The sequence below is a fragment of the Pseudoalteromonas sp. APAL1 genome, from assembly GCF_021532475.1.
Taxonomy (GTDB): domain Bacteria; phylum Pseudomonadota; class Gammaproteobacteria; order Enterobacterales; family Alteromonadaceae; genus Pseudoalteromonas; species Pseudoalteromonas lipolytica_C.
This window is the reverse complement of sequence record NZ_JAKGAW010000037.1, coordinates 1-42,418: the sequence shown is the minus strand read 5'-3', so window position 1 is coordinate 42,418 and position 42,418 is coordinate 1. Positions and strand designations below refer to the sequence as shown.

40 protein-coding genes and 1 riboswitch are annotated in these 42,418 nt (G+C 40.6%); of the genes, 23 read left to right on the top strand and 17 right to left on the bottom strand.

All coding sequences use genetic code 11. The annotated features are described in order from the left end of the window. Positions 1-393 precede the first annotated feature (393 nt). The 11 genes from L1264_RS16225 (at position 394) to ung (ending at position 9,589) form a co-directional block, all read left to right on the top strand. Positions 394-822, top strand: a complete 429-nt coding sequence (locus L1264_RS16225) for an FKBP-type peptidyl-prolyl cis-trans isomerase (protein ID WP_199526189.1) — start codon at positions 394-396, stop codon at positions 820-822. 85 nt (positions 823-907) lie between these two features. Beyond that, on the top strand, positions 908-1,525 hold the full coding sequence (locus L1264_RS16220; protein WP_135923702.1) for a histidine phosphatase family protein: 618 nt from the start codon (positions 908-910) through the stop codon (positions 1,523-1,525). Between the two features lie 60 nt (positions 1,526-1,585). Beyond that, positions 1,586-1,653: riboswitch (cobalamin riboswitch) on the top strand. 103 nt (positions 1,654-1,756) lie between these two features. Continuing rightward, entirely contained in the window at positions 1,757-2,587 is an 831-nt protein-coding gene (locus L1264_RS16215) for an ABC transporter ATP-binding protein (RefSeq protein ID WP_199526188.1), read from the top strand. Then, positions 2,580-3,569 (top strand): FecCD family ABC transporter permease, encoded by a 990-nt coding sequence (locus tag L1264_RS16210; protein WP_199526187.1) that lies wholly within the window; start codon positions 2,580-2,582, stop codon positions 3,567-3,569. The genes L1264_RS16215 and L1264_RS16210 overlap by 8 nt, the downstream gene beginning before the upstream one ends. Positions 3,570-3,572: 3 nt before the next feature. Continuing rightward, positions 3,573-4,634 carry a nicotinate-nucleotide--dimethylbenzimidazole phosphoribosyltransferase gene (cobT, locus tag L1264_RS16205; RefSeq protein ID WP_199526186.1) on the top strand — a complete coding sequence of 354 codons (1,062 nt, stop codon included), beginning with the start codon at positions 3,573-3,575 and terminating at the stop codon, positions 4,632-4,634. A 1-nt stretch (position 4,635) separates the two neighbouring features. Beyond that, a complete protein-coding gene (locus L1264_RS16200) occupies positions 4,636-5,442 on the top strand; it encodes an adenosylcobinamide-GDP ribazoletransferase (RefSeq protein WP_199526185.1) in 807 nt (268 codons plus the stop codon). Continuing rightward, positions 5,439-5,966, top strand: coding sequence for a bifunctional adenosylcobinamide kinase/adenosylcobinamide-phosphate guanylyltransferase (gene cobU / locus L1264_RS16195; RefSeq protein ID WP_199526184.1), 528 nt, complete (start codon positions 5,439-5,441; stop codon positions 5,964-5,966). Before L1264_RS16200 ends, cobU begins: the two co-directional genes overlap by 4 nt. Beyond that, a complete protein-coding gene (locus L1264_RS16190; protein ID WP_199526191.1) occupies positions 5,966-7,450 on the top strand; it encodes a cobyric acid synthase in 1,485 nt (494 codons plus the stop codon). Before cobU ends, L1264_RS16190 begins: the two co-directional genes overlap by 1 nt. Before the next feature lie 9 nt (positions 7,451-7,459). After that, positions 7,460-8,059, top strand: coding sequence for a cob(I)yrinic acid a,c-diamide adenosyltransferase (gene cobO, locus L1264_RS16185; protein ID WP_135923708.1), 600 nt, complete (start codon positions 7,460-7,462; stop codon positions 8,057-8,059). A gap of 1 nt (position 8,060) precedes the next feature. Beyond that, a complete protein-coding gene (locus L1264_RS16180) occupies positions 8,061-8,918 on the top strand; it encodes a cobalamin-binding protein (RefSeq protein WP_199526183.1) in 858 nt (285 codons plus the stop codon). Beyond that, entirely contained in the window at positions 8,915-9,589 is a 675-nt protein-coding gene (ung, locus tag L1264_RS16175) for a uracil-DNA glycosylase (protein ID WP_199526182.1), read from the top strand. Before L1264_RS16180 ends, ung begins: the two co-directional genes overlap by 4 nt. Positions 9,590-9,625: 36 nt before the next feature. On the opposite strand, the gene L1264_RS16170 is transcribed toward ung, so the two are convergent. After that, positions 9,626-9,817: a DUF3545 family protein gene (locus L1264_RS16170; protein WP_135923711.1), complete on the bottom strand. Its 192-nt coding sequence runs from the start codon at positions 9,815-9,817 to the stop codon at positions 9,626-9,628. A gap of 186 nt (positions 9,818-10,003) precedes the next feature. Further along, positions 10,004-10,954: a transaldolase gene (gene tal, locus L1264_RS16165; protein ID WP_135923712.1), complete on the bottom strand. Its 951-nt coding sequence runs from the start codon at positions 10,952-10,954 to the stop codon at positions 10,004-10,006. A gap of 221 nt (positions 10,955-11,175) precedes the next feature. On the opposite strand from tal, the gene yaaA reads away from it, so the two are divergent. Further along, a complete protein-coding gene (yaaA, locus tag L1264_RS16160; protein ID WP_199526181.1) occupies positions 11,176-11,955 on the top strand; it encodes a peroxide stress protein YaaA in 780 nt (259 codons plus the stop codon). Positions 11,956-12,084: 129 nt separating this feature from the next. After that, positions 12,085-13,020 carry a mechanosensitive ion channel family protein gene (locus L1264_RS16155; RefSeq protein ID WP_199526180.1) on the top strand — a complete coding sequence of 312 codons (936 nt, stop codon included), beginning with the start codon at positions 12,085-12,087 and terminating at the stop codon, positions 13,018-13,020. A 445-nt stretch (positions 13,021-13,465) separates the two neighbouring features. Here the strand turns inward: L1264_RS16155 and serA are convergent, their stop codons facing one another. From serA to L1264_RS16130, 5 genes are all read right to left on the bottom strand, one after another. Continuing rightward, positions 13,466-14,695, bottom strand: coding sequence for a phosphoglycerate dehydrogenase (serA, locus tag L1264_RS16150; protein WP_135923716.1), 1,230 nt, complete (start codon positions 14,693-14,695; stop codon positions 13,466-13,468). A gap of 14 nt (positions 14,696-14,709) precedes the next feature. Further along, positions 14,710-15,363, bottom strand: a complete 654-nt coding sequence (rpiA, locus tag L1264_RS16145; RefSeq protein WP_135923717.1) for a ribose-5-phosphate isomerase RpiA — start codon at positions 15,361-15,363, stop codon at positions 14,710-14,712. Between the two features lie 53 nt (positions 15,364-15,416). Further along, positions 15,417-16,013 (bottom strand): 5-formyltetrahydrofolate cyclo-ligase, encoded by a 597-nt coding sequence (locus L1264_RS16140; RefSeq protein WP_199526179.1) that lies wholly within the window; start codon positions 16,011-16,013, stop codon positions 15,417-15,419. A gap of 13 nt (positions 16,014-16,026) precedes the next feature. Further along, positions 16,027-16,578, bottom strand: a complete 552-nt coding sequence (locus L1264_RS16135; RefSeq protein ID WP_135923719.1) for a hypothetical protein — start codon at positions 16,576-16,578, stop codon at positions 16,027-16,029. A gap of 118 nt (positions 16,579-16,696) precedes the next feature. Next, on the bottom strand, positions 16,697-18,214 hold the full coding sequence (locus L1264_RS16130) for a S10 family peptidase (protein ID WP_135923720.1): 1,518 nt from the start codon (positions 18,212-18,214) through the stop codon (positions 16,697-16,699). 243 nt (positions 18,215-18,457) lie between these two features. On the opposite strand from L1264_RS16130, the gene L1264_RS16125 reads away from it, so the two are divergent. The 5 genes from L1264_RS16125 (at position 18,458) to mrcB (ending at position 24,176) form a co-directional block, all read left to right on the top strand. Next, entirely contained in the window at positions 18,458-19,687 is a 1,230-nt protein-coding gene (locus tag L1264_RS16125; RefSeq protein ID WP_138557272.1) for a response regulator, read from the top strand. A gap of 181 nt (positions 19,688-19,868) precedes the next feature. Further along, a complete protein-coding gene (locus L1264_RS16120; RefSeq protein ID WP_054554260.1) occupies positions 19,869-20,207 on the top strand; it encodes a P-II family nitrogen regulator in 339 nt (112 codons plus the stop codon). Between the two features lie 9 nt (positions 20,208-20,216). Beyond that, entirely contained in the window at positions 20,217-21,446 is a 1,230-nt protein-coding gene (locus L1264_RS16115) for an ammonium transporter (RefSeq protein WP_135923722.1), read from the top strand. A gap of 160 nt (positions 21,447-21,606) precedes the next feature. Further along, entirely contained in the window at positions 21,607-21,768 is a 162-nt protein-coding gene (locus L1264_RS16110) for a YqaE/Pmp3 family membrane protein (protein WP_135923723.1), read from the top strand. A gap of 83 nt (positions 21,769-21,851) precedes the next feature. Further along, the gene (gene mrcB, locus L1264_RS16105) at positions 21,852-24,176 is read left to right on the top strand and encodes a penicillin-binding protein 1B (RefSeq protein ID WP_199526178.1); all 2,325 of its coding nucleotides are present in this window, start codon (positions 21,852-21,854) and stop codon (positions 24,174-24,176) included. A gap of 402 nt (positions 24,177-24,578) precedes the next feature. Here mrcB and L1264_RS16100 read toward each other — a convergent pair whose 3' ends face one another. From L1264_RS16100 to L1264_RS16075, 6 genes are all read right to left on the bottom strand, one after another. Continuing rightward, the gene (locus tag L1264_RS16100) at positions 24,579-27,506 is read right to left on the bottom strand and encodes a TonB-dependent receptor (protein WP_138557274.1); all 2,928 of its coding nucleotides are present in this window, start codon (positions 27,504-27,506) and stop codon (positions 24,579-24,581) included. Between the two features lie 501 nt (positions 27,507-28,007). Then, the gene (gene hemL / locus L1264_RS16095) at positions 28,008-29,288 is read right to left on the bottom strand and encodes a glutamate-1-semialdehyde 2,1-aminomutase (protein WP_138557275.1); all 1,281 of its coding nucleotides are present in this window, start codon (positions 29,286-29,288) and stop codon (positions 28,008-28,010) included. 72 nt (positions 29,289-29,360) lie between these two features. Continuing rightward, positions 29,361-30,377: an aspartate carbamoyltransferase gene (locus tag L1264_RS16090; protein ID WP_138557276.1), complete on the bottom strand. Its 1,017-nt coding sequence runs from the start codon at positions 30,375-30,377 to the stop codon at positions 29,361-29,363. 104 nt (positions 30,378-30,481) lie between these two features. Then, positions 30,482-30,916 (bottom strand): CopD family protein, encoded by a 435-nt coding sequence (locus L1264_RS16085; RefSeq protein ID WP_135923727.1) that lies wholly within the window; start codon positions 30,914-30,916, stop codon positions 30,482-30,484. Between the two features lie 20 nt (positions 30,917-30,936). Beyond that, positions 30,937-32,619 (bottom strand): chloride channel protein, encoded by a 1,683-nt coding sequence (locus L1264_RS16080; RefSeq protein ID WP_235404225.1) that lies wholly within the window; start codon positions 32,617-32,619, stop codon positions 30,937-30,939. Between the two features lie 88 nt (positions 32,620-32,707). Beyond that, a complete protein-coding gene (locus L1264_RS16075; protein WP_199526177.1) occupies positions 32,708-34,048 on the bottom strand; it encodes a hypothetical protein in 1,341 nt (446 codons plus the stop codon). Positions 34,049-34,282: 234 nt separating this feature from the next. Here L1264_RS16075 and erpA point away from each other — a divergent pair, with 234 nt between their 5' ends. Together erpA and L1264_RS16065 are read left to right on the top strand one after the other, a co-directional pair. Then, positions 34,283-34,621: an iron-sulfur cluster insertion protein ErpA gene (gene erpA, locus L1264_RS16070; protein WP_135923730.1), complete on the top strand. Its 339-nt coding sequence runs from the start codon at positions 34,283-34,285 to the stop codon at positions 34,619-34,621. 1,002 nt (positions 34,622-35,623) lie between these two features. Beyond that, positions 35,624-35,863 (top strand): helix-turn-helix domain-containing protein, encoded by a 240-nt coding sequence (locus L1264_RS16065; protein ID WP_054562310.1) that lies wholly within the window; start codon positions 35,624-35,626, stop codon positions 35,861-35,863. 117 nt (positions 35,864-35,980) lie between these two features. Here L1264_RS16065 and L1264_RS16060 read toward each other — a convergent pair whose 3' ends face one another. From L1264_RS16060 to L1264_RS16045, 4 genes are read right to left on the bottom strand one after another with little or no spacing between them, the layout of a single operon-like run. Then, the gene (locus L1264_RS16060; protein ID WP_199526176.1) at positions 35,981-37,360 is read right to left on the bottom strand and encodes an AmpG family muropeptide MFS transporter; all 1,380 of its coding nucleotides are present in this window, start codon (positions 37,358-37,360) and stop codon (positions 35,981-35,983) included. Positions 37,361-37,398: 38 nt separating this feature from the next. Further along, on the bottom strand, positions 37,399-38,016 hold the full coding sequence (locus L1264_RS16055) for a peptidylprolyl isomerase (RefSeq protein ID WP_135923732.1): 618 nt from the start codon (positions 38,014-38,016) through the stop codon (positions 37,399-37,401). A gap of 2 nt (positions 38,017-38,018) precedes the next feature. Next, positions 38,019-38,570 (bottom strand): YajG family lipoprotein, encoded by a 552-nt coding sequence (locus L1264_RS16050; protein WP_138557280.1) that lies wholly within the window; start codon positions 38,568-38,570, stop codon positions 38,019-38,021. A gap of 13 nt (positions 38,571-38,583) precedes the next feature. Next, positions 38,584-39,717 carry a methyltransferase gene (locus L1264_RS16045; protein ID WP_199526190.1) on the bottom strand — a complete coding sequence of 378 codons (1,134 nt, stop codon included), beginning with the start codon at positions 39,715-39,717 and terminating at the stop codon, positions 38,584-38,586. A gap of 42 nt (positions 39,718-39,759) precedes the next feature. Here L1264_RS16045 and L1264_RS16040 point away from each other — a divergent pair, with 42 nt between their 5' ends. From L1264_RS16040 to fabV, 3 genes are all read left to right on the top strand, one after another. After that, on the top strand, positions 39,760-40,347 hold the full coding sequence (locus L1264_RS16040; protein ID WP_135923734.1) for an alpha-ketoglutarate-dependent dioxygenase AlkB family protein: 588 nt from the start codon (positions 39,760-39,762) through the stop codon (positions 40,345-40,347). Between the two features lie 73 nt (positions 40,348-40,420). Continuing rightward, complete coding sequence (locus L1264_RS16035) at positions 40,421-40,732, top strand: BolA family protein (RefSeq protein ID WP_135923735.1); 312 nt, start codon at positions 40,421-40,423, stop codon at positions 40,730-40,732. Positions 40,733-40,953: 221 nt separating this feature from the next. After that, entirely contained in the window at positions 40,954-42,147 is a 1,194-nt protein-coding gene (fabV, locus tag L1264_RS16030; RefSeq protein WP_199526175.1) for an enoyl-ACP reductase FabV, read from the top strand. The last annotated feature ends 271 nt before the right edge of the window (positions 42,148-42,418 follow it).

Genomic DNA, 42,418 nt, shown 5'->3' with positions numbered 1-42,418 from the left:
TAAGAAGAAGAAATTTATAACATCAGTTACTGGAAAAAGCAGGAGTATTGAATTATTGATTGAAAAAGATCAGTTACCTGAATTTAAGTAGGGGCAACTGATCAAAATATATGTGAAAGAGTACTAGAGCCTAGAGCCTAGAGCCTAGAGCCTCCGGCAGAGGGAGACGCAGCACCAAACAACCCCACCGCGCGACTGATCGCTGACGGCTGAAAGCTGATAGCTCTCTGTGTTGGGTTTCGCTGCGCTCTACCCAATCTACGCCAGAGCTTTAAAACTTTCCTCTTTCTAACTTTACTCTCGCTAACTCACTACAAACCACAGTGCCCCTTGCTTCCCTTAGGTTGTTATGCGATAAAGCGTTTTATATTTATAATACAATTCGGGTTTACTGTGTCTCGTAAGAAAACAACCAAGTCAAAAGGTTCTTCAGGGTTAAATCGTAAAAATAGTGAAGCATTCATCGCTAAGTTCTCATCTCATCCTGATACGCATCTATGCGCATCGGGTTTAATGTATAAAGTGATTGATGATGTTGCAGGGGATCGCGTGACAGAGTTCGATACAGTGGTCATTAATCAACGTATTATGCTTGCTGATGGCAGTGTCATTGCCGACAGTTATAAAGCGGGTATGCCAGAGGTGTTTGCTTTATCAGAAGCTACAGAAGGGTTACGAGAAGGTTTGTTATTAATGAATATCGGCTCTCGCTATGAATTTGTGATCCCCCCAGAGCTTGCTTGGGGTAAAAAAGGTAACGGCGGAAAAATTGGTGCGAACGCAGTGCTGCATTTTGACGTTCGGTTGATGCGTTTAGCTTAATTCTCTTTTAGCATAAGTCCTTTAGCATAACTCGACAGAGTATTTGAAACGCGTTAACGTTCACTACTGGTTACTGAGGAACATTATGGACGCATTTACTTCACGAGTTTATTTTCTTCGCCATGGCGAAATTGCCACACCGGGTATTCTTTCTGGGCAAATCGATGTTGACTTATCAAAGCATGGTCTTGAACAAATGCGCCAAGCCTCAGCTGAACTGTTGAATTTAAATGCTATTTATAGCTCACCGCTAAAGCGTTGCTCAGTCTATGCTGATTTTTTAGCAAATCAACACACATTGAATGTTCAGTATTTCAATGCGCTGAAAGAGTTTAATTTTGGTGATTGGGATGGCCAAGACTATCAGCAGCTTTGGCAGCAAACCAGTAAACCTCATATCGGTGATTTTTGGCAGCATCCTTGGCAGGTAAAAGTACCCAATGGTGAATCAATGGCTGACTTTTACGCAAGGGTAGAAGCTTGGTGGCAAACGTTTTTAAACTCATTGAGTGAAACTAAACATACTCAGTCATTGGTAATCAGCCACGCTGGTGTGATTAAACAAATTCTTGCTATTGTTTGCCAGATGCCAAAACAGTCAGCCACGCATTTAAATGTTTTCCACCTCCCTTATGCGGGACTTGTTACACTCGATGTATATATAGATGAACAAGGAAAAACTTGGCCAAAAATTGTTTTTTAGCCATCTAGAGTGATATTCATTGAATTATTTACTTAGCCCGCCATAATACACATATGCTATGGAATGGAGTGAAATTCTCCAGCTGTTCCCGCAACTGTAATCCATCATAAGTATGGTCAGCCAGATACTTAGCACTAACAATTAATCATCGAGCGGGTAAACTCACGTCATTTTCTGGTACTTATCAGTGCTTTCTTGTGCGTTGTGGTTGCTCGCCAAGAGAGAACAAGCTTGCAACAAACTAGCCACGGCTCTGCGCCATTAATATCAGTCTCTGATTTAAGTTGGGGTATTGCGAATAAAACAATACTTAAATCAATTAGCCTTGAGTTAAAAGCTGGGCAGTTTATAGGTTTACTTGGCCCTAATGGTGCAGGTAAATCAAGCTTGCTGCGTTGTCTTTATCGTTACTTGAAACCTCAACAAGGGGCTGTGTTGCTAAACGGTGAAGATATCTGGCAAATCAATGCTGATGAGTTTGCAAAGCAGGTTGCTGTAGTTTTACAAGAGTCTCCATCGCAGTTTAATTTGTCTCTGTTCGACGTGGTGAGTTTAGGGTTAACACCTCATAAGCGACTTTTCAGCGGCACGTCTATCAATGATAAGCAGCGAATATATCAAGCGATTGAGCAGGTTGGTTTGTCTCATCATAGTGAGCAAGTATTCGATTCGCTCTCTGGTGGTGAAAAGCAAAGAGCACTCATTGCACGCTCAATTGTACAGCAACCTAAGCTTTTGATCATGGATGAGCCTACCAGTCATCTTGATGTTAAATACCAAATTCAAATAATGGAATTAGCAAAGTCCCTCGATGTGACTGTGCTTGCCTCTTTTCATGACTTAAATCTTGCAGCGAGTTTGTGTGATGAATTACTGGTAATTGACGAAGGGCAATTGGTTTGTCAGGGGCAACCAAAAGCGGTGCTTACTGAGCAGCTGTTGAGCGATGTATTTGGTGTCTGCGCTGCGGTGTCTGCTCATCCGCAATCAAACACCGATAAGTTTATCCCGCATATAACTTATTTTTATGGCTATCAGACACAGGAGCATCAAAATGACTGATGCAATGCGTTTAAGTATCTGTGTTGTTGTTGGGCTTATTAGTTGTTTTTTCGCTCTGAGCTTTGGTGCTGCAAACACACCATTGAGTGAGGTATTTAATGGCCTATTTAGCCCAGGCAGTGATGAATTCGTGCAGCGGATTATTTGGCAGTTGCGCATGCCAAGAACGGTGCTGGCATTTTTAGCAGGATCTGGACTGGCTCTTGCGGGATTAATTTTGCAAACCGTAACCCGAAACCCGCTTGCTGATCCTTACTTGTTTGGTATCTCTTCAGGGGCTTCATTTGGTGTGGTGTGCTTTATAGCCCTTACTGGTGCGGGCTTTGGCTTAAGCATGTCAGTAGCGGCGTTTGTAGGGAGCTTACTCTCAATGCTGTTGCTCATTGCTATTGCAGGGCGTCGACATGTTGGTCAAGTTGAAGCCATGTTACTTGCCGGCGTTGCTTTATCCTTCTTATTTAGCGCTCTGACTAGCTTGCTGCTTTATTTTAGTGATCCTCAAGCAATTACAGCTATTTTATTTTGGACAATGGGCAGTTTTTCTCGGGCGCAGTGGGGCACTCTTTGGCTGCCGTTTACCGTTATTATTGCCTGTATGACTTTGATGATTGCATTTCGTCGTCAGCTAAATGCAATGTTGCTCGGTGATGAAAGTGCTGCGACTTTGGGGATTCATGTGCAACGCTTTCGGATCATGATGCTGCTGCTAAGTTCATTAATTACAGCGGTGCTTGTTGCTATGTGTGGGGGCGTTGGTTTTGTCGGCCTGATGATCCCACATATTGTGCGCTACTTTTCGCCGCAAGGCAGCAGCCATAACTTAGTCATGACATCCTTGGTCGGAGGTATTTTTATGGTGTGGGTAGATGTGTTATGCCGAACCTTATTGAATAACCAAGAACTACCTGTTGGTGTGATCACAGCCGCTATCGGTAGTGTGTTCTTTTTATTCTTACTTTATTTTCGTAAACAGAGCAGGTAGCTAATGTTTAATATCATGCCTCTTAATCAGCAATTTTCAGCTGTAATTCAACAAAAAATAGACCTTAAAACAAAGCCGCTTGGCGCCTTAGGTCAGCTTGAGAGTTGTGCTAAACAATTAACGCTTATTTTTTCAAAGCAGCTTGGTAGTGAGCAGGCGCTACTTGCCTTTAAACCAGTTATTTCAAAGCCTTCTCTGGTTGTATTTGCAGGCGACCATGGTGTGGCAAGTCAAGGTGTGTCAATTGCTCCTAGCACTGTTACATCACAAATGGTGGCAAACTTTGCAGCTGGAGGCGCTGCAATCAATGTATTTTGTCGCCAGCTTGGTTGGCAGCTCGAAGTTGTCGATGCCGGAACACTCACTACAGCACATGATAAAAGTGTGCATAACCAGCGTTTAGGTGAAATCACTGCCCCACTGAATACTGAAATGGCCATGTCTCGTAGCCATGTTGAAAAAGGATTTGAATTAGCAAAGCAGCGAGTGCATTCACTCTATGAGCAAGGCAGCAATACTATTGCGTTTGGAGAGATGGGTATTGGTAATACTACAAGTGCTGCGGCATTAATGGCAGCTTTGTTGTCCTTACCTGCCAACCAATGTGTTGGTAAAGGCACAGGTGTGAGTGATGAGGTTATAGCTAAAAAAATTAAGGTTGTAGAGCAAGCCCTCCAATTGCATCAAGCTCATTTTGATGACCCATTAATGACGCTTGCGGCATTAGGTGGTTTTGAAATTGTACAGATCACCGGCGCCATTTTAGCTGCTGCTGAACTTGGCATGGCAGTGGTTGTTGATGGCTTTATTTGTACTGCAGCAGCGCTTGTTGCAACTCGGATTAATGCAAACGCTCGCGATTACATGTTATTTGCCCATGCCTCTGATGAGCAAGGGCACAAAACAATGCTCAATGCCTTGCATGCAGCACCTTTATTGCAGCTTGATTTACGTTTAGGAGAGGGCACCGGGGCTGCGCTTGCTTTACCTTTACTGCAAGCATCTTTGGCGTTTTATAATGACATGGCAAGTTTTGCCGATGCTAATGTTGAGCAAGTAGTTTGATATGAGCGCTGAACAACACACTTCTGATTCTACCCCAAGTCAGCTTCAGTTATTTTTACTGGCGCTCAGCTTTTTAACGCGTATACCCGTTAAATTAAACTTTGCAGTATCGAATAAGGCGCTCAATCAGGCCAGCCGCTATTTTGCATTGGTCGGAGTATTATTAGGCGCAATTTTAGCGTTAAGCTTTTTGCTGCTAAGTTGGTTATTCCCCCCAGCCATTGCAGTCGCGTTAGTTATGGCATTTAGCTTGATAATCACAGGGGCATTTCATGAAGATGGGCTTGCTGATGTCTGGGATGGCTTTGGTGGCGGTTGGCAAGTTGCAGATAAGCTCAACATTATGAAAGATAGTCGCTTAGGCACCTATGGTGCTGCGGCGCTTTTGATGGCTTTATTAGTTAAGTACCAAACACTTGTCGCACTTAGCGAGGCAACCAGTACTCTGATTATTGCTCTTGTTTTAGGACAAAGCTTAAGCCGGGTTGTAGCAACAAGTTTAATTGCAGATATGGACTATGTAAGTCAGGACGCCACATCTAAAGTAAAACCAATTGCGATGTATTTAAGTACGCAAAGTTATCAAATACTGTTAGCAACTGGCTTTGCTGTGTTAGCAATAGCATGGTTGTTTTTTGGCTTCACTCTAGGGCAATTATTAATACTCGTCAGTGTGCTTTTTGTTACTCGTTTACTATTGAAGCGCTGGTTTGAAAAGCAGTTATCTGGCTATACCGGCGATTGCTTAGGTGCTGCCCAGCAAGTATCTGAGCTTGTTACCTACTTATGTCTAGTGAGTATGTTATGAGCCAACAACATACTTTAATTTTAGGCGGTGCTCGCAGCGGTAAAAGCCGTTTTGCTGAGCAGCTGGCAATAAATTCAGACAAGCCACTTATCTACATTGCTACAGCAAATGCGGGTGATGAAGAAATGACAGCCCGAATTAATAGGCATCAAGCAGAGCGCGCTAAGCATTGGCAACTTATTGAAGAGCCTTTGCATTTGGCTAAAACATTACGACAGTATAGCCAAGCTGAAAACTGTATTTTAGTGGACTGTTTAACCTTGTGGTTGAGTAATTGCTTATGCCAGCAGGGTGAAGCATTTTGGCTTGAGCAAAAAGCGGCCTTACTCGATGTGCTATCGCAATTGTCTGGTGAGGTGATTTTTGTCAGCAATGAAGTGGGTCATGGCATTGTGCCGCTCGGTGAATTAAGCCGTCAGTTTGTTGATCATTCAGGTTGGTTGCATCAAGCCTTAGCACAGCAAGTTGCACGTGTTGAGTTTGTGATTGCAGGTCTTGCACAAACTTTGAAAAGAGAACAATGATGAAAACATTAATGGTGCAAGGCACAACTTCAGATGCAGGCAAAAGCACCCTTGTTGCAGCACTTTGTCGGATCTTTGCAGAGCGAGGCATTAAGGTTGCACCTTTTAAGCCACAAAATATGGCGTTAAATAGTGCCGTAACCGCAGATGGTGGCGAGATAGGCCGAGCACAAGCTTTGCAAGCTGTAGCGGCAAAAGTGCCCGCAGAAGTCGATTTTAACCCTATCTTATTAAAACCTAACAGTGATACTGGGGCGCAGGTAATCGTTCATGGTAAAGCGCTTTCGAATATGGAAGCGGACAGTTATCACGACTACAAAAAAGTGGCGATGGATGCGGTTCTTACTTCGCAGCAGCGTTTAAGTGAACGTTTTGAATTACTGGTTGTTGAAGGTGCTGGGAGCCCTGCAGAAATAAACCTGCGCGAAAACGACATTGCCAATATGGGCTATGCTGAGGCGGTAGATTGCCCGGTGATCATTATCGCCGATATCGACAAAGGCGGGGTGTTTGCCCATTTAGTCGGAACGTTAGCCTTGTTGTCTGACTCAGAGCAGGCGCGCGTTAAAGGCTTTGTGATTAACCGTTTTCGGGGTGATATTGCGTTATTGCAAGGCGGTCTTGATTGGTTAGAGCAATACACCAACAAGCCTGTGCTTGGGGTGTTACCTTATTTACATGACTTAGCACTAGATGCTGAAGATGCCGTTGCTATAAGCAATCAGGTAGATAAACCACAATTGCGCATAGTAGTGCTATTGCTACCTCATATTAGTAATCACACTGACTTTGATGCACTGCGATTACAACCAGAAATCGATTTACAGTATGTACGTCATACCCAGACTATTCCAAGTGTTGATCTGATTATTATTCCGGGCAGTAAAAATGTCCTTAACGACTTAGCGTTTTTAAAAAATGAAGGTTGGCACACACAAATAAAACGTCATTTACGCTATGGCGGTAAAGTGCTCGGAGTATGTGGTGGGCTGCAAATGTTAGGCAACTATCTTGCTGATCCACATGCTGTTGAATCCAATTTAGGCAGCGCAGAAGGGCTAGGGTTGGCTGACTTTGAAACGCAGTTAGGGCAGCAAAAAGTACTAAACCAAGTCACTGGCATGCTTCATTTAAATCGTAGTGGTAAAACAATTTCAGGCTATGAAATTCACGCTGGTATAAGCCAAGGGCCCGCACTTGAAAAGCCATTCTTGAGTTTTAATAATCACCCAAGTGGATTTAAAGTGGATGGCTTTATTAGTGATGATAACCAAATAGCAGGTACTTACTTACATGGCTTGTTCGATACGCCAGAGGGAGTAGCTGAGCTAACTACTTGGCTTGCACCAAATAGCCAAATAAAGCCGATTGATATTAACTTAAACCGTGAACAGCAGCTAAGCCGTTTAGCCAATGTGGTAGCAGAGAATCTCGATATTGAACAAATCATCAATATTTATGAGAACTTCAACTTAGAGTCATAAGGAACAACAATGAGCGAACAGAATCAAGATAAGCACCAACAGCGCCAGCAAAAAGTAAAAGAAAAAGTCGATGAACGTATTGCTGCTGCGCAAAAAGAGCAAGGTATTTTTCAGGTCATAACTGGTAATGGTAAGGGCAAATCTACCTCTGGATTTGGTACTGTCGCACGCGCTGTTGGTCACGGAATGAAAGCAGCTGTGTGTCAGTTTATTAAAGGGACTTGGGAGTGCGGTGAGCGTAACCTACTCGAAAAAGCAGGGGTTGAATTTGTTATTATGAACACCGGTTTTACCTGGGAGACACAAAACAAAGAGTCAGACACCGCAGCTGCACAAGTGACATGGCAAGAAGCGAAAAGAATGCTCAAGGATGAGTCGATTAACCTCGTTATGCTAGACGAAATAACCTATATGATCACTTACGGCTATATTGACTTAGACGAAGTGTTAGAGGCAGTAAGCTCTCGACCAGCCATGCAATCGGTGATTATTACAGGACGTGGTGCACACCGTAAATTGACCGACTTGGCTGACACAGTCAGTGAAGTTAGAAACGTAAAACATGCTTTTGATGCTGGCATTAAAGCGCAAAAAGGGTTCGATTATTAACATGAAACCCATCAAGTTTGCACTCTTAGGTTTTTTATTAAATTTACCCGCACTTGCACACGCTCATGAAATTAAAGAGCCACAGCGTATTGTTGCTTTAGCACCGCACATTGTTGAAAACCTGTTTGCGATAGGTGCTGGCGATCGTATCGTTGGTACGGTTGATTTTGCTGATTACCCAGCACAAGCGAATGATATTGAACGTGTTGGTGGGTATTACGGCGTCAATATGGAAAAGTTACTGTCACTTAAGCCAGATCTTGTTTTAGCGTGGAAGACAGGAAATAAAGCTGATGACCTCGCTTATATCGAAAAGCTAGGTATTCCTGTTGCTTATAGTAATCCGGATCAAGTTGATAATGTTGCTGATGAATTACGTAAGCTCGGCACGCTTACGCATTTACAAACTAAGGCAGATAAGGTGGCCAATGAGTTTGCAGCTAAACTCAATGCAATTCGTGCCTCTCAGCAAGGTAAAAAAGCCGTGCCTGTTTTTTATCAATTATGGCCAGAGCCGATGATGACAATTGGCGGAAATACCTGGATTAATCAGCTTTTAACTATTTGCCATGCTGAGAATGTGTTTGCTAATAGCGATACTGATTACCCGCGCATTAGTATTGAAAATGTATTGGTTGCTAAACCTGAGGCGATTATTATTCCAGACGAAAAAACTAAAAAGCCGCAACCGAAGATAGACTGGCGTCAATGGCCTGAACTGCCGGCAGTGCAGCATAACCAGTTTATTAGTGTGAACGCAGATCTATTGCATCGTTTTACAACCCGTATGCTAGATGGTTTAAGCGATATGTGTGGTAAAATAGACATTTCTCGTCAGCAAATACAGGCTTCAAAATGATCGATTGGCAAACATTTCTAGATACCGAGCTTGCTAAACCCTACATGCAAGAAACCTTGCAATATGTAGCTGATAGACGCGCAGCAGGTGTGACCGTTTATCCAAAAGATGAGCAGGTATTCTCAGCTTTTGATGCCACACCACTGAGCGAAGTCAAAGTGGTTATTTTAGGGCAAGACCCTTATCACGGAGAAGGCCAAGCCCATGGTTTGTGTTTTTCGGTATTGCCGCAGGTTAAAAAACTACCGCCATCATTAAAGAATATATACAAGGAACTAGCCACAGATATTGATGGGTTTGAGATACCCCACCACGGTTACTTGCAAAGTTGGGCAGAGCAAGGGGTGTTTTTACTTAATACCGTACTTACTGTTGAACAAGGGCAGGCTCATTCTCATAAGCAGCTTGGCTGGGAGCAATTTACCGATGCAGTGATTGCGCTTATTAATCAACACTGTGAAGGTGTGGTGTTTATTTTATGGGGCGCACATGCACAGAAAAAAGGTAAACACATTGATACCTCGCGTCATCATGTGATCCAAGGTCCGCATCCGTCACCGCTTTCTGCTCATCGAGGTTTTTTTGGTTGTCAGCACTTTTCTAAGACAAACCAAATGCTTATTGATCAAAACAAAAAACCGATCAATTGGTCATTACCACAAATTTTATAACAAAAACGTAAAAGGCCCATAATAAGGGCCTTTATTTTACAAAAAATCTAATTCGTCTATGTCAATACTATCAGTAAAGTAATCAAGCTCCTTTAGTTCTTTACGTAATCTGTGTTTATCTTTTAACGCTTCGATTTCGCGCCATTTTCTTTTTTTATTTTTTGTGGAGGTCTTTTTTGTTTTACCAGGACCTTCTAATATTTCTAAAATATCGTCTAGGCTATCCATGAACTTCTCCCATTTATTTTTTGAACCTCGGAAATACGTATACCATAGGCAAGGTAAAAATAGAACAAAAAAGTGACGATAATGTTACAGAACTGTGATTGATAGATGAATAGATCAAGGAATTAGTTATTTCAGAAACAAAAACGCCACCGGGAGGTGGCGTTTTAAAAAATGCTGTAATTTGAATTACATTGCTTTAAAACGAGCTTCTAATTCAATTTGTGCTTCTGCGAACGAGCGAATACCTTCAGCGAGCTTTTCTGTTGCCATTGCATCTTGGTTATGTAACCAACGGAACTGGCTTTCAGTCAGTGGTGCTGGTTTTTCTTCAACAGTAAAGTCGTTATCTAGCAGGTATTCTTGTGCATCAGTTAGTTGACCTAGCTCTTCTAAAAGTGCAGGGCTAATGGTTAACTTATCACAACCTGTAAGCGCGATGATTTCGCCTGTATTACGGAAGCTTGCGCCCATTACCACTGTTTTGTAATCGTGACGTTTGTAGAATTCGTAGATACTACGAACCGATTGCACACCAGGATCGTTCAGTGGATCAGTTGGCTTTTCCATACCGTTAGCAACATGCCAGTCTAGGATACGGCCAACGAATGGTGAAATTAAAAATACGTTCGCATCGGCACATGCGCGAGCTTGTGCTTCAGAGAATAACAGCGTTAAGTTACACTTAGTGCCTTCTTTCTCTAATTGCTCAGCGGCTTTGATGCCTTCCCACGTTGATGCAACTTTGATCAGGATTTTATCTTTGCTCACACCTTCTTTTTCGTACAGGCTCAATAAAGTGTGGGCTTTATCGATTGTCGCTTGCGTATCAAATGATAAACGCGCATCTACTTCTGTTGAGATATAACCTGGAACAATTTCACTGATTTCTTTACCAATTAAAACAGCAAAGTAATCACAAGCTAGCTCAAGTTGTTTAGCTGCATCTTGCTCGGTTTCTTTGGCATATTGCCACGCTTTATCTAAATAAGGCTTGTACGCTTCAATTTCACTGGCTTTTAAAAGTAAAGACGGATTAGTTGTCGCATCTTCTGGTTGGTGCTTTTTGATAGCTTCGATATCACCTGTATCTGCAACAATAGATGAATGCTGTTTAAGCCTTTGTAGTGCTGAAGTCATTTGCTTTCCTCATTCCAAGCAAGTTAAAAGAATATCCATTATAGCCACCTTTATGCTGCAACACTATGACAGTGTTTAATAGGTCAAATGTCCTTAATATAGAAAACTAGAACATTATGTATGAAAGAGCAGCGGATAAAGGCAGGACGAAACAAAACGTGCATTTTGATTCAATTAATGTTGAAATTGACATCAAATAAATTACAAGTCAATAGCTAAGTATGATCACTGTTATTTCACCTGCAAAGAATTTAGATTACGAAACCCCAGCCACGACCGATAAATTCACTCAACCTGAATTACTCGAGCATAGCGAAGAGTTAATGTCAGTTTGCCGTGATTTAACACCAGCGCAAATTGGTAGCCTAATGAAAATCAGCGATAAACTAGCTGGTTTAAACGCAGCACGATTCTCCGAGTGGTCGCAGCCATTCACGCAAGATAACGCAAAACAAGCCGTGTTGGCTTTTAATGGCGATGTGTACGGTGGTTTAGATGCACAATCATTAACCAGTTCAGACCTCAATTACGCGCAGTCACACTTACGTATCTTGTCTGGCCTTTACGGTGTGCTGAAGCCGTTAGATTTAATGCAGCCTTACCGTCTTGAGATGGGTACTAAACTTGAAAACCCACGTGGTAAAAACTTGTATCAGTTTTGGGGCAGTGTCATCGCCGAAAAGCTTAATACGGTACTTGCTGAGCAAGATAGTAAGTATTTAGTAAACCTTGCTTCGAACGAGTATTTTAAAGCAGTTGATAAAAAAGCGTTAAATGCGCAAATCATTACGCCGCATTTTAAAGACTGTAAAAACGGCCAATATAAAGTGATTAGCTTTTATGCGAAAAAAGCCCGCGGTATGATGGCGCGTTACATCATTGAAAATAAAATTACCCAATTGAGTGATTTAAAAGATTTCACCGTTGCAGGTTATTACTTTAGTAGCGATGCAACAGCAAAAGAATTAGAGCCTGTTTTCTTACGCGAAGAGCAGAACTAATTTTTAGCAAAATGAATTAGAGAAGCCGTGCTTAGCACGGCTTTTTTTATGGTTTTAATACACCCAATTAGAAATGGCGCTTATCTTGCAAAATACCCTGTTGTGTAATTAATTCATCAAGGTATAAAAATGTTAAAAATTCCGACAGTAAGTGAAGCTGAAAAGCTAATAGAAGAAAAACTCGGTGGCTGGATTGATATCATCATAAGCCATATTCCAAACTTTATTGTCGCAGTAGTTATCACCATTGTATTTTCATTGCTGGCGCGTCTTGTTGGTTCAATGCTCAGAAAGCTATTACGTCGCTCATTAGAGTCTTCGCAAATAGCAGACTTAATGTCATCAATAGCAAAGGTTATTGTGCTATGTGTAGGCTTATTTGTAGCCCTTGATTTCTTGGGTCTCAGAGGCACAGTCACCTCTTTACTTGCTGGTGCTGGTATTGTTGGTCTTGCGATTGGTTTTGCCTTTCAGGACATGACAGAGAACCTTATAGCGGGTATTGCTATGGGTATTCGCAAACCATTTAAAACTGGCGATGTTATTCGCACCGAAAGCGTGTTTGGTACTGTACGGGCGATTAACCTTAGAAACACCCTCATTGAGAACTTTTATGGGCAACTTATCTTAGTCCCTAACAAGATTTTATTTAGGAACATACTCAGTAACTACAGCACCTTAGGTGTGCGTCGTATCGAGGTGCCTGTGGGTATTTCATATGCCGACGATCCCGAGCAAGCCGCTGAGGCGATTGTTAAAAAAATCAATGAGTTTGATTTTGTTATTAAGCAAGAAGAAACCGCCGTTTACGCCGAAAGCTTTGGTGATAGCAGCGTCAACTTACTGGTTTGGTTTTGGATTAAATACCCCGGCGAAGCGAATTTCATGACCGTTCGTCACAAGGCTGTTGTGGCAGTTAGAAACGCCCTAAGCGAAGCTGACATGACCATCCCATTCCCAATCCGCACATTAGATTTTGGCATCAAAGGCGGTGAGAAACTAAACGCCATGATAAGCGAAAAACAGCAGAATAAAGACACTGAAAAACCGCAAACCGATGAGTAAAATTTACTGACTCATCGGCGTGATTTACACAGGGAAGTGTGGTTGTGAGAAGGAGAGAAAAGAGGACTCTCAGATCAATCACCAAGTCAAATGTTAGCTAGTTTAAAGGAAGAAGCGAGTAAGGATGGGAAATTATAAACTTAATATTCAAGCCGAGGCTGATTTGAGCATAGTGATGCATTATGTCGATATCTGAGAATTAACATAAATAACCTGAACCTGTTAAATAATTTAAAGGAGGTTGGGAGTGTAAATTCGCGCGAAATAAATTTTACGTCTACGGTAAGCTATTTATGGCTTAGAGCTTGAAATTTACGGTTTAAAGCTGGGTTCCCGTGTTGGGTTTCGCAGCGCTCAAACCAACCTACCTTAAAGTTTTGTCCTACAAAAAAAGCGCAAGCAGTTTAACTGGTTGCGCTTTTTTATTTATTCGATATGCCAACGATTAGTGAAGGATACGTGCTCTGATTGTACCTTCAACAGCACTTAGCTCTTTAAGAGCGACTTCTGATTGGTCTGTATCGACATCAATTACTACGTAACCAATCGCTTCGTCAGTTTGTAAGTACTGGGCTGCGATGTTGATACCGTGCTGTGCGAACGCTTGGTTAATTTGCGTTAGAACACCTGGGCGGTTGTGGTGTACGTGTAACAAACGGCTGCGGTTTGCAAGTTCAGGCAGGGATACTTCAGGGAAGTTAACTGCAGTAATGGTTGAACCATTATCTGAGTATTTAGCAAGTTTGCCCGCTACTTCAATACCGATATTTTCTTGTGCTTCTTGTGTTGAACCACCAATGTGTGGTGTCAAAATCACGTTATCGAACTCGCGTAACGGTGATACAAACTCTTCATCATTTGATTTTGGCTCTACAGGGAATACATCGATTGCAGCACCGCTTAGCTTGTTTTCACGAAGTGATTCAGCCAGTGCATCAATATCAACAACTGTTCCGCGAGAAGCGTTAATTAGAATTGCGCCTTGCTTCATTACTTCAAGCTCTGCCATACCAATTAGGTTCTTCGTTTGCGGTGTTTCTGGTACGTGTAAGCTAATAACATCAGCACGCTGTAATAACTGAGTTAGGTTATGAACTTGCGTTGCGTTACCGAGTGTTAGTTTGTCTTCAATATCATAAAACTCAACGTTCATACCGATATTTTCTGCCATGATACCTAGCTGTGTACCAATGTGGCCGTAACCAATAATACCTAAGGTTTTACCACGCGCTTCAAATGAACCGTTGGCTGATTTTAACCAACCGCCACGGTGTGCTAGGGCATTACGCTGTGGAATACCACGAAGTAATAATAAGATTTCACCAAGTACTAATTCTGCAACAGAACGAGTGTTTGAGAATGGTGCGTTAAATACCGCAATACCACGCTCACGGGCACCTTGCAGGTCGACTTGGTTAGTACCGATACAGAAGCAGCCGATAGCGACTAGCTTTTCTGCTGCTTCTAATACCGCTTCACTAATATGAGTGCGAGAACGAAGGCCTACAAAGTGCACATCTTTAATGCGCTCGATGAGCTCGTCTTCAGGTAAGGAAGTTTTTACGTAATCAATATTACTGTAGCCATTACGTTTAAGCGTTTCTACAGCACTTTGGTGCACGCCTTCCAGCAAGAGAATTTTAATTTTGTCTTTTGCTAACGATACCTTACTCATATCCTCATTCCTATTTACTTTATTTGCGGCCCATTTTTGGTGCCTATAATGACTTTATCTGCACCGCGATGGGCAAATAAGCCGTTTGTTACTACACCAACAATCTGGTTGATTGTTAGCTCTAATTCTTTGGCATTGCTGATGTCTAAATTGTGCACATCTAAAATGACGTTGCCGTTATCAGTTACAACACCTTCACGGTAAACTGGATCTCCACCTAGTTTTACAAGCTCGCGGGCTACATAACTGCGTGCCATTGGGATCACTTCAACTGGAAGTGGAAATGCGCCTAATGTTGCAACTTCTTTTGATTCATCAACAATACAAACAAATTGTTTTGCTACCGCTGAAACGATTTTCTCGCGTGTTAGCGCAGCACCACCGCCTTTGATCATTTCGTTATGTGGGTTGATTTCGTCTGCGCCATCAACATACACATCAAGGCTTGATACGTCGTTTAACTCAAACACTTCAATACCGAGTGCTTTTAACTTTTCAGTAGAAGCTTCAGAGCTTGAAACTGCACCAACAATGGTGTCTTTTACTGTACCAAGTGCATCAATAAAATGATTCACTGTAGAGCCTGTACCTACACCAACAATGGTGTTTTCATTTACAAACTCGAGTGCTGCCCAGGCAGCGGCTTTTTTTAATTCATCTTGCGTCATAATTATGTGCTCAGTTAGCTATCAGAGAGGCCTATAGTATACAAAGAGTTTGCTTACCATTGGTAGATTTTCTCTGGGGTTATAATGTGTTTTAACGGTACATCCCACGATTCAATAGGTAATGCAGCTACATGCTGACATTGATGCGCAAGACCGATTAATATCGGTTTTTGCCAATTTTCTTGGTAATACCGAGCCAACGTTTTGTCATAAAACCCACCGCCCATTCCTAAACGGTTACCTTGATCGTCAAATGCCACTAATGGCATAAGTAAAATATCAAGCTTGTCTAAAGGACATATTTGACTGCAATTCAACTTGGGCTCCAAGATACCATAGCGATTAACAGTCATGGGTGAATTTTCTTCATACCTCTGAAAGTATAAAGTTGTACCGTTGAAGGGATGAATAATAGGTAGGTATAAAGAGTGGTTTTTTTGCCATAAATCTTTAATTAACAATGATGTGTCAAGCTCTCCATCATTGCTAAAATAGATGCCTATACGCGCTTTTTGAGGAGTTTCTAATGATTTTATGTGTTGAGTAAATTTCATTTTAAGCGTAATTGCTGCATTTTTTTGCTGCTCTTCGGTCAGTGAATTACGCTTTTTTCGGATGGATTGTCTAATTTCTGTTCGTGTGTTGCTCATGTCAATATATACATCAACTTTCTAAGAAAGAGAAAAGCTCAGGGAATAACTCCACAATACCAAGAATGATCAATAAAACAATCACCATCGCAATCAAAGAGTAGAGTAGGGTATTTGAGCGTTTTTTTACAGGTTCAGCGAGTTCTTCATCAAGTAGAAGCTCATCATCTTGCCAGCTTTCATCTTGATCGCTATTACTGCTCTTTTCAACATCAGGTAAACGTTGTTCTAAGTCATCGAGCTTTTCTTCTAGGCGGATCAAACTACTAGTGATGTAATCAAGCGCATCAAATATACGTTCATCACGTTGCTTTGCATCTAGGCTGCTAGTGGATTGCGATTGGCTAAGAGGTTGTAGCTTTGCTTTTATACCTACACTGGCTAATAGCTTCGCTTGCTTAAGAGCCTTTTCTTGCTCGCAAGGAGCGAATATTGGCTTATGCTCGAAAAATCCAGCTACTTTGTTTGTGCTGGTTTTAAGCTTGCTAGCTAGTTGCTCTGTGGCATGTGTTTGATCAATACCAGCCTCAAGTCCTGCAAACATCACACGAAATTTGTCTGCCATCTTTTAGTTATCCTAATCCTTAATGTAGATAACAAAAGTATAAACCTAAATAGATCAATGGATAAACAAAAGCCCGTACAAAACGGGCTTTTTCTTTATAAATGAACAAAATATTTATTTAGTATTTTGCTGCTTTGCCTTCAGCTGGCAACGAGTTAAGGATAAACTCGCGTAGATCATTATTTGAAGACTCAAGATCTGCATGACGTAAATACATCATGTGTCCGCTGCGATAACCCTTAAAGCTTAGGCGATCTTTCATTTTACCACTTGGGTCTAATTGCCACATTGTGTACTTAGCATCAAAGTAGTTAGTTGCACCATCATAGTAACCTGATTGAATCATTACATTTAAGTAAGGGTTTTGCGCCATTGCTAAACGTAAGTTTTCGCCGGTATTGTTGCCGCTGCGATCCCACGGGTGAACATTACCAAATAGGTTATATTTGATATCTGTTTTGTAGTTAAGCTCTTCACGTAGGTAATAGTTAATTGCTGGCGTGAATGAGTGTAACCATGAGGTAAGCTCAGCCCAGTAATCTGGTGACTCACCAGCATCACGTTTATCAATACCTAGATAACGAGAGTCTAAACGACCAACAGTTTGACCGCGGTCACGTAATAATTCTTTCCAAAAGAAATTAGTTGGAATATCAAGGTTGTTTTGCTCAACAAACTTCTCAGATAAGCCTGCGTATTTTGCTGCTTGTTTGATAATTGCACGCTTTTCATCTGCAGGTAAAAAGCCACCTTTAGCAATTGCTGGTAAGAACTTATTTACGGTGAACTGTTCTACTTCAGGAAGTAACTCGTCTAAGTCTTTTGCTTGTAAATCTGCGCTGAGGGCTTTGTGGTACCAAGCTGTTGCTGCAAAGTAAGGTAGGCGGTTAGCTGCTTCTACGGGGCCTTCACGTTTAATACCAATCTCAGTTGGTGAGACTAAAATAACGCCGTTGATATACATCCATTGGCGGTTTTGTAATTCGTGCGCAAGACCTGATACACGTGTTGTACCATAGCTCTCACCAATTAAAAACTTAGGTGAGCGCCAGCGCTCGTTGCGAGAAACAAAGGTATTTAGCCACTCTGCTAAGTATTTGATGTCAGCGTTAACACCAAAAAACATTTTTTGTTGATCTGATTTACTAGGCAGCTCACCCTTTTCGTTTTCAAGTACACGTGAATAGCCGGTATTAACCGGGTTGATATAAACAATATCTGCTACGTCTAAAATTGAATAAGGGTTATCTTTTACGCCATAAGGTTGAACAGGGTAGCCTTCGTCATCAATTTTTAATACACGTGGTCCAGTATAAGCAAGGTGCATCCACACTGATGCAGAACCTGGGCCACCGTTGAATGAAAATACCAGAGGGCGTTTTGTTCTATCGTCTACTTTGTCACGGGTATAATAAGTATATTGCAACGTTGCAACGGCATTGCCTTGCTCATCCCAAACGGGTTGCGTACCAGTGGCGGCGGTATATGAAAAGCGCTCGCCGTTAATGCGTGCTTTATGCTCTGTGACTACTTTGCTGTCGACATCAATGCGACGTGCGTTATCTGCAAAGCTAGGAGTGCTAAAGGTCAGTGTCAGTGCTGTTACCGATAAGCCAATAAAACTAACTAGTTTCATGTTGATTCCTTATTATTCGATTTATAGCTATTAAAAATTAAAGCTAACTCGATGACAAACTAATGAGACTAGTGACCAATATTCGCTGTTGAAGTGGAAATTAACCGAAAATCATGAGCAAATAACAAAAAAATCCTTTTTTTTACTAAAGATAATTTGCTTAATTATTTAGCTAGATTGAAAAATGGCGTATATTTAGCGTGTTTATAATCTGTGCACGTGCGCTTAGAAAGAGAAGTTATAATGCAAAGAGTGTTAGTTGTTGAAGACAGTAAGGTGGTGCAGCAAGTGTTACGTCACTTGGCTGCTCACTATCTCGATGTCGCTGTCGACTTTGCGTGGTCCCTAAAAGAAGGGATAAATTTAATTGCTGAACACGATTATACATTAGCATTGGTCGATTTAACCTTGCCAGATGCAATGAATGGTGAAGTGGCTAAGTACACGCTTTCAAAGAATATTCCGACCGTTGTCTTGACCTCTAAAATTGATGAGTACATCCGCCAACAAATGTTAGAGCTTGGTGTGGTTGATTATGTCGTTAAAGATAATCGTGATTCGTACCATTACGCAATAAAGTTAGTTGCACAATTACTCAGAAACGATGGTAGCAAAGCGCTGGTGGCTGATGACTCAGTATTGAGCCGCACTTTAATGAAGCAAATGCTCGAAAAGCAATTATTTGCAGTGAGTGATGCCCAAGATGGTGAGCAAGCGTTGCAAATGCTCAAAGACGACCCAGAAATTAAATTGTTACTTACTGACTATGCAATGCCAACAATGGATGGTTTTGAGTTGGTTAAAGCGGTGCGTAATTTCCGCGGCCGCGATGACTTAGCCATTATTGGTTTGTCGGGGGCTGGTAAGCATGGTTTATCGGCGCGCTTTATTAAATACGGTGCTAATGACTTTTTAACAAAGCCATTTATGAATGAAGAGTTTCATTGCCGTGTTATGCAAACCATGGAACAACTCGCTCTAATAGCCGATATTAAAGAAAGTGCATATCGCGACCATTTAACAGGCTTACACAATAGACGCTATTTTTATCAATACGCCGAAAAAATATTAAAGAATGTTGAACAAGAGAATGTTTTAGCCTTGCTTGATATTGATTACTTCAAGAATGTTAATGATCAATTTGGTCACGAAGCGGGTGATCAGGCGCTTAAGCAAGTTGCATCATTCTTAAAAGCAAAGTTTGATGATTTTACCGTGGCACGTATTGGTGGTGAAGAGTTTGCAGTTGTGCTCAATAATATGGATCTAAAAAAGGCAGAGCAGCGATTAAATACATTTAGAGAGCAGTTAGCCAGCCATGCCTTTTCTATTAATGGTGAGCCTTACTCATTGACCATGAGTATTGGTATGACTCCATTTCAAAAAGTGTCGTTAACAGCTGCTATGCGTATTGCAGATAAAGCGCTATATCAAGCCAAGCAACAACAGCGAAATTGCTTAGTTATTCAATAATTGAGTAAATTGCACCAGCTCAGGTTAATTGTTAATAAAATGCACCATATGGGTGCATTTTTTTTGTTCAAAAACCAATATTAAAATATAAATCATTGAATATTAATAATAAAAAATAGTGGCACAAAGGTTGGATTACATACACCAACAGGATAACAATAAGCGTCCGAAGGGGGCCACTATGAAAATGATTAGTGCAATAATAAAGCCATTCAAACTTGATGATGTGCGTGAAGCACTGGCTGATTTAGGCATTGAGGGGATGACAGTTGTCGACGTTAAAGGCTTTGGCCGTCAACGTGGTCACACTGAACTATATCGTGGAGCTGAATACCAAGTCGATTTTATTCCAAAAATCAAACTTGAAATTGCAACTCGTAGCGAAAATTGTCAACGCGTTGTTGAAACCATCACAAAAATTGCTTCAACAGGCAAAATTGGTGACGGCAAAATTTTTGTTTACGACCTAGACCAAATCGTCCGTATTCGTACAGGCGAACTTGATGAAGAAGCAATTTAAGGGGGAATTATGGAAAACACGATTGTAGAGTTGAAGTTCTCGCTCGACACATTTTACTTTTTGATGTCGGGTGTTTTAGTAATGTGGATGGCGGCTGGTTTCGCTATGCTAGAAGCAGGTTTAGTGCGTGCAAAAAATACAACAGAAATACTAACCAAAAACGTAGCACTATTCTCTATTGCCTGCACTATGTTTTTATTAGTGGGTTACAACATCATGTATGTTGATAACGCAGAAGGTGGTTTTATCCCTTCATTTGGTGCATTAATTGGCACTCAAGCTGCTGATGCAGATCACTCTTTAGAGTCTGATTTCTTCTTCCAAGTTGTGTTCGTAGCAACGGCTATGTCAATCGTATCTGGTGCGGTTGCTGAGCGTATGAAGTTATGGGCATTCTTAATTTTCACTGTTGTTTTAACTGGTTTCATTTACCCAATCGAAGGTTACTGGACTTGGGGCGCAGGCTTCTTATCTGAGATGGGCTTTGTTGACTTTGCTGGTTCTGCAATTGTTCATGGCGCAGGTGCAGCAGCCGCTCTTGCAGGTGTGCTTTTCCTAGGTGCTCGTAAAGGTAAATATGGCAAAAACGGTGAAATCTACCCAATTCCTGGTTCTAACCTACCGTTAGCAACACTAGGTACATTAATCCTTTGGATGGGTTGGTTTGGCTTCAACGGTGGTTCACAACTGCTTATCTCTGACGCTGAAAATGCAACAGCAGTAGGTAAAATCTTCGTTAATACTAACGCTGCCGCTGCGTGTGGTGCAATTGCTGCACTTATGGTGTGTAAAGTACTTTGGGGCAAAGCCGATCTAACTATGGTGCTTAATGGTGCATTAGCTGGTCTGGTAACTATTACAGCTGAGCCTGCATCACCAACACCATTACTTGCTTGTTTACTGGGTCTACTTGGTGGTTCTTTGGTTGTATTTAGCATCGTTGCACTTGATAAAGCTAAAATCGATGACCCTGTAGGTGCTATCTCTGTACACGGTGTATGTGGTGCTTTAGGTATTATGTTAGTACCACTTTCAAACTCAGATGCAACCTTCGTTAATCAGTTGATTGGCTTAGTATGTATCTTAGGATTTGTGTTTATCGCGTCATCAATCGTATGGGCAATTCTAAAAAATACTATGGGTATCCGCGTTACCGAAGAAGAAGAACTAAACGGTATGGATCAACATGACTGTGGTATTGATGCGTACCCTGAGTTTGTATCAGTTCGTAGTAACTAATCTTTGTGCGTGTTTTTACACGCACAAAAACAAATCATTGTGTGTTCAAATCAAAGCTCTACTTAGGTAGGGCTTTTTTGCAATTAAATAAGTCTTTTCTGATAGGCGATTTAGTCAATTATTAGCTATGCTTAAGGTTCCAATCTAACAAGGAAAAATTATGGATAACAAACTGTTGCTTATTATTATCTCGCTATTTTTACCGCCTGTTGCGGTATTTTTAAAAGCGGGAGCAGGTAAAGATTTAATCATTAACATTATTTTATGTTTTATCTTTTTTATTCCTGCCGTAATTCACTCGCTATGGTTGTGCACACGCTAACCGAGTTTAAGTGACTGTTAATTTTACAGGTGTTAATATTGCCTAGCTTGTCCTGTAAAATTAACTGATCAATAGCGAACTCAATGGCTGATAAAAAAACACCTGCAAAAAAGTCGTCATCAAAAACTAAAGCGGCATCTTCACGCTCTTCTTCTAAGCGTAAAAATTCACCTAAAAATGCTACTAAAGCGGGGATTCTAAGAAAGCTTTGGTCAATATTTTGGAAGCTTTCTTTAGCAGTTGTCATTGCTATGACACTGTACCTTATTTACCTTGATGCCAAAATTACCCGCCAATTTGAGGGGAATAAGTGGCAGTTACCAGCCCAAGTCTATGCGCGTGCAATGAGTTTTTATCCTGGACAATATTTATCCCAGCAAGAAGTTATTTGGGAGTTAAACCGCTTAAATTACTCTTCAGTAAATAAACTCAGCCGTACAGGTCAGTATGTTAAATCTGCTAACAGCATTAAAGTGTATCGCCGTGAATTTGAATTTTATGACGGCCTTGAAGATGCACACGTTATTGAGCTGCGTTTTTCGGGACAAAAGTTAGCAACTATTAAAGATAAATTTGGTCGCCGCTTGAATAGCGCACGGTTAGAGCCAGTACAAATTGCACGTATCGGTAATGACTCAAAGCAAGATCGTGAGTTTGTACCGCTTGATAAATTTCCGCCAATGCTAAAAGACACCTTGCTGGTGGTTGAAGACCGTAATTTCTATGACCATCACGGCGTATCGGTGTGGTCAATTATGCGTGCTTTGTATAGCAATATCAAAGCAGGGCGTACCGTACAGGGCGGCAGTACTTTAACTCAGCAGTTAGCAAAAAATATCTACTTAACTCGTGAGCGCTCTTTGGTACGTAAATTTAATGAGGCGCTAATTGCCTTAATTCTAGATTACCGCTACAGCAAAGATGAAATTTTAGAGGCCTACCTCAATGAAGTGTATTTAGGTCAGTCTTACAATCAAGGTGTTCATGGTATGGGCCTAGCCGCTGAGTTTTATTTCTCAAAACCTGTGGATGAACTTGAATACGACCAAATTGCGTTGTTAGTTGCTATGGTAAAAGGGCCATCGTATTACAATCCGCGCCGTTATAGTGAGCGCGCAATGGAGCGCCGTGATTTAGTGCTGCGATTAATGGTTGAAAACAAGCTTATTGATACACGTGAATATCGCGCGGCATTAAAGCGTCCTATTGATATTGCACCAATGAAAGACAGCCTGCAAAAGTCGTATCCGGGTTACTTAGAATTAGTTAACCGAGAATTAAAGCGCCTACTACCAGATCAGCAAGTGTTAGATGCCGGAGTACGTGTCTTTACCTATTTTGACTTACAAAAGCAAACGGCTATGGAAGAGTCGATTGAAGCAAGCTTGCCGTATCTTGAAAAACGCCCTAAAACAGAAGAGCTTGAGGCAGCGATGATCTCTGTTAATGTTGAAAAAGGTGGAGTGTCGGCGCTAGTTGCAGGCCGTGACGTACGTTATTTTGGCTTTAACCGTGTACTAGATACCAAACGTAATATTGGCTCATTAGTTAAGCCAGCAGTATATTTAACGGCATTTGAAAGTGGTCAGTTTAATGTTGCCACTTTAGTGGATGACTCACCACTGCAAGTGACTAACGAACAGGGCAAAGTATGGCAACCAGAGAACTTCGATAAGCAGTTCCGCGGACCAATGCCACTATACAAAGCATTTAGTAACAGTATAAATATTCCTGCGGTTAACACGGGTCTTGATGTTGGTGTAGATAAAGTGGCTGATACCTTGAAGCGTTTAGGTGTAGAAGGGCGTATTGATCAATATCCATCATTACTTTTAGGTGCACTTGAGCTTTCTAGCTTTGAAGTCGCGCAGCTTTATACAACGCTTGCTGCAGATGGTCAGTACCGCGAGTTAACGTCTATTTCAGCACTGACAGATTCAGTAGGTAAAGTGCTTTATAAACATGATGTCACCTCACAAAAACGCTTTGACGATGCATCAATCTACATGACCAAATATGCAATGAAACGAGTGACCAAAGACGGTACAGCAAAGCGTTTAAATGCCCACTTTCCATCAATTCAGCTTGCTGGTAAAACAGGTACCAGTAATGACTTGCGCGATAGCTGGTTTGCAGGTTTTGACCAAAACACAGTTACTGTTGCATGGATTGGTCGCGACGATAACAAGAGCACTGGTTTAACAGGCAGTGTTGGTGCACTAGAAGCCTATATTCGCTACCTTAAACCACTCAATCCTGAAGCTATAGCAGATACACGCCCAGCTTCTATTCGTTGGGCCTTTATTAACGAAGAAACCGGCCTGCAAGCGCCTCCTGGATGCGGCAAGGTTGTACAGCTTCCAATTCGTGCCAGCGAGTTTGAGCCAAGGCCTAATTGTCAGCGTTAAACTTGGCCCTGAAACTATTTAGCTCAATGTATAATTGAGCTAAATTTTGTATGTTGTAGATTGCCATGAATGCACTTCCTTCAGTGTTTCTGGCAAGCGAACTGACGTTTATAGAGTTTGAATTGCAGTACTTTATTGGATGACTTGTAGAATAATTAGTTATTCTTGTATGCCTAAATCAGACATTGATGCTGTGAAAGCTATTAACCTACCATTAGTATGATTTTATTTTGAAGTCTTGCTCCTTCCTCATGCTTTCACTTGTATTTTATAAGGTTGCTTGATTTACTTCAGATAAATATCGACTAATTATTGCAGCACTACTAGTTGTAAATATTAAAAAATAAAAGCCTCATAATGAGGCTTTTAGAATCGTTGCTTATCTTACTAATTTAATCGAAATTAAAAGTCATAAGAAGCAGATAGTTGGACTCGACGAGGAGATTGATAACTTTCCGCTAAACCAAATGTTGCACTGTCATCACCAGCCGCTATTTCAGCAACTTCGTCATAACGAGTTGCTGTAGCTGCATCAAATACATTGAAAATATCTAATGCGAAGCGTACTTTTTGGTCATTAAAATGCAGGTTGTACGTAAAGTTAAGATCTAATCGCGCTGTCCAGGGAGTTGTTCCCATGCTGCCGCGAGGGTAGCGTTTATCACCAACATAATAAGTATCGCCATAATCATATAAGTCTGGGTTTGGTGTATAGCCCGCACCTAATGCTGTCCAAGGACGACCAGAAGCAACATTTAGATTTGCGCCTACTAAGAAGTTTTCAGTAACTGCGTATGCACCGTAAACTTTAATATTGTGACGACGGTCTGCTGGTAAGTTACCGTTAGCACCATCCATAAGATAAGGGTAATCCCAGTCTTGTGTTAAACCAGCATCATCTTGACCATTATCAGATTTAACAAAACCTTCTGTGTTACCGTAGTTATGTGACCAAGTGTATAGTGCTTTTAAAGACCAAACCTCATCCCAACTTTTCTCAATTGAAAGGTCAACGGCAGCGTAACGACGTTTAGCTTCAGGATAACCTAGCTCTTCAGCTGTGAAGCTATACTCTTCAGTTACACCGTCACCATCTAAGTCAAAATTAAATGTTGCGCCATTACCTGGGTTGAATAAGAACCAGTTTTCACCAAGATATTCACCATTTTCATCTCTAAAGATGTATGAGCCATCATCTATTTGATTACCCAGTGTGCGGTATGTACCTTTGATGCTCCAAGACCAGTCATCATTAATCGCTGCTTGATAACCTACAATGATTTCATCATTATACATAGGCTCAAGGTCTTTATCTGCTAGGGTGTTTGAAGGTTTTGCAGTTCCGTCACCACCATTTGAAATAGCGATATCACCTAATTGATTGCTCAAACCTACAGGAGTACCGTCAGCATTAAGACCCTCATACTCATACCAAGTGTGGATATAAGTTTCGGCACCTGCAAGGCGAATGTTCGTATTTGCAGCAACAGGTAAGTAATATCGACCTGCGGTAATAAATAATTTACTGTCACCGTCACCATTGATATCCCAAGATGCACCTAATCTTGGCGCAATTTGGTTATCAATAGATACAAATTCATCACCATCAGCATTGTAGTTTGTGAAACTGTCATTACGTAGACCTAAAGTTAACGTTAAGTTATCTGTAACAGCCCATTGATCTTCGATATAAATCGCCCAGTTTTCAACTTCAAATGCACCACCATTCTTATAGTTACGTACACGAGTTGTTTTCATTTCTTCTGGAAGAATATAACCGTTTGGAAGGCGAGCACCTTCTTCGTATGTTCTGTAGTAGTAGTAAATACCACCAGAGTTAATCGTAGTTGCATCTGATGTATTGGTTTCTGAGTCATAACCAAATCTTAATGTATGCTCATCATTTAAGTACCAATCAAAGTCAACGCGCAATTGCTCGCGCTTATCTTCATTGGCGCCTACAGTGAAGTTTACATAACAGGTAGTATCAACACCTAAGTCTGCGTCATAGCCAGTAGGGCAGTCATCAAAGTCAGAATAATCAGTTTCTGAGAATTTAACTTCACCATACATAGCAGACATGCTTAAGTCATCAGTTAGGTTACCTGTATAACGTACTGCAAAACTTTCACCACCGCGTTTGTGATAAGCTGTACCGCCATCTACTGTGTAGTTCCCAACGCCATTAGGATCTTCGATTGTGCTTTCTGAGTATGTGCGTTCATCGCTAAAACCCCAAAGCATTAATTGATGATCATCATTAATGTTCCAGTCAATACGCGCTAGATAGTAAGGGTCATCATCTTTTTCTTTTGTTAGAGAGGTTTGAGAAGCGTTACCGTACTCTTCTTCGATATCACGGAATGTATAAATTCCGTAGAAGAAAAGCGTATCTTCAATTAGTGCACCTGAAGCATAAATATTTGTTTCAAATGAGTTTACATAGTCATCTTGGTTGTTAACAAATAAATCACCAATACAGTGACCATCAGCAGCCTCACAACGATCATTTTGTAAGTAAACTGAATTTGGTGCTTGTTCTCTTAATGAATCAGGAGAGTAAATTGACTCAACACCAAAGTGAAATTCATTCGTACCTGATTTTGTTACTGCAGAGATTAGGCCACCAGTTGTTCGACCAAACTCAGACGAATAACCACCAGTCTTAATTTGGAAGCTATCATATGCTGAGAATGGAATGGTTGCGCCACCTAAACCGTTACGGAAGTTAGTCATATTAAGACCATTTACGTAATATGCGTTTTCTGCGACAGATGAGCCACCGAATGATGCTTGATCACCAAAGCGACTATCACCTTCAGTTGCACCAGGGGCTAGTAAAGCAACTGATGTTAATGAACGAGCAACCGGTAATAATTCAAGTTCTTCTGAACTAATGTTCAATGATGATTCCGTAACCGAAACGTCAACAGCACGAACTGCGCCACCAACAACTGCAATACGTTCTATATTACCTTCAACCAATGGAATCTCGAGTAGTGCAGTTTTACCAACACCGATAATTACATCGTTGATCTGTGCTTTTTCAAAACCAGCTTGTGACACTGTTACATTATATTTACCAACAGGTACTTGGTTAAGATTAAACTGGCCATTTGCATCTGCAATGAGAGTTTTTTCATAACCTTTTGACTTATCGGTAATGGTGATTGTTGCGCCAGCTAAAGAAACACCAGACTGAGTAATGATGTTACCTTTGATTGCACCATTAACATTGTCAGCCATAGCAGGCATTGCTGCACTTAAGGTCATAGCAACAGCTGCAGCTGTGAATGAACGCTTAAATGTTTTTGAAAAGTTGTTTTTCATTGAGCTTTCCCTGTGAAATTTTAGATTTTTGATTTGTTATTGTTTGTTAATAACCATCACGCTTTGTTTTTTATTTATTTGGAGTTTTAACCATTAAATAAAGCGTGAAACAAATTGGTAACACATTAGGGACATACAGATCAATTTTTTATATTACAAATACGATAAACTTACAAAAAAACGCCTTGGAACGATCTAAAGTTGATATTTTTTGCTTATTTATACAAAAAATACACAGATGTAATTTGATGTAATTGCGTTAAGTAAGTTTTAATTCTACTTTTAATTCTTATAAAACAGTTTGTTGGGAATTTTATGTCGTTTTCGTTACATTTTAAAATATAAATGCAGGAAAAAATCATTTGGTTTGTATAAATGATGTTTTAATTATAATATTTTTGGTTTTAAATTTTCGAAAATAATCTGATCTATTATTTTCTGAGGGGGTAAACGTTTGGAAGTATAGGCCACCGATTAAAGTGACCTATTTTATTTTTTAGATTAAAGCTTCGCGAATGCGCGCTCTGCGGCTGCAATGGTGTCGTTGATCTCTTTTTCAGAGTGCTCAGCACACACAAAGCCAGCTTCGAAAGCAGAAGGAGCTAGGTAAACGCCTTCTTCAAGCATTAAGTGGAAGAACTTTTTAAAACGCTCTAAATCACACTCAGTCGCTTGTTGATAGCTAGTTACTTTTTCTTTATCAGTAAAGAAGAAGCCGTACATTCCACCTGCGTAGTTTGTTGTAAGTGCAATGCCTGCTTTTTTCGCAGCGGCTTCAAAGCCTTCACAAATTGCTTTACTTTTAGCTTCTAGTTCATCGTGTAGACCTTCAGCGCATAATAATTCAAGCGATTTTAAGCCTGCTGCCATGGCAATTGGGTTACCTGATAATGTACCCGCTTGATAAACAGGGCCGACAGGTGCGATGTAATCCATGATTTCTTTCTTACCACCAAATGCACCCACTGGCATACCGCCGCCTATTACTTTACCTAAGCAAGTAAGGTCTGGTTTGATATTGTAGTAAGCTTGTGCGCCACCTAAAGCAACACGGAAACCTGTCATTACTTCATCAAAAATAAGCACAGATTTGTATTCATCACACACCTCACGTAAACCTTCTAAGAAGCCTGGTACAGGTGGAATACAGTTCATGTTGCCAGCAACTGGCTCAACGATGATACAAGCGATTTCGTCAGCGTATTTTGCGAAAATGGCTTTTACTTCATCAAGGTTGTTAAACGACACCGTTAATGTGTGCTTAGCGAAGTCTTCAGGAATACCCGGTGAGTTAGGAACGCCCATAGTCAGCGCGCCTGAGCCTGCTTTTACTAGTAGTGAGTCAGCATGACCATGGTAACAGCCTTCAAACTTTAAGATTTTGTCACGGCCAGTGAAGCCACGCGCTAAACGAATTGCACTCATGGTTGCTTCAGTACCTGAGCTTACCATGCGTACTTTTTCGATTGATGGTACCAGCTCTTTTACTTTCTCGGCCATTAAGATTTCAGTTTCGGTTGGCGCACCATAGCTTAAGCCATTTTCAACGGCTTCTAATACCGCTTGTTTGATAGCAGGGTGGTTATGACCCATGATCATTGGTCCCCATGAACCAACGTAATCGATATAACGGTTACCATCAGCATCAAAGGTAAAAGGACCTTCTGCTTTAGTGATGAATAAAGGAGTACCGCCAACGCCATTGAAGGCACGAACTGGTGAGTTTACACCGCCTGGGATTGATTCTTGCGCGCGATTAAAAAGATCTTGGCTAATTGTCATGAATAGTCCTATTGGGTTGTCACGTTAAATGAGTTGGTTTGTAAGGGCTCAAAGAGCCCAAAACGAAGCGAGTTAACTATTACGTTTACGGCTAAACCAAGGCACGTCGACTTCATATTGCTCAACTTTGTCGGCAACATCTAAGGTTAGAGCAAACAACGCCATGCGGATTAACACGCCATTTTGAACTTGGCGGAAAATTGCTAGGTTGTCGTTGCTATTTAAATCGTTATCAAGCTCGTTTGCTTCTAAGCGGCTGTCACGAGGCAGTGGGTGCATCAGTACTGAGTTTGGCTTACAGTGTGCATTGTAAATTGCTTGGCTGATACGAAAACCACCACGGTATTTGTTCGCTTCTTCTTGTGAAGGGAAGCGCTCTTCTTGAATGCGGGTTTGATATACAATATCAGCTGCCAAGTTGCCTTCCATTTTATCTACTAGTTGAATTTTATGACCGGCGTTATCAACAGCATCTAAAATGTAGTCTGGCATTTGTAAGCCATCAGGTGCCACCATAGAGAACTTAACGTCTTTATAATGACACAGTAACTTAGATAAAGAGTGCACAGTACGGCCGTATTTTAAATCACCCACTAGGGCAATGTGCATACCGTCGATACTTTGGTTAAAACGGCCAAGTTCACGTTCAATCGTTAGTAAGTCAAGTAGGGCTTGAGTTGGGTGCTCATTTGGGCCGTCACCGCCATTGATTACTGGTACATCACACCCAGTAGCAAACTCAGCAACGGAGCCTGCATCAGGGTGGCGCATTGCGACTGCATCTGCATACGCAGAGATAACACGAGCGGTGTCATATAACGATTCACCTTTTGCTAGCGCAGAGCTTTGCATGCCTGTTGTTTCGCGGACTAAGCCACCTAGTAAGTTAAATGCGGTACCAAAACTTACGCGAGTACGTGTGCTTGGTTCAAAGAACAAGTTCGCTAAAATTGCGCCCTCTAAAACATTGGTGCGCTTTTGCTTTTTAGCATAAGGCTCCATTTTCTTAGCAACTGCAAAAATACGTTCAATACAATCTCGATCAAGCTGATTGACCGACAGGATATTTTCACCTTGGAAACTTAGCATGGGGTTTGTTCCTAATCACATTTATAGGGCGCTGGCACTCGGTATGGGAGGCCGCATAAATTTGCGCAGTACTATAGCAAATTTTTAGCGTACACAGCAGCAAATTATAAGTTAGGTTTAATAATTGCCAGTGCCACTATAGCTAAAAGGATGAGTACCGGAACTTCATTAAAAATACGGTAAAAGCGATCGCTACGTTTATTGCGATCATGCTTAAAATCAGCCAGTAATTTAAAGCAGTAGCCATGATAGATATAAAGAATAATCACTAATACCAGTTTGTAGTGCAGCCACATGCTGTATCTAAACCAATCACGACCATATTCAAAAATCGTTAATACGCCAAACACGAGTGTTAATACGGCAAAGGGCGTAACGAAATAAAGTAAACGTCGCTCCATTACTTTTAGCATTGAGTTACAGGCTTTTTCTTCACTCATTGCGTGGTAAACGAATAGCCGAGGCAGGTAAAAAATACCGGCAAACCAAGCGATCATAAAGAACACATGAAACGTTTTATAAACTAATAGCGCAGTCATTTAAGTATCCATTTTAATTGTTATAACAAACTGTTGCGTATGGTAAGGATATGCCTGATTTGATCCCAACGCAAAAGACCCATAATTTGTTGGTTATCAAGTAGGTTGTATATATACACCGCACCGCTGCGTTTATCTTTCAGTAAATCAAAGGCATCGGCTAACGTTGCTTGGCTACTTAGCCCAGAAAGGTTGACGTATTTGATATTACTATTTTGATCAGACATTAGACTTAAATCATATTCAGCAAGACGATAGCCGTTTTCTTCATCATGCACAATAAGCGGCGTTTGGCTATCAAGGGCATCAAGCGATTCTTTGATTTGCTGTTTGTCATCACTGTAAAGTAACTTGAATTGTTCATCCATTTCAGCCATTACTCCGACTTTTTGTAACGCTTCGGTGGCTGGCGATATTTGATACTCAAGCCCTTGGAAATCAAGTTGCTGCATAAAAATAGAGCGGTTACCAAAAAACTGCAGTGCCGTGACATAAGCCGTTGAAATCACCAACATGGCTGGCACAATAATCTCTGGACTTGAGGTTAACTCCATAACCGTAGTCAGTGCTGCAAGTGGTGCGTGTAATGTAGCTGCCAATAATCCTGCCATGCCAAGCATGCTGTAGGTACCAGTAATATCAACTCCCAGGCTAATAAACTGAGCAAAAAAAGCCATTAATGTGCCCATTAATACCCCAAGCCCAATTACAGGACCGATGATCCCGCCAGGAATACCCAAGCCAATAGCAAATAAGGTGGCGAGTAATTTGGCAATCAAGATGGTAGTTAAAAACTGCACATCATCTGGTGACTCAATGGCAATAGTGATTGCACTCATACCTGAGCCCATTGCATGGGGAACCATATAAGCAATTAAGCCTGCGATTAAACCTGCCAGTAATAGGCGAGGGAACATGCTTAGCGGTTTAAAGGTGCGGATTATAAGCATCAAGTTTTGGTTAAATGCATAAGCAACAGCACCAAGTGCCATACCAAAGATGATTAAAAATGGGTAATGCCAACCACTCAATGGATTCATAGTAATAAGTGCAAGCTCAGAAGCGTCACCAAATACAAATTGAGTCGCTAATGCGCCGGTTACCGCAGCGAGCATGATGGGCACGAAAATATGCACTTTATATTCTCTAAGCACCACCTCCATTACGAAAATAACGGCTGCAAGCGGGGTGTTAAATGAGGCGGCGATACCGGCTGCAACACCACACCCTGTTAGGGTACGCATTGCATTGTGTGGAAGGTGTAATTTATCGGCCAGTAAACTGGCGCCCGTTGCACCCATATGTACCGAAGGGCCTTCTCGACCTACCGAAAAACCACTTATCAGGGCTAATGCACCACCGACAAATTGGTTCACCGTGTTGTAAAGCGGCATATGGCCATAATGTTTTTTAATGCGGTGTATTACAAATGGAATGCCAAGGCGATAATGCTTAAAGCCAGTTAGAGCTGCGAATAGAGCAATTAATAAGGCGGCACTGACCGGAAGAAGAACTCGTTCAAGAGTGGGTAGTGTTGAGAAGTCATCAGGCTTCTCAAGAAATAAACTCTGGAAAAACATGATAGTGAGGCGAAAAAGAATGATTAAAACTGCCGCAATTAACCCTGCACTTACACCAAGTAAGCACAACTGCACAGATGTTTTAGGCTTTGCTAAACGACGTCTTAGTCTTTCAAGCCACATGCATATTTCCTCACAGCACTTTTGAGCCGCAGTTTAGCAAATCAAATTCACTAAGTCCTTGTGATTTTGAAATTAATAAGTAATTTACTCAATGAAGGTTATCGGTACGGTTACTATTCAGCTGATCCGTAAGAGAAGGTAAATGTGCTTTAATTGCATGAGATAGCTCGGGGACGAGCCCAGCATGTTTTTTATGTACAACAGTATTGACTGTCATTTGTCTAAGTACAACAACTTCAAATTCTTTTCGCAAGTTATGAATATCAATTTCAAGTGCAGGGTAGAGCACATTGTCAACTCGGCCTTTCTTTAGCATTCTTAATATATGGTTTAAATCTTCATTTAGAATTACACGCGCTTGAATATTAAACTCCTTGAGCAATTCAAGGTCTCCCATCGAGCTCATAATACTAATGTTTTTATCGTCTAAGTTAGTACGGTTACATGTTTCAGATTTACGACATATTAAGACAATATTTACGGTACCTAAGCTTGGTTCAACGACGATAATATCATCGAACTTACTTAGGTTGCTTTTTGAACGAACTATATCCCCATCGACTATCCCAGCATTAAGTAATAACACACCTCTGCGTGAGGGCACGGCTTGAAGTTGAGTTTTGATATTTAATTCATCATAAACAGTTTCCATAAACTGTTTGAATGGCGCTATATGAGGGATATCTATATAGGTAAATAATAACTTTTTGGGTTTTATATAGTGTGTTGTCGATTGTGAATTGTCATCAAATAAGCTCTGTAGTTGAGCTAGTTTGCTTTGATTCTCTGTTGTATTTTTAATACCAATAACGAGTGGGAAATCTGTAAATTGTCTGACTATTTTCGGTTGAGGTAACCCCTTTTCAATAGCAAAATAACCTAAAATCTCAGGAGCAGAAATGACAAACTTAACCTGATTAGTCGTTAATAAGATGAATAACTGCTCATCGGTGGCGACTCGAATGATGCTGTCATCATAAGCTTGAATTATGTTCTCAATATATCCAGGATAGACATAAGAGTCGACTACAGCCACTTTATTATCACTAAAGAGCTTTTCTAAATTATCAAATGCTTGTTCATTCTGTTGATTTGTTAACACAGCAAGTTGTGAGTTAAAAATAGTAGGCGAAGCGATAAAGCCTGGTTTTATTTCCGAGAGCCAAGCTGGGTAGTAACCTAGATACCCCGGTTGTTCGGCCTTTTCGATTGCATCTTGCCATGGTAAGTATTCAACATTAAGCTCAATTCCTTGTTTTGCAAGTGTGTTTCTCAATGAAGCAATCGCATTACCGCCATTTGCCATTTTACTGCTGGCATAGGGAGGAACTTCTAAAGATGTAATTTTCCATGTTTCATTATCAGCAGCAGTGACACTACCCGACATACCCAGCATTAATAGGATGAGTGGTAACAAATAGGTTCGCATAAAACAATATCATCATTGATCGTTCAGTAATTATACGCTTAAATTACAGCCTTTTTGTATTTTTATTGGTCTTTTTAGCTAAAACGCGGGCGATCCTATTATCTAAGATGATGAGTTTAAAGTGTATAGCCTACCCGTGCTGTTATTAAGTACGGATATTGCTCCCTTGAGATACTTGATTAAAACACTCGGGTATTAGATAATCGCCACATTATAGGTTTTGAGGGTCTCGGTATGTCTGATGAGTTGCCAATTAAGTTCAGCGATGCAGCAGCTGTTCGTGTTAAACAGTTAATCGAAGAAGAAGAGAATCCGGATCTAAAGCTACGTGTTTATGTAACAGGTGGTGGTTGTTCTGGGTTTCAGTACGGTTTTACTTTTGATGAAAAAGCCAACCCTGGCGATTTAGAGATTGAAAAAAACGGTGTTACCTTAGTGGTCGACCCGATGAGTATTCAATACTTAGTCGATGGTACGGTAGATTATACTGAAGGGTTAGAGGGCGCACGTTTCTTCGTTAACAACCCTAACGCAACAACAACTTGTGGTTGCGGAGCTAGCTTTAGCGTTTAAAAATTTTTTGAAAAAGCCACTTGATGTGGCTTTTTTATTGTTCATACTCTCTTAATCCCTTCATTAATGCACTCACGCATCAGCAGAAGTAAGTTTTAGCTTCTGAGTTTAAGAATAACAAAAGAATAGAAACCTTAGTTGTTAGCAGTTTTATCGTAACGGTAATTTAGTTGCTTTCGGGTAATACCAAGTAATCAGCAGCTAGCTGAAAATACACATCAATCAACCTGTTCAGATCGCATTGCCAAAGTTAAGGGCTGAGTTTGAAAGCTTGGTTGTTGAGTAAGAACTTATAAAAGGAATAGGTTCATTTTGAGGTTCTAGGCATGCATCTATATAAGGGGATTGTGTTGTGGTTCAGTCAGTAAACGTCGTTGCTGCAATAGGTTATTGCAGTAATTGGCAGATTGGTATTCGAGACCATACGACACAGTTCTCCTTGCTTATTAGTGCTAAGAAAACGAAATCGTTAGCTCGTTTAGGTAACTTCGTTGCGCCTTGATTAATAATAAGTGACTCTAGTGTTGAGTCACTTTAATCATCAGTAAAAAAAAGCCCAAAACAAATACAGAGGCGATTAATATATATACAAACCCTTTTTTTCCCTGCTTAATTGGTACACGATTGTGTCTAAGAAACAGGTACCACGCTACACAGAGTACAATTGGCAACAAAAATAATATACGAAACATTTCTTAACCTTTTTCAGTATTTACATACACTTTAAGCATAAATTTACAGTTTATAAAGCGATAATTTAAGTGTGATAAGGTTTCAATTGATTAATTTTTTGGTACAGTTAACAACTGGCAATAGAGCACATGCTTTAATTTTAGCTACAATTAAGTTTGTTTAACTATGCGGTCCATTCCTAAAAGAAGGACATTTGTATAATTATTCATCCAAAGCATAAGTTATTAGTATATAATGTGTTCAGGAGTGAGACGGGCAAAATTTCACTCTAAATTTTTAATTTAAATCATCTAGTAGGAGATGTATTTTATGATGGGTAAAACAGTTTCTTCTGAAGAAAACTCAAAATTAACGAAATGGCTTAAGACGAAGCGCCATGAGAAAGGTCACACAATGCGCAGTCTTGCACAAGTGTTAGGTACGCCTCATTCTTTTATTGGTAAAATTGAAAACCAAGAGCGTCGTTTAGATGTTATTGAGTTTATGCGTTATTGTGATGCGCTAGAAGTTGACCCATACGAAGGTCTTAACTTATTAAAAGACGCATAATTGTTGACTACCCAGAAGTTTTTAACTTCTAGCATATAGTATGAATAGTGCATGGATGCACTATTTAAGCCCCGCTATTGTAATCCCTATACTTTATTTACATACGTTTTTATTTTGTTAATTGTTTTTGTGGTAGTTGTTTTCTAACGCATAAAGCTTATGGCGAATTAAGAACAAAAATACCAATGATGGAATAACCATAAGTGCTGTTAGCACAAAAAACATGGCCCAGTTACCATCTAACCAATCATCAATTACAACGCCGCTGTAACTTGAAAGCAAAGTTCTACCTAAATTACCTAATGAGGCAAGAAGCGCGTAGTGCGTTGCACTAAATGCTCTGTCGCAGAGCATAGATATAAATGCCACCATAGCAACGAGAGACCATGCTTGGGTAAAGCCATCAACGATAATGGCAAAGGCATACAGACTCAATTTAGGGCCCGCAATAGCAATCCAAGCAAAAGCTAAGTTTGAAGCAGCCATCGCAATACCACTAATAAACAAGCCCTTTACAATGCCATAGCGTTGATTAAATAGACTCCCTAAGAATGTGAACGCGATGGTAAGCACTGCAGTGCCCACTTTCGAGAAGGTGGCAATGTCACTATTCGAAAAGCCTACTTCTTTATAGAACACAATAGACATTCGTCCTAAAAAGGCTTCACCAATTTTAAATAAGAAAATAAAAGCTAATAATGCGAGTGCTGTTTTAACACCATTACGCGCAAAGAAGGTTTTGAATGGATCAATAACAGTTACAGCAAGCCATGCGATTATTTTTGTCAGTTTGCTTTGTTTGGCACCAGCTAACTTTTGTTGGTAAGTGCGTTCAAGTTCAGCTTGCACAAGTTCGCGGTTAGAATCAGGCTCTTTTGCCCAAAAAACACTGCTCATCAGTAATAACATGACAACAGATAAGAAAAAATAAACTTCAGGCCAGTCAATTGATGGAATGTCAGCTAAATAAAAAGGCAAGGCACCAAGTAAAGCATAGCCACTCCACCAACCTGATGTTGCCATCGCTGCTGCAGCGGTAGCTTTATGGCTTTCATTCTCGGCTAAGGTATCAATACGAAATGCATCAATAGCAATATCTTGGGTCGCAGATGCAATAGCAATGACTAAACAAATTGCCGCTGCAAACCAGAGGTTAGCTTTAATATCTAAACCTGCAAGTGCAAAGGTGCCAATAAAAATGACTGACTGGCACAATAAAATCCAGCTGCGGCGCTGACCAAGCCAATTGAATAAGAATGGTAACTTGACGCGGTCAACTAATGGAGACCATAAAAAGTTAATACTGTAAGCACCGAAAACTATACCAAATAAGCCGATCATACTTCGGCTTAGGCCCTCATCTTTTAACCATGCCGACAAAACAGAGCCAATCAACACCCATGGAAAGCCACTGCTGATACCAAAGATAAAAATGTTGATTAAACGTTTGTCTTTGAAATACGAAAAGTACTCTGAAATTGAAAGAGGGTTTGTCATAGTATTGCCAATTGATGGGGCTAAGAAGCCCCTAATTATTATTGATTAGCGTCAAGCACTTTAACGTTTAAAATTACGATAGGTGTTTTTGGTACAAAGCTGTAACCAATTTTTTCGTTGTATGCGGTTTCTGTACGCATAATTTTATCAAGTGTTTCATAGCCATCCATAACCATACCAAATACGGCAAAGCCCCAATCGCGGCCCGGGTTTAAATGGTCATTGTCGTCCATGTTAAAAAAGAATTGGCGAGTGCCTGAGTGCGGCTTACGGTCTTGGTACGCCATAGCGATACTGTACATATCATTTTTTAAGCCATTACCACTTTCGTTAAAAATAGGGTCGTATTCGTGCAAGCCATCGTAGTCTTTGTCATAACCCCCGCCTTGGATCACAAAATCGCGTTCGTTATCGTCGTCGCGTTCTACACGGTGAAAAACACTGCCTTGGTAACTGCCATCAGCAACGTAGGTTAAAAAGTTATTCACGGTAATCGGCGCACGAGAGCGGTCCATTTCAACCACGATGCTGCCAAGTGTCGTGACAATTTCAACACGTGGAAACATATTGTCTTTTTGAATAAACTTACCTTCAGTTGCTGCAAATGAACTGTGAGCAAATAATAAAATAAAACTGAGTAAGAGAATGCGCTTCATAGTTACCCCTCTAAATAAGCGATTAATTCTGGGTCAGATACAATGCGGGTAATTAATTGTTCAGTCAACTTATTAAGCTGACTTTCAATTTTCGCACGGTCATGACTTAAAGGCCCTTCTAAATTAGCACCACCTCGATACACCTTACTAAAGTTGCTGTTATTTCTAATCACACGGACACCTAACTCAATACTGGCAACACTTGTGTGTGTCATCAGTTTTTCAGTTACGACGGCTTGTAGTTTATGAATGTCAACTTCAAAGCGAGTTGTAGCAAGGTTAGAAATATTGGCTCCATTTCTACTCAATGCGCTATCGAGGGTACTCTTGAGCGAATCTGCTATTCCTGGGCTGGCTAAAGTCTTCACTTTACCGGATTCAATGATTTTTAGAGTGACATTATCACCTCTTAAATCAATAACACTGGTACTTACGTTGCTATCTATATGGGTGATTTTACCACTTTGATAAACAGGGTTTAAAATTAGCTGATTAGGCTGATTACTACACCCAGCAAGCGCTAATAATGCACATAAAGAAAGTAACTTTCTCATCTAGATTGCTCCATCAATGATTTTTAGTTGCACTAAGTACGACAAACTTTTTGTTAGAACCTAATAGTTTGCAATTGCCGAACATGCGCTTTAGTTTTTCATGGTAGTCGAGGTGGCGATTACCGATAATCCTTAATTCACCACCTTGTTTAAGAGTATGTTTGGCTTGTTTAAACATTTGCCAAGCGATGTGATCAGTCACAGCTTGTGCTTGGTGAAACGGTGGGTTACATAAAACAAGATCAGCACTGTCAGGTTCAAAATCGGTTAAGCAATCGTTTTGTATAAACTCACATTGCTCAAGTTGTTCAGGTAGATTGTGGGTAACATTTAGTTTTGCTGATTCAACGGCCATATACGATTCGTCAACAAAAGTGACATGGGCTTTAGGGCAGCGTTTTAAAGTCATCAAGCCAACTACGCCGTTGCCACAGCCTAAATCAATAATACGACGAGCTTTGCTAGTTTGTGGTAAATAGTTAAAGAAAAAACGTGCGCCAATGTCTAACGAATCTCTAGAAAATACATTCGCATGGTTTTGAATTTCAAATTCACTGCCTTCAAGTGGCCAACTTACAGGGAAGGGGGCTTTTTTATCAAAGCCACTGGTTTTACTGATTACTAAGCGAGACTTTTTAACTGCTAAGCTGGTTGAGGTATCACCAATATACTGATTAAAGGCTTTAATTGTTGAATTATGGATATCTTTGGTCTTACCTGCGGCAATAACTGCAATGTCTTTAGGAAGAGCTGCGCTAATAGCTGCAAGCTGATGCTGTAAATAGCCTAAATTACGGGGCACTTTTAAGATCACTAAATCAACCTGGCTTGGTAAAGCTTGTAATGAATGAAGCTGCTTAACTGAATCAATCGTTAACTCATTGGCTTTTAAATTGTAACGTGTTGCTTGATGACCAATATACGAATCGTTAACTGAATAAACTGTTAATGAACTGAATGCGCAAGCAAGTGCGCCAAAGCTGTCATTCAAAATGAGCACTGAATTTGCGTCAGGATGATGTTCTTGTACATAATTGACAAGGTATTCATCACCAGAATCCCAGGCTTGAAGACTGCGATTTTTTTGATCTAAAGGAAAACGTTCTAGGGTATAGGTGTTATCACCGAGCTGTGCTTGGGTGGTCATCATGATTTTACGATAAGTATTTAAGTATAGGTAAATTCTAACATGCAACAGCCAAACGCCAACCCTAATCATTTACCTGAGGGGTTTTCTTATCAAGCGAAGGCTTTAAGTGCGCAAAAAAGTCTCGATTTATTTTATTACCTACAGCAACATCTTAATTGGCAGCAGCCTTCTATTAAAGTTTATGGAAAAAGTCATGTGATCCCCCGTTTGCAGTGCTTTATTGCTGATCCGAATGTTAATTATAGCTATTCAGGGTCCCAGCTAATTGTTGAACCTTGGCCAGCGGTGCTTGATGCCATGCGTAAACGTTTAACAGCGCAATTGCAGATACCTTTTAATGCATTATTGGTAAATTTATACCGTGATGGTCAAGATTGTATGGGCTGGCACAGCGATGATGAAAAAGAGCTCGGCCAGCAGCCGACTATCGCATCAATATCTCTGGGGGCTGAGCGGAAATTCAAAATAAAGCATAAACATACTAATGAGCAACACGATCTTATTTTACAAAGTGGTAGCTGCTTAATTATGAATGGCCATAGTCAGCGTGATTACCAGCATTGCTTGCCCAAACAACAAAGGTTAAAACATCCTCGAATTAATCTTACCTTTCGCTCAATACGATAAAATCATTGGTAAAATGAGCCACGCCCTTGATATAGTAACGGCCAATTATTTTGCAATTAAAGGTCTATGACACATGTCAATGCAACAACAAATTGAGGAAAAGCTCGCTGCGGGTATCGAATGTAAACACCTGAATGTTGTCAATGAAAGCCATATGCATAGCCGTGGAACAGAATCGCATTTTAAAGTGGTGGTTGTGAGTGAAGAGTTTGCAGGTAAACGCTTACTTGCCCGACATCGTCAAATTAATGAGCTATTAAAAGATGAATTAGCAAACCACATTCATGCATTAGCGATCCACACATTTACTCCTGAAGAGTTTAGTGAACAACAAGGACAGGCACCTGAATCACCTAAATGCTTAGGCGGCTCAAAGTTCGACTAAATTAGTAGGACAGTCACCCAAAGTTAAGTGGACAGTCACCCAAAGTTTGAAGGACAGTCACTCAAAGTTAGCAGGACAGTCACTCTAAACTGCTTGTCACTTGGGGTTTTAAGCTCGAAAGATTTAAGTGGGTCTGAAAAGTTTTACTGATCAGACCTGTATTTTAACTATTAGCCTTTAAACTAGCGCTAATTTTTATTGTGATAGATATAGGATGATCAATGGTCATTAAGCCTAAAATTCGTGGATTTATCTGCACTAACGCGCATCCAGTAGGGTGTGCTGAGCACGTACAAGAACAAATTAATTATGTGAAAGCGCAAGGACCACTGAGCAATGCACCTAAGAATGTATTAGTGATTGGTGCGTCTACAGGTTACGGCCTAGCATCACGTATCACGGCTGCATTTGGTGGCGGTGCTAAAACGTTAGGTATTTTCTTTGAAAAAGAAGGAAGCGAACGTAAAACAGGTTCTGCAGGTTGGTACAATACTGCGGCTTTCCAAGCAGCGGCTGAAGAAGCTGGTTTATGGTCTAAAAATATCAATGGCGATGCGTTTTCTAACGAAATCAAGCAAAAAGCAATTGATACTATCAAAGCTGATTTAGGTAAAATTGATTTAGTTATCTACAGCCTTGCGTCTCCTCGTCGTACTGATCCAAATACAGGCGAAACTTACTCATCTACGCTTAAGCCAATTGGTTCTGATATCACAACGAAGAATCTAAACACTTCAAAGCGTGTGATTGATGAAGTAACGGTTGAAGCAGCAAGCCAAGAAGACATCGACAATACAATTAAAGTTATGGGCGGTGAAGATTGGGAAATGTGGATTGACGCATTAAAAGAAGCGGATGTTCTTGCTGATAACTTCAAAACGACTGCCTACACATATATTGGTAAAGAATTAACCTGGCCAATTTACGGTCATGCGACAATCGGTAAAGCCAAAGAAGATCTTGACCGTGCAACGCAAGCAATCAAAGAGTCTACGAAAGACTTAAATGGTGAAGCGTATGTGTCTTCATTAAATGCGGTTGTAACACAAGCAAGCTCGGCAATTCCAATTATGCCTTTATATATTTCTGCTTTATTCAAAGTAATGAAAGCAGACGGTACATACGAAGGCACAATAGAGCAAATTCACGCGTTATTTACTGAAAACCTTTACGGTGAGACGCCACGTTTTGATGACGGTGGTCACTTATTCCAAAACTACAAAGAGTTAGAAGATGATGTTCAAGCTCGTGTGCAACATGTTTGGGATACTGTAGATACAGATACGATTGACGAATTAACGGATTACGTGGGTTACCACAACGAATTTTTACGTTTATTCGGTTTTGGTATCGACAGTGTAGATTACGAGCAAGATGTGAATCCTGATGTTGCGATTTCGCAGCTTATCGATTAATCGATAAACAAACTTTATTTTGAAAAGTCGCTTTTTTAAGCGACTTTTTATGTTTGTGGATGAAAATAAATCTGCATCAATAGCACTTTGGTCTATATTGAATTTTATTCAAATGGTTTTTGTAGTCTAAATAATCACATCTGTCGTATAAATTTCATATTTGCTCTCGCATAGTCACCCTGATTGATGTTAAAATTCGGGTAATATATGTGAGGAGTTTACTGCGTTGCTTGTTTGGGGTGTTAAACAGGCTATTCTTTGATATTTAGGA

What these genes read in the sequence shown, in the direction of transcription:
- rpiA (WP_135923717.1), bottom strand. Translation starts at nt 15,363, where the DNA reads ATGACGCAAGATGAATTAAAAAAAGCCGCTGCCTGGGCAGCACTCGAG.
- L1264_RS16080 (WP_235404225.1), bottom strand. Translation starts at nt 32,619, where the DNA reads ATGTGGCTTGAAAGACTAAGACGTCGTTTAGCAAAGCCTAAAACATCT.
- cobU (WP_199526184.1), top strand. Translation starts at nt 5,439, where the DNA reads ATGAGCCAACAACATACTTTAATTTTAGGCGGTGCTCGCAGCGGTAAA.
- cobT (WP_199526186.1), top strand. Translation starts at nt 3,573, where the DNA reads ATGTTTAATATCATGCCTCTTAATCAGCAATTTTCAGCTGTAATTCAA.
- tal (WP_135923712.1), bottom strand. Translation starts at nt 10,954, where the DNA reads ATGACTTCAGCACTACAAAGGCTTAAACAGCATTCATCTATTGTTGCA.
- hemL (WP_138557275.1), bottom strand. Translation starts at nt 29,288, where the DNA reads ATGACAATTAGCCAAGATCTTTTTAATCGCGCGCAAGAATCAATCCCA.
- L1264_RS16040 (WP_135923734.1), top strand. Translation starts at nt 39,760, where the DNA reads ATGCAACAGCCAAACGCCAACCCTAATCATTTACCTGAGGGGTTTTCT.
- L1264_RS16050 (WP_138557280.1), bottom strand. Translation starts at nt 38,570, where the DNA reads ATGAGAAAGTTACTTTCTTTATGTGCATTATTAGCGCTTGCTGGGTGT.
- yaaA (WP_199526181.1), top strand. Translation starts at nt 11,176, where the DNA reads ATGATCACTGTTATTTCACCTGCAAAGAATTTAGATTACGAAACCCCA.
- L1264_RS16065 (WP_054562310.1), top strand. Translation starts at nt 35,624, where the DNA reads ATGATGGGTAAAACAGTTTCTTCTGAAGAAAACTCAAAATTAACGAAA.
- L1264_RS16035 (WP_135923735.1), top strand. Translation starts at nt 40,421, where the DNA reads ATGTCAATGCAACAACAAATTGAGGAAAAGCTCGCTGCGGGTATCGAA.
- fabV (WP_199526175.1), top strand. Translation starts at nt 40,954, where the DNA reads ATGGTCATTAAGCCTAAAATTCGTGGATTTATCTGCACTAACGCGCAT.
- L1264_RS16100 (WP_138557274.1), bottom strand. Translation starts at nt 27,506, where the DNA reads ATGAAAAACAACTTTTCAAAAACATTTAAGCGTTCATTCACAGCTGCA.
- L1264_RS16210 (WP_199526187.1), top strand. Translation starts at nt 2,580, where the DNA reads ATGACTGATGCAATGCGTTTAAGTATCTGTGTTGTTGTTGGGCTTATT.
- L1264_RS16075 (WP_199526177.1), bottom strand. Translation starts at nt 34,048, where the DNA reads ATGCGAACCTATTTGTTACCACTCATCCTATTAATGCTGGGTATGTCG.
- L1264_RS16170 (WP_135923711.1), bottom strand. Translation starts at nt 9,817, where the DNA reads ATGGATAGCCTAGACGATATTTTAGAAATATTAGAAGGTCCTGGTAAA.
- ung (WP_199526182.1), top strand. Translation starts at nt 8,915, where the DNA reads ATGATCGATTGGCAAACATTTCTAGATACCGAGCTTGCTAAACCCTAC.
- L1264_RS16110 (WP_135923723.1), top strand. Translation starts at nt 21,607, where the DNA reads ATGGATAACAAACTGTTGCTTATTATTATCTCGCTATTTTTACCGCCT.
- cobO (WP_135923708.1), top strand. Translation starts at nt 7,460, where the DNA reads ATGAGCGAACAGAATCAAGATAAGCACCAACAGCGCCAGCAAAAAGTA.
- L1264_RS16140 (WP_199526179.1), bottom strand. Translation starts at nt 16,013, where the DNA reads ATGAGCAACACACGAACAGAAATTAGACAATCCATCCGAAAAAAGCGT.
- L1264_RS16180 (WP_199526183.1), top strand. Translation starts at nt 8,061, where the DNA reads ATGAAACCCATCAAGTTTGCACTCTTAGGTTTTTTATTAAATTTACCC.
- L1264_RS16055 (WP_135923732.1), bottom strand. Translation starts at nt 38,016, where the DNA reads ATGAAGCGCATTCTCTTACTCAGTTTTATTTTATTATTTGCTCACAGT.
- L1264_RS16200 (WP_199526185.1), top strand. Translation starts at nt 4,636, where the DNA reads ATGAGCGCTGAACAACACACTTCTGATTCTACCCCAAGTCAGCTTCAG.
- L1264_RS16090 (WP_138557276.1), bottom strand. Translation starts at nt 30,377, where the DNA reads ATGCTAAGTTTCCAAGGTGAAAATATCCTGTCGGTCAATCAGCTTGAT.
- L1264_RS16190 (WP_199526191.1), top strand. Translation starts at nt 5,966, where the DNA reads ATGAAAACATTAATGGTGCAAGGCACAACTTCAGATGCAGGCAAAAGC.
- L1264_RS16155 (WP_199526180.1), top strand. Translation starts at nt 12,085, where the DNA reads ATGTTAAAAATTCCGACAGTAAGTGAAGCTGAAAAGCTAATAGAAGAA.
- L1264_RS16085 (WP_135923727.1), bottom strand. Translation starts at nt 30,916, where the DNA reads ATGACTGCGCTATTAGTTTATAAAACGTTTCATGTGTTCTTTATGATC.
- L1264_RS16120 (WP_054554260.1), top strand. Translation starts at nt 19,869, where the DNA reads ATGAAAATGATTAGTGCAATAATAAAGCCATTCAAACTTGATGATGTG.
- L1264_RS16220 (WP_135923702.1), top strand. Translation starts at nt 908, where the DNA reads ATGGACGCATTTACTTCACGAGTTTATTTTCTTCGCCATGGCGAAATT.
- L1264_RS16135 (WP_135923719.1), bottom strand. Translation starts at nt 16,578, where the DNA reads ATGGCAGACAAATTTCGTGTGATGTTTGCAGGACTTGAGGCTGGTATT.
- L1264_RS16045 (WP_199526190.1), bottom strand. Translation starts at nt 39,717, where the DNA reads ATGACCACCCAAGCACAGCTCGGTGATAACACCTATACCCTAGAACGT.
- L1264_RS16060 (WP_199526176.1), bottom strand. Translation starts at nt 37,360, where the DNA reads ATGACAAACCCTCTTTCAATTTCAGAGTACTTTTCGTATTTCAAAGAC.
- serA (WP_135923716.1), bottom strand. Translation starts at nt 14,695, where the DNA reads ATGAGTAAGGTATCGTTAGCAAAAGACAAAATTAAAATTCTCTTGCTG.
- mrcB (WP_199526178.1), top strand. Translation starts at nt 21,852, where the DNA reads ATGGCTGATAAAAAAACACCTGCAAAAAAGTCGTCATCAAAAACTAAA.
- L1264_RS16125 (WP_138557272.1), top strand. Translation starts at nt 18,458, where the DNA reads ATGCAAAGAGTGTTAGTTGTTGAAGACAGTAAGGTGGTGCAGCAAGTG.
- L1264_RS16130 (WP_135923720.1), bottom strand. Translation starts at nt 18,214, where the DNA reads ATGAAACTAGTTAGTTTTATTGGCTTATCGGTAACAGCACTGACACTG.
- erpA (WP_135923730.1), top strand. Translation starts at nt 34,283, where the DNA reads ATGTCTGATGAGTTGCCAATTAAGTTCAGCGATGCAGCAGCTGTTCGT.
- L1264_RS16115 (WP_135923722.1), top strand. Translation starts at nt 20,217, where the DNA reads ATGGAAAACACGATTGTAGAGTTGAAGTTCTCGCTCGACACATTTTAC.